54 protein-coding genes, 1 tRNA gene and 1 riboswitch (2 of these 56 running past the window's edge) are annotated in these 55,285 nt (G+C 66.9%); of the genes, 24 read left to right on the plus strand and 31 right to left on the minus strand.

Annotation, left to right across the window (positions count from 1 at the left end; genetic code table 11):
• On the plus strand, positions 1-751 hold the 3' portion of the coding sequence (locus AC3A3Q_RS10635) for an NAD(P)/FAD-dependent oxidoreductase (protein ID WP_487586340.1). The gene continues 464 nt to the left of window position 1, outside the view; 751 of the gene's 1,215 nt are visible here — the last part of the coding sequence; its start codon lies off the left edge, out of view; its stop codon occupies positions 749-751.
• A gap of 414 nt (positions 752-1,165) precedes the next feature.
• Here the strand turns inward: AC3A3Q_RS10635 and btuB are convergent, their stop codons facing one another.
• The 3 genes from btuB to AC3A3Q_RS10650 form a co-directional block, all read right to left on the minus strand.
• Positions 1,166-3,031, minus strand: a complete 1,866-nt coding sequence (btuB, locus tag AC3A3Q_RS10640; protein WP_487586230.1) for a TonB-dependent vitamin B12 receptor — start codon at positions 3,029-3,031, stop codon at positions 1,166-1,168.
• Between the two features lie 162 nt (positions 3,032-3,193).
• Positions 3,194-3,425, minus strand: a riboswitch (cobalamin riboswitch).
• Positions 3,426-3,485: 60 nt separating this feature from the next.
• Entirely contained in the window at positions 3,486-3,875 is a 390-nt protein-coding gene (locus AC3A3Q_RS10645) for a TfoX/Sxy family protein (protein WP_158732299.1), read from the minus strand.
• A complete protein-coding gene (locus AC3A3Q_RS10650) occupies positions 3,872-4,357 on the minus strand; it encodes a GAF domain-containing protein (protein ID WP_200608788.1) in 486 nt (161 codons plus the stop codon). Before AC3A3Q_RS10650 ends, AC3A3Q_RS10645 begins: the two co-directional genes overlap by 4 nt.
• Positions 4,358-4,420: 63 nt before the next feature.
• Between AC3A3Q_RS10650 and bioD the strand changes: the two genes are divergently transcribed.
• The 4 genes from bioD (at position 4,421) to AC3A3Q_RS10670 (ending at position 10,537) form a co-directional block, all read left to right on the plus strand.
• Positions 4,421-5,110, plus strand: a complete 690-nt coding sequence (bioD, locus tag AC3A3Q_RS10655; RefSeq protein ID WP_487586231.1) for a dethiobiotin synthase — start codon at positions 4,421-4,423, stop codon at positions 5,108-5,110.
• Positions 5,111-5,269: 159 nt separating this feature from the next.
• The gene (locus AC3A3Q_RS10660) at positions 5,270-6,463 is read left to right on the plus strand and encodes an efflux RND transporter periplasmic adaptor subunit (protein WP_487586232.1); all 1,194 of its coding nucleotides are present in this window, start codon (positions 5,270-5,272) and stop codon (positions 6,461-6,463) included.
• 9 nt (positions 6,464-6,472) lie between these two features.
• The gene (locus AC3A3Q_RS10665) at positions 6,473-9,646 is read left to right on the plus strand and encodes a multidrug efflux RND transporter permease subunit (RefSeq protein WP_487586233.1); all 3,174 of its coding nucleotides are present in this window, start codon (positions 6,473-6,475) and stop codon (positions 9,644-9,646) included.
• Between the two features lie 294 nt (positions 9,647-9,940).
• Positions 9,941-10,537, plus strand: a complete 597-nt coding sequence (locus AC3A3Q_RS10670; protein ID WP_487586234.1) for a hypothetical protein — start codon at positions 9,941-9,943, stop codon at positions 10,535-10,537.
• A 53-nt stretch (positions 10,538-10,590) separates the two neighbouring features.
• On the opposite strand, the gene AC3A3Q_RS10675 is transcribed toward AC3A3Q_RS10670, so the two are convergent.
• Together AC3A3Q_RS10675 and AC3A3Q_RS10680 are read right to left on the minus strand one after the other, a co-directional pair.
• Positions 10,591-14,385, minus strand: coding sequence for a hypothetical protein (locus tag AC3A3Q_RS10675; protein WP_487586235.1), 3,795 nt, complete (start codon positions 14,383-14,385; stop codon positions 10,591-10,593).
• A gap of 249 nt (positions 14,386-14,634) precedes the next feature.
• Positions 14,635-15,033: a phasin family protein gene (locus AC3A3Q_RS10680; RefSeq protein WP_158732293.1), complete on the minus strand. Its 399-nt coding sequence runs from the start codon at positions 15,031-15,033 to the stop codon at positions 14,635-14,637.
• Between the two features lie 215 nt (positions 15,034-15,248).
• Between AC3A3Q_RS10680 and AC3A3Q_RS10685 the strand changes: the two genes are divergently transcribed.
• Positions 15,249-17,561 carry a patatin-like phospholipase family protein gene (locus tag AC3A3Q_RS10685; protein ID WP_487586236.1) on the plus strand — a complete coding sequence of 771 codons (2,313 nt, stop codon included), beginning with the start codon at positions 15,249-15,251 and terminating at the stop codon, positions 17,559-17,561.
• A gap of 7 nt (positions 17,562-17,568) precedes the next feature.
• Here the strand turns inward: AC3A3Q_RS10685 and queD are convergent, their stop codons facing one another.
• Both queD and AC3A3Q_RS10695 read right to left on the minus strand, forming a co-directional pair.
• Complete coding sequence (gene queD / locus AC3A3Q_RS10690) at positions 17,569-17,925, minus strand: 6-carboxytetrahydropterin synthase QueD (RefSeq protein ID WP_487586237.1); 357 nt, start codon at positions 17,923-17,925, stop codon at positions 17,569-17,571.
• Between the two features lie 10 nt (positions 17,926-17,935).
• Positions 17,936-19,096, minus strand: a complete 1,161-nt coding sequence (locus AC3A3Q_RS10695) for a serine hydrolase domain-containing protein (protein ID WP_487586238.1) — start codon at positions 19,094-19,096, stop codon at positions 17,936-17,938.
• A gap of 205 nt (positions 19,097-19,301) precedes the next feature.
• On the opposite strand from AC3A3Q_RS10695, the gene AC3A3Q_RS10700 reads away from it, so the two are divergent.
• Both AC3A3Q_RS10700 and AC3A3Q_RS10705 read left to right on the plus strand, forming a co-directional pair.
• Positions 19,302-19,652: a BON domain-containing protein gene (locus tag AC3A3Q_RS10700; protein WP_487586239.1), complete on the plus strand. Its 351-nt coding sequence runs from the start codon at positions 19,302-19,304 to the stop codon at positions 19,650-19,652.
• Between the two features lie 76 nt (positions 19,653-19,728).
• Positions 19,729-20,769, plus strand: a complete 1,041-nt coding sequence (locus tag AC3A3Q_RS10705; RefSeq protein WP_487586240.1) for an SDR family oxidoreductase — start codon at positions 19,729-19,731, stop codon at positions 20,767-20,769.
• Between the two features lie 3 nt (positions 20,770-20,772).
• Here the strand turns inward: AC3A3Q_RS10705 and AC3A3Q_RS10710 are convergent, their stop codons facing one another.
• From AC3A3Q_RS10710 to AC3A3Q_RS10750, 9 genes are all read right to left on the minus strand, one after another.
• Positions 20,773-21,570, minus strand: a complete 798-nt coding sequence (locus tag AC3A3Q_RS10710) for an alpha/beta hydrolase family protein (protein ID WP_487586241.1) — start codon at positions 21,568-21,570, stop codon at positions 20,773-20,775.
• Positions 21,554-22,738: a DUF3182 family protein gene (locus AC3A3Q_RS10715; protein WP_487586242.1), complete on the minus strand. Its 1,185-nt coding sequence runs from the start codon at positions 22,736-22,738 to the stop codon at positions 21,554-21,556. Before AC3A3Q_RS10715 ends, AC3A3Q_RS10710 begins: the two co-directional genes overlap by 17 nt.
• A gap of 6 nt (positions 22,739-22,744) precedes the next feature.
• Positions 22,745-23,026, minus strand: a complete 282-nt coding sequence (locus AC3A3Q_RS10720) for a hypothetical protein (protein WP_487586243.1) — start codon at positions 23,024-23,026, stop codon at positions 22,745-22,747.
• Positions 23,027-23,056: 30 nt separating this feature from the next.
• A complete protein-coding gene (locus tag AC3A3Q_RS10725; RefSeq protein ID WP_487586244.1) occupies positions 23,057-24,106 on the minus strand; it encodes a BamA/TamA family outer membrane protein in 1,050 nt (349 codons plus the stop codon).
• A 153-nt stretch (positions 24,107-24,259) separates the two neighbouring features.
• Entirely contained in the window at positions 24,260-25,063 is an 804-nt protein-coding gene (locus tag AC3A3Q_RS10730; RefSeq protein ID WP_487586245.1) for a hypothetical protein, read from the minus strand.
• A gap of 32 nt (positions 25,064-25,095) precedes the next feature.
• Positions 25,096-26,049 (minus strand): SphA family protein, encoded by a 954-nt coding sequence (locus AC3A3Q_RS10735; RefSeq protein ID WP_487586246.1) that lies wholly within the window; start codon positions 26,047-26,049, stop codon positions 25,096-25,098.
• A 50-nt stretch (positions 26,050-26,099) separates the two neighbouring features.
• Positions 26,100-28,688 carry a hypothetical protein gene (locus tag AC3A3Q_RS10740; protein ID WP_487586247.1) on the minus strand — a complete coding sequence of 863 codons (2,589 nt, stop codon included), beginning with the start codon at positions 28,686-28,688 and terminating at the stop codon, positions 26,100-26,102.
• Between the two features lie 78 nt (positions 28,689-28,766).
• A complete protein-coding gene (locus AC3A3Q_RS10745; protein ID WP_487586248.1) occupies positions 28,767-29,288 on the minus strand; it encodes a hypothetical protein in 522 nt (173 codons plus the stop codon).
• On the minus strand, positions 29,285-30,085 hold the full coding sequence (locus tag AC3A3Q_RS10750; RefSeq protein ID WP_487586249.1) for a DUF2092 domain-containing protein: 801 nt from the start codon (positions 30,083-30,085) through the stop codon (positions 29,285-29,287). The genes AC3A3Q_RS10745 and AC3A3Q_RS10750 overlap by 4 nt, the downstream gene beginning before the upstream one ends.
• A gap of 490 nt (positions 30,086-30,575) precedes the next feature.
• Here AC3A3Q_RS10750 and AC3A3Q_RS10755 point away from each other — a divergent pair, with 490 nt between their 5' ends.
• On the plus strand, positions 30,576-31,253 hold the full coding sequence (locus tag AC3A3Q_RS10755) for a YoaK family protein (RefSeq protein ID WP_487586250.1): 678 nt from the start codon (positions 30,576-30,578) through the stop codon (positions 31,251-31,253).
• Between the two features lie 46 nt (positions 31,254-31,299).
• Here the strand turns inward: AC3A3Q_RS10755 and AC3A3Q_RS10760 are convergent.
• Positions 31,300-31,376, minus strand: a tRNA-Met gene (locus tag AC3A3Q_RS10760).
• A gap of 147 nt (positions 31,377-31,523) precedes the next feature.
• Between AC3A3Q_RS10760 and AC3A3Q_RS10765 the strand changes: the two genes are divergently transcribed.
• The 3 genes from AC3A3Q_RS10765 to bfr all read left to right on the plus strand — a co-directional run bounded on the left by AC3A3Q_RS10765 (position 31,524) and on the right by bfr (position 33,031).
• A complete protein-coding gene (locus AC3A3Q_RS10765; protein ID WP_487582437.1) occupies positions 31,524-32,129 on the plus strand; it encodes an RNA pyrophosphohydrolase in 606 nt (201 codons plus the stop codon).
• Positions 32,130-32,223: 94 nt separating this feature from the next.
• A complete protein-coding gene (locus AC3A3Q_RS10770) occupies positions 32,224-32,427 on the plus strand; it encodes a (2Fe-2S)-binding protein (protein WP_487586341.1) in 204 nt (67 codons plus the stop codon).
• 133 nt (positions 32,428-32,560) lie between these two features.
• Positions 32,561-33,031: a bacterioferritin gene (gene bfr / locus AC3A3Q_RS10775; RefSeq protein ID WP_158732279.1), complete on the plus strand. Its 471-nt coding sequence runs from the start codon at positions 32,561-32,563 to the stop codon at positions 33,029-33,031.
• Positions 33,032-33,187: 156 nt separating this feature from the next.
• Here the strand turns inward: bfr and AC3A3Q_RS10780 are convergent, their stop codons facing one another.
• Positions 33,188-33,769: a DUF4126 domain-containing protein gene (locus AC3A3Q_RS10780; protein WP_487586251.1), complete on the minus strand. Its 582-nt coding sequence runs from the start codon at positions 33,767-33,769 to the stop codon at positions 33,188-33,190.
• Positions 33,770-33,846: 77 nt separating this feature from the next.
• On the opposite strand from AC3A3Q_RS10780, the gene AC3A3Q_RS10785 reads away from it, so the two are divergent.
• The 6 genes from AC3A3Q_RS10785 to AC3A3Q_RS10810 all read left to right on the plus strand — a co-directional run bounded on the left by AC3A3Q_RS10785 (position 33,847) and on the right by AC3A3Q_RS10810 (position 38,458).
• Positions 33,847-34,590, plus strand: a complete 744-nt coding sequence (locus tag AC3A3Q_RS10785) for a DUF6776 family protein (protein ID WP_487586252.1) — start codon at positions 33,847-33,849, stop codon at positions 34,588-34,590.
• A 71-nt stretch (positions 34,591-34,661) separates the two neighbouring features.
• A complete protein-coding gene (locus tag AC3A3Q_RS10790) occupies positions 34,662-35,081 on the plus strand; it encodes a bactofilin family protein (RefSeq protein WP_487586253.1) in 420 nt (139 codons plus the stop codon).
• 55 nt (positions 35,082-35,136) lie between these two features.
• Positions 35,137-35,952 carry a DUF6776 family protein gene (locus AC3A3Q_RS10795; protein ID WP_487586254.1) on the plus strand — a complete coding sequence of 272 codons (816 nt, stop codon included), beginning with the start codon at positions 35,137-35,139 and terminating at the stop codon, positions 35,950-35,952.
• Between the two features lie 86 nt (positions 35,953-36,038).
• A complete protein-coding gene (gene erpA, locus AC3A3Q_RS10800; protein ID WP_487586255.1) occupies positions 36,039-36,416 on the plus strand; it encodes an iron-sulfur cluster insertion protein ErpA in 378 nt (125 codons plus the stop codon).
• A gap of 2 nt (positions 36,417-36,418) precedes the next feature.
• Positions 36,419-37,369, plus strand: coding sequence for an NAD(+) diphosphatase (gene nudC / locus AC3A3Q_RS10805; protein ID WP_487586342.1), 951 nt, complete (start codon positions 36,419-36,421; stop codon positions 37,367-37,369).
• A gap of 126 nt (positions 37,370-37,495) precedes the next feature.
• On the plus strand, positions 37,496-38,458 hold the full coding sequence (locus tag AC3A3Q_RS10810) for a hypothetical protein (protein WP_487586256.1): 963 nt from the start codon (positions 37,496-37,498) through the stop codon (positions 38,456-38,458).
• Positions 38,459-38,489: 31 nt separating this feature from the next.
• Here AC3A3Q_RS10810 and AC3A3Q_RS10815 read toward each other — a convergent pair whose 3' ends face one another.
• On the minus strand, positions 38,490-38,828 hold the full coding sequence (locus tag AC3A3Q_RS10815) for a CD225/dispanin family protein (RefSeq protein WP_487586257.1): 339 nt from the start codon (positions 38,826-38,828) through the stop codon (positions 38,490-38,492).
• Positions 38,829-38,915: 87 nt separating this feature from the next.
• A complete protein-coding gene (locus AC3A3Q_RS10820) occupies positions 38,916-40,802 on the minus strand; it encodes an MFS transporter (RefSeq protein ID WP_487586258.1) in 1,887 nt (628 codons plus the stop codon).
• A gap of 181 nt (positions 40,803-40,983) precedes the next feature.
• Between AC3A3Q_RS10820 and AC3A3Q_RS10825 the strand changes: the two genes are divergently transcribed.
• The 4 genes from AC3A3Q_RS10825 (at position 40,984) to AC3A3Q_RS10840 (ending at position 42,790) form a co-directional block, all read left to right on the plus strand.
• The gene (locus tag AC3A3Q_RS10825) at positions 40,984-41,256 is read left to right on the plus strand and encodes a hypothetical protein (protein ID WP_487586259.1); all 273 of its coding nucleotides are present in this window, start codon (positions 40,984-40,986) and stop codon (positions 41,254-41,256) included.
• Between the two features lie 83 nt (positions 41,257-41,339).
• Positions 41,340-41,693 carry a DUF429 domain-containing protein gene (locus tag AC3A3Q_RS10830; RefSeq protein WP_487586260.1) on the plus strand — a complete coding sequence of 118 codons (354 nt, stop codon included), beginning with the start codon at positions 41,340-41,342 and terminating at the stop codon, positions 41,691-41,693.
• Positions 41,694-41,778: 85 nt separating this feature from the next.
• A complete protein-coding gene (locus tag AC3A3Q_RS10835) occupies positions 41,779-42,387 on the plus strand; it encodes a nucleotidyltransferase domain-containing protein (protein ID WP_487586261.1) in 609 nt (202 codons plus the stop codon).
• Entirely contained in the window at positions 42,335-42,790 is a 456-nt protein-coding gene (locus tag AC3A3Q_RS10840; protein WP_487586262.1) for a DNA-binding protein, read from the plus strand. Before AC3A3Q_RS10835 ends, AC3A3Q_RS10840 begins: the two co-directional genes overlap by 53 nt.
• A gap of 18 nt (positions 42,791-42,808) precedes the next feature.
• Here AC3A3Q_RS10840 and purD read toward each other — a convergent pair whose 3' ends face one another.
• From purD to prmA, 6 genes are all read right to left on the minus strand, one after another.
• On the minus strand, positions 42,809-44,125 hold the full coding sequence (gene purD, locus AC3A3Q_RS10845; RefSeq protein ID WP_487586263.1) for a phosphoribosylamine--glycine ligase: 1,317 nt from the start codon (positions 44,123-44,125) through the stop codon (positions 42,809-42,811).
• Between the two features lie 115 nt (positions 44,126-44,240).
• A complete protein-coding gene (locus tag AC3A3Q_RS10850) occupies positions 44,241-44,738 on the minus strand; it encodes a GNAT family N-acetyltransferase (RefSeq protein WP_487586264.1) in 498 nt (165 codons plus the stop codon).
• 141 nt (positions 44,739-44,879) lie between these two features.
• Positions 44,880-46,466 (minus strand): bifunctional phosphoribosylaminoimidazolecarboxamide formyltransferase/IMP cyclohydrolase, encoded by a 1,587-nt coding sequence (gene purH, locus AC3A3Q_RS10855; protein ID WP_487586265.1) that lies wholly within the window; start codon positions 46,464-46,466, stop codon positions 44,880-44,882.
• Positions 46,467-46,564: 98 nt separating this feature from the next.
• Positions 46,565-46,837 carry a DNA-binding transcriptional regulator Fis gene (gene fis, locus AC3A3Q_RS10860; protein ID WP_158732267.1) on the minus strand — a complete coding sequence of 91 codons (273 nt, stop codon included), beginning with the start codon at positions 46,835-46,837 and terminating at the stop codon, positions 46,565-46,567.
• Between the two features lie 136 nt (positions 46,838-46,973).
• A complete protein-coding gene (locus AC3A3Q_RS10865) occupies positions 46,974-47,798 on the minus strand; it encodes a DUF3426 domain-containing protein (RefSeq protein ID WP_487586266.1) in 825 nt (274 codons plus the stop codon).
• Between the two features lie 246 nt (positions 47,799-48,044).
• Positions 48,045-48,965, minus strand: a complete 921-nt coding sequence (prmA, locus tag AC3A3Q_RS10870; RefSeq protein ID WP_487586267.1) for a 50S ribosomal protein L11 methyltransferase — start codon at positions 48,963-48,965, stop codon at positions 48,045-48,047.
• Between the two features lie 276 nt (positions 48,966-49,241).
• Here prmA and AC3A3Q_RS10875 point away from each other — a divergent pair, with 276 nt between their 5' ends.
• Together AC3A3Q_RS10875 and AC3A3Q_RS10880 are read left to right on the plus strand one after the other, a co-directional pair.
• Complete coding sequence (locus AC3A3Q_RS10875; protein ID WP_487586268.1) at positions 49,242-50,159, plus strand: hypothetical protein; 918 nt, start codon at positions 49,242-49,244, stop codon at positions 50,157-50,159.
• Positions 50,156-50,578 (plus strand): hypothetical protein, encoded by a 423-nt coding sequence (locus AC3A3Q_RS10880; protein WP_487586269.1) that lies wholly within the window; start codon positions 50,156-50,158, stop codon positions 50,576-50,578. Before AC3A3Q_RS10875 ends, AC3A3Q_RS10880 begins: the two co-directional genes overlap by 4 nt.
• A gap of 123 nt (positions 50,579-50,701) precedes the next feature.
• Here AC3A3Q_RS10880 and accC read toward each other — a convergent pair whose 3' ends face one another.
• The 5 genes from accC to AC3A3Q_RS10905 all read right to left on the minus strand — a co-directional run.
• Positions 50,702-52,069: an acetyl-CoA carboxylase biotin carboxylase subunit gene (gene accC / locus AC3A3Q_RS10885; RefSeq protein ID WP_386702246.1), complete on the minus strand. Its 1,368-nt coding sequence runs from the start codon at positions 52,067-52,069 to the stop codon at positions 50,702-50,704.
• Between the two features lie 9 nt (positions 52,070-52,078).
• Positions 52,079-52,549 (minus strand): acetyl-CoA carboxylase biotin carboxyl carrier protein, encoded by a 471-nt coding sequence (gene accB / locus AC3A3Q_RS10890; protein ID WP_487586270.1) that lies wholly within the window; start codon positions 52,547-52,549, stop codon positions 52,079-52,081.
• Positions 52,550-52,613: 64 nt separating this feature from the next.
• Complete coding sequence (gene aroQ / locus AC3A3Q_RS10895; RefSeq protein WP_487586271.1) at positions 52,614-53,051, minus strand: type II 3-dehydroquinate dehydratase; 438 nt, start codon at positions 53,049-53,051, stop codon at positions 52,614-52,616.
• Between the two features lie 132 nt (positions 53,052-53,183).
• Positions 53,184-53,786: a TlpA family protein disulfide reductase gene (locus AC3A3Q_RS10900; RefSeq protein ID WP_487586272.1), complete on the minus strand. Its 603-nt coding sequence runs from the start codon at positions 53,784-53,786 to the stop codon at positions 53,184-53,186.
• Positions 53,786-55,285: the 3' portion of a protein-disulfide reductase DsbD gene (locus AC3A3Q_RS10905; RefSeq protein ID WP_487586273.1), read on the minus strand. 909 nt of this gene lie beyond the right edge of the window; the window shows 1,500 of its 2,409 coding nt (coding positions 910-2,409); its start codon lies beyond the right edge, outside the window; it ends in the stop codon at positions 53,786-53,788. Before AC3A3Q_RS10905 ends, AC3A3Q_RS10900 begins: the two co-directional genes overlap by 1 nt.

Below are 55,285 nucleotides of genomic sequence, written 5' to 3' on the forward strand. Positions count from 1 at the left end.
GGAGCCGGAGGAACTGCTGGAGCGCTTCGGGTTCCGCGCGCCGGCGGCGATTGTGAGTACGCCGGCGGCCAGCATCGACCCGTACCGGTTGACTTACCGGCTGTTCCGCGCACTGCAGGGGCAGGGTGCGCAGGTGTTCGACCGCACCTGCGTCGAGCGCATCGAGCCGTCGGCGCGCAAGGTGGATCTGGTCACGGGCGATGGCCTGCGCATCCGCGCCGGGCATGTAGTGGTTGCGGCGGGCTATGCGTCGCAGCAGTGGCTCGACCGGCGCTTCGCCAGCAATCGCAGCAGCTATGCATTCATTTCCGATCCGTTGGACCCTGGGGTCCTGGCATCAATGCGGCGCACGGTGATGTGGGAGACCGCGAGGCCATACCTCTACCTGCGCACCACGCCCGACTGCCGCGTGATCGTCGGCGGCGAGGACGATGCGGTGGACATCCCGGCACGACGCGATGGCCGCGTCGGAAAGAAGTCGCGCAAGCTGATGGAGAAGCTGTCGGGCCTGTTCCCGCAGCTGAAGCCATTGATACCCGCGTTCTCGTGGGCAGGCACCTTCGCCGAGACAAAGGACGGACTGCCGTTCATGGGTGCGAACCGGCAGTGGGGCCCGCGCGTGCTGTTCGCCATGGCCTACGGCGGCAACGGCATCACGTACTCGATGGTTGGGCGCGATCTGATCCGAGCTGCCATCAAGCGGCGGCGGCATCCGCTCGCGGCCTTGTATTCGTTCGATCGGATGCGTTGATCGAGCGTGCATTTCACGGTCTCCGGCGCCCCCTCTCCCCAACTCCTCTCCCACAAGGGGAGAGGGCCTCAACAGCGCGAGTGGGTTTGGAACAACCAATTCCTTTCGCGGGCGTCCGGGACCGAGCTCACCGAGCAGACGTGCGAATGAGCGAGGGCACGGACACCGTCCAGGGCCGTGGCAGGCCGAGTCCGACCCGTGCACCACCTTTACGCGCGCAATGCGCTCTCGCTAACAGTCGAAGTCAACAAAACAACGACAGCTTCCGCAAGGAGGGGGTGGGGTGTATTTCGCGAACAATAAACGGAGCGAAGCGGAGGTTCGCGGAATACACCCCACCTCCTCCACCAGCCAGCCACCCACGCAAGAAAAGGCCCGGCATTGCCGGGCCTTTTCCTGGGTCGAGCCGACGCCTCAGTTCACCGGCGCGTAGCGCAGCGTCAGGAACCACTCACGCCCTGGCTGGTTGTAGAACGCCACCGTCTCGTAATCGCGGTCGAACACGTTCGCCACGCGCGCCTGCAACGTCAGGTCCTGGGTGATGGCGTACTCGGCGCGCAGGTCGAGCGTGCCGTAGCCGCCGAGGCGGCGAGTGTTGGCGACGTCATCGAAGCGCGATCCTTCGCCGACCGCGGTCAGGCCGAAGCGGAACGCACCGAAGGCGCGGTCGACGTCGAGGCGGGCACTGTTCTTCGCACGGCGGGCCAAGTCATTGCCCTCGTAGAAACCGCGGCGGTTCTCGGTGTCGAGGTAGCTGATCGCACCGTTGATGGTCCAGTCGGCGATCGTGGTGTCGGCCGACAGCTCGGCGCCCTGCATGCGCGCCTTCTCGACGTTGTTGGGCAGGTTGATCGCCGCATCGAACGCGATCAGGTCGTCGACGTCGGTGCTGAAGGTGTCGAGGTGGACGTTGAAACCGTCACCCAGGAAGGCCAGGCCCAGCTCCCAGGTCTCGGAGTCTTCCGGGCGCAGGTTCGGGTTGCCGAAGAACGGGAAGTACAGCTCGTTGAAGGTCGGTGCCTTGAATGCGCTGCCGTAGCCGGCGGTGACGCGCCAGTTGTCGGCGAACACCAGGCCCCAGGCGGCACCGCCGGTGGTGTGGCCGCCGAACTGCTCGTTGTCGTCGCGGCGCACGCTGGCTTCGATCGACTGCGCGCCGAACTTGCCTTGGTACTGCACGAACGCGGCCTTGTTGTCGCGCTCGTCCTCGTCGTACGGCGTGGTGCTCTCGACGCTGTCGTTGAGCCAGTCCAGGCCAACGCTGACCAGCTGGCCGGCGGCGATGCCGAAGTCGCCCTGCAGCGTCGCGCTGTCGCGGTTGGTGCTGAAGAAGTCGAGGTAGGTGTCGCCGAGGAAGTTGTCGGACGAGTCGACGTTGCGGCCGGCGGTCAGGTGCACGTCGACGCGGTCGGACGGATGCCAGCGCACTTTGCCGCCGATGACCTGCTGCACGGTTTCGGCACGGTCGGTGAAGTCGCCGTCGAATTCGTTGTCGCCTTCGTTGCGCAGCGCGTGGCCTTCCACGCTCCACTGCTCGGTCAGGTTGATGCCGCCGCGCAGCGACAGCGCATCCTTCTCGTAGCCGTCGCGGTCGGGCTGCGAATCCATGGCGATGAAGCAACCGGCGCCGTCGAAGGTCGCCGGGTCGAAGAAGCCGTTGCAGGCGTTGATGCCGCTGGTGCGGGTGTGCTGGTAGTCGGCACCGAACCAGCCGCGGTCATTGCTGCCGCCGAAACCGACGCCGTAACCGAGGGTGTCGTTGCTGCCGCCGTCGAAGCGCACGCGCGGTGCGAAGGCCTGCTTGTCGCGGCGGGTGAACACCTGGATCACGCCGCCGATGGCGTCGGCGCCGTACAGGCTCGAACGCGGGCCACGGACGATCTCGACGCGGTCGATCATTTCGATCGGCAGGTCCTGGAACGCGGTCAGGCCCGAAGTCGCCGAGCCGACGCGGATGCCGTCGACCAGCACCAGCACGTGGTCGGATTCGGCGCCGCGCAGGAACAGCGTGGTCAGCTTGCCGCTGCCGCCCTGGTTGGACATCGAGATGCCGGCGCGGCCGCGCAGCAGGTCGGGCAGCGAGCGCGCCTGGCTGTGGCGGATCTGTTCGGCGTCGATGACCTCGACCGGTGCCAGCGCGTCGTTGACGCTGATCGCAGTGCGGTTGGCGGTGACGATGACCTGGTCAAGGTTGGTCGGGGCAGTGCCGTCCTGCGCATGGGCGAGCGCGGGTGCGGCCAGCAGGCACGCGACGGCAAGGGACAGATTACGCAATTGCATCGAGGAATCTCCAACGCACGGCTCGGGCCGTGACGGGCAACTGGGACAGTCGCGAAAGGAGAGTGCACGGGGCTGCGGTGTGGGCGCACGGCGCCAACGTCGCCGCCGCGATGCCCTCCGCATCGCAACCAGGGGTGGGCACGGCCGCACAGTCATGTGCAGGCGTGACCCTGCTTCCAGGCCGGTCTCCGGACTCGCGAGTGGAGGGCTGTGCTCTCCGGCGCCGCGCCTTCCCGTGACATGCACAGTGGCGGATGCAGCGCTTGTACTCGCTTACCGTTGCGGGGGCAGTGCCGGAATGATCCCACCCATCTTGAGCGGAGGGACGTCACCGGCTTCCCGTTTCAACCCGCCGGCAGGACGCCGCCGGGTCACCTCGAAGCGGGGCGCAGTCTACGCGATTTTTCCCCGCCTCACCGTCATCCCCGCGAAGGCGGGGATCCAAGGACGTTGCTCAGTCCCGATCCGCCGGCTCATCCAGCAGCGACGGCATCGCCATCGTTTCCTCGGCAACCTGGGTCGTCGTCACCGGGCCTGCCGGCGGGCGGTAGCGCGGCGGCGGCAGCAGGGCGATCGCCGCTTCGGTGGCGGCGATCAGTTCGGCGCGACGCTCGTCGGAGATCTCCTGCCAATGGCAGTCCTGCAGCGCGCCTTCGATGGCGTACAGCAGGTTCAACGTCGGCTTGAAGCCGGCGCGCTTGACGCGCATGAACGCCTCGACGGTCCCGACCGCGGTCAGGTCCTCGCGCGAGCGCAGGCCCACCTGGCGCAGCCAGGCCGCCGACTTGGGACCGATGTTGCGCAGCTTGTCGCCGCCCTTTTCCCCGTTCTTCCCGATACTCATGCCAGCGACTCCACGAAGGCCTGCGCAATCGCCTCCAGGCCGCGCTGGTCGTCGGCGTCGAAGCGGTCGAAGTGCGGGCTGTCCAGATCGAACACGCCGATCAGCTGGCCATCCCCCCCCACAAGTGGCACGACCAGTTCTGAGTTAGACGCAGAATCGCACGCAATGTGGCCAGGGAAGGCGTGGACATCGGCGATCCGCTGGGTCTGGCGGGTGGTCGCGGCGGCCCCGCAGACGCCCTTGTCGAGCGGAATCCGGATGCAGGCCGGCAGTCCCTGGAACGGTCCGACCACCAGTTCGGTGCCGTCGAACAGGTAGAAACCGACCCAGTTCAGGCCGGGCAGGGAGTGGTACACCAGGGCCGAGAGATTGGCGGCGTTGGCCACACGGTCGCGTTCGCCGTGCACCAGCGCCCGCGCCTGCTCGAGCAACTGTGCGTACTGTTCGGGCTTGGGCCCGCTTAGACTTTCGCTGGTGAACATAAATGCCTCTTTCCCGCAGTCTACCAGCGTGCGGCCCCTGAGCTTGCGAGGGACGATCCGGCGATGAACAGGCCCCAGGGCCATGTCGGCTGGTTCGTCACCGGCACCGATACCGGCATCGGTAAATCACTGGCCAGTGCGACCCTGCTGCACGCGCTGCGCGCGCGCGGCCTGCGTGTGGTCGGCATGAAGCCGCTCGCCAGCGGCTGCGAGGTCACCGCAGACGGTCTGCGCAATGAAGATGCACTGTTGCTGCAGGCGGCCAGCGAGCCACGCCCGGCCTATGACGACGTCAATCCCTATGCGCTGCTGCAGCCGCTGGCACCGGAACTTGCCGCGGCCGATGCCGGCGTGACGGTGCAGCTGCAGCCGATCCTGGATGCGCATGCACGCTTGTCGGCGATGGCCGATGCGGTCGTGGTGGAGGGCGTCGGCGGCTGGGCCGCACCGCTGTCGACCGATCTCGACCAGGCCGACCTGGTACGCGCGCTGGATGTGCCGGTGGTGATGGTGGTCGGCCTGCGCCTGGGTTGCATCAACCACGCACGTCTGACCGCGCGCGCGATTGCTGCCGATGGATTGCGCCTGGCTGGCTGGATCGCCAACGACATCGATCCGCACATGGCGCGCGCCGACGACAACTTCACGCTGCTACGCCACCGTTTGCCGATACCTTGCTGGGGACGCCTGCCGTTCCGCGATCGGCCCGATCCCGCCGCACTGGCGCACCTGCTTGCGCCGACCAGCGCTTGAAACGCTCCGCGGGCCTTCTTGTGCCTGATCCGGCGTGATTACCCCGCGTGTGACTTCTGGGGGGTGGGCGGAAAACTCAGAATGCTAGACTGGGCGGTATAGGAATTAAACCAATCTGAGCATCATCGCTCGTACATGACGGAATCGGAGTCCTCCCCCATGGTCAAGAACCCGCGCTCGGTGGCAATGGCCGCCGCGTTGGCCCTCGCACTCACCGCCTGTGGCGGTAAGGATCAGGCACAGGGGGGCGGCATGCCTCCTCCGGAAGTCGGCGTGGTCAAACTGCAACCCGGCAACGTGCCGCTGCAGAAGGACCTCGTCGGCCGTCTGGCCGCATTCCGTAGCGCCGACGTGCGCGCCCGCGTGCCGGGCGTGCTCAAGCAGCGCCTGTACGACGAAGGCACCGACGTGAAGGCGGGCCAGGTGCTGTTCCAGATCGATCCCGACCAGCTGAAGGCGTCGACGGGCCAGTCCCAGGCCGCGCTCGCGGCGGCTGAAGCGACATACGCAAACGCCAAGTCGGCCGCAGACCGCGCCCGTCGCCTGGCACCGCAGAAGTTCGTCTCGCAGTCCGACCTCGACAACGCCCTTGCCGCCGAACGCAGCGCCAGCGCCGCGGTCAAGCAGGCCCAGGCCGCGTTGACCGATGCACGCATCAACCTGGGCTACGCCACCGTGCGCGCGCCGATCAGCGGTCGCGCCGGCAAGCAGCAGGTCACCGAAGGCGCACTGGTCGGCCAGGACACGGCGACGCTGCTGACCACCGTCGACCAGATCGATCCGCTGTACGTGAATTTCTCGGTCAGCGTCACCGAGCTCGAGCAGATCCGTCGCGCCCGCACCGGCGCCGGCACCGGCGAGGGCCAAGTGCAGGTGGTGCTGCCCGACGGCAGCGTCTACCAGCGCACCGGCACCATGGACTTCTCCGGCGACGTGGTCGATCCGGCAACGGGTGCGATCGCGATGCGCGCGCGCATCCCCAACCCGGACAAGAACCTGTTGCCGGGCACCTACGTGACGCTGAAGGCGACGCTCGGCGAGCAGGCCAATGCCTACCTCGTGCCGCAGGTCGGCCTGCTGCGCGATGCCAAGAGCCCGTACGTGCTGGTGGTCGGTGCCGACGGCAAGGTCGCGCGCAAGGACGTCGTCACCGATCGCCTGCAGGGCGACAGCTGGGTCGTGAGCAGCGGCCTGGCCGCCGGCGACCAGGTCATCGTCTCGGGCATCCAGCGTGCAACGCCGGGCCAGCCGGCGAAGGCAGCACCCGTTGCCGCTGCCGGTGAAGGCAAGCCTGCCCAGGACGCCAAGCCTGCCGCCAAGCCTGCCGCCGAGGCGCAGGCAAACAAGGACTGACCCCCCGCCATGTCCAGATTCTTCATCAACCACCCGGTCTTCGCCTGGGTCATCGCGATCCTGATATCGCTGTGCGGCGTGCTGGCGATCTTCAACCTCGGTGTCGAGTCGTACCCGAGCATCGCCCCGCCGCAGGTCACCGTGTCGGCGTCGTACCCGGGCGCGAGCGCCGAGACGGCTGAAGGCGCGGTCACCCAGGTGATCGAGCAGCAGCTCACCGGCATCGACAACCTCGTCTACTTCAACTCCTCGTCGAGTTCGAGCGGCGGTTCCAACATCACCCTGACGTTCGCACCGGGCACCGACCCGGACATCGCCCAGGTGCAGGTGCAGAACAAGGTCGCGCTGGCAACGCCGCGACTGCCGACCGAAGTGACCCAGCAGGGCGTGGTGGTGGCCAAGGCCAACGCCGGCTTCCTGATGGTGGTGGCACTGCGCGCCGACAGCGAACGCTTCGACCGCGACAGCCTCAGCGACATCATCGGTTCGCGCGTGCTCGACCAGATCGCGCGCGTGCCGGGCGTGGGCAGCACCCAGCAGTTCGGCAGCGAATACGCCATGAACATCTGGCTGAACCCGGACAAGCTGCGCGGCTTTGGCCTGTCGGCGACCCAGGTGCTGACCGCGGTGCGTGGCCAGAACGTGCAGTTCGCCGCCGGCAAGATCGGCGCCGATCCGGCACCGGCCGGGCAGGCGTTCACCGCGACGGTGTCGGCCGAGGGCCGCTTCAGCACGCCCGAGCAGTTCGGCAACATCATCCTGCGCACCAACACCGACGGCACCAGCGTGCGCCTGCGTGACGTGGCACGGATTGGCCTGGGGGCGACCTCCTACGGCTTCGACAGCCGCTGGGACGGCCAGCCGGCCGCCGGCTTCGCCATCCAGCTCGCACCCGGCGCCAATGCACTGGGCGTGGCCGAGGCCGTGTACCAGCGCATGGAGGAGCTGCAGAGCACCTTCCCGCCGGGCGTGACCTGGTTCTCGCCGTACGACAGCTCGACCTTCGTCTCGGTCTCGATCAAGGAAGTGATCAAGACCCTGTTCGAAGCGATCGTGCTGGTCTTCCTGGTGATGCTGATCTTCCTGCAGAACCTGCGCGCTACGCTGATCCCGACCCTGGTCATCCCGATCGCATTGCTCGGCACGTTCCTGGGCATGTACTTCATCGGCTTCACCATCAACCAGCTCAGTCTGTTCGGCATGGTGCTGGCGATCGGCATCGTGGTCGACGACGCGATCGTCGTGATCGAGAACGTCGAACGCATCATGACCGAGGAGGGCCTGTCGCCCAAGGCGGCCACGCGCAAGTCGATGAGCCAGATCAGCGGCGCGGTCGTTGCGATCACCGTGGTGCTGGCGGCGGTGTTCATCCCGTCGGCGTTCCAGGGCGGTTCGGCCGGCGAGATCTACAAGCAGTTCGCCATCACCATTGCCATGGCGATGTTCTTCTCGGCGTTCCTCGCGCTGGGCTTCACCCCGGCGCTGTGCGCGACGCTGCTCAAGCCGACCGCCGACCACCACCGCGACAACTTCGTCTTCCGCAACTTCAACAAGTTGTACGACAAGGTCAGCGGCACCTACATCGGCCACATCGGCGGCGCGATCAAGCACACGCCGCGCTGGATGATGGTGTTCGGCCTGCTGGTGGTGCTGTGCGGCTTCCTGTTCACGCGCATGCCGGGCAGCTTCCTGCCCGAGGAAGACCAGGGCTATGCGATCGCCCTGATCGGCCTCCCGCCGGGCGCGTCGATCACGCGCACCAACGCCGTGCTCGACCAGGTCCGCTCGACCATGCAGAAGCAGGAAGGCTTCGACGGCATCTTCCAGGTCTCCGGCTTCAGCTTCGTCGGCCAGGGCGAGAACGTCGGCATCGCCTTCATCCGCCTCAAGCCGTGGGAAGAGCGCAAGGTCACGGCCAGCGAGTTCATCCAGAACGCCAACATGGCGCTGTATGGCATCCGCGACGCGCAGATCTTCGTGATCAACCTGCCCACGGTCAGCGGCCTGGGTCAGTTCGGCGGTTTCGACATGTACCTGCAGGACCGTGGCGGCAAGGGCCGTGACGCGCTTGCAGAGGCGCGCAACACGCTGCTGGGCAAGGCCAACCAGAACCCGGCGCTGACCGCGGTGCGCCCGAACCAGCTTGAGGAGGCGCCGCAGCTCAAGCTCGACGTCGACCGCGTGCAGGCGCAGTCGATGGGCCTGTCGGTGTCGGACATCTACAACTCGATCCAGCTGATGCTGGCGCCGGTGTACGTCAACGACTTCGTCGACTCCGGTCGCGTCAAGCGCGTGACGATGCAGGCCGACGCACCGTACCGCACCGGTCCGGGTTCGCTGGCCAACTTCTACACGCCCAGTCCCGATGGCGATCCCGACGACACCGATCCCAACGGCGCGATGATTCCGTTGTCGAACGTGGTCAAGAGCCACTGGATCACCGCATCGCCGTCGCTGACCCGTTACAACGGTTACTCGGCGGTGGAAATCGTCGGTTCGCAGGCACCGGGCCACAGCTCGGGCGAGGCGATGAACGAGATGCAGAAGATCGTCGAGGAGGATCTGCCGGAAGGCTTCGGCTACGACTGGACGGGCCAGTCGTACCAGGAAATCCTCTCGGGCAACCAGGCGCCGGCGCTGCTGGCGTTGTCGATCCTGGTGGTGTTCCTGTGCCTGGCGGCGTTGTACGAGAGCTGGTCGGTGCCGGTGGCGGTGCTGCTGGTGGTGCCGCTGGGTGCGCTGGGTGCGGTGCTGTTCTCGCTGCTGCGCGGCCTGCCCAACGACATCTACTTCAAGATCGGCCTGATCACGGTGATTGGCCTGGCGGCGAAGAACGCGATCCTGATCGTCGAGTTCGCGATCGAGCAGCGCCAGCACGGCAAGACGCTGCGCGAGGCGACGATCGAGGCGGCGCACCTGCGCTTCCGTCCGATCCTGATGACCTCGTTCGCGTTCATCATGGGCGTGTTCCCGCTGGCCATCTCCAGCGGCGCCGGCGCCAACTCGCGTCATGCGATCGGCACGGGCGTGATCGGCGGCATGATCTTCGCCACCTTCCTGGGCCTGCTGCTGATCCCGGTGTTCTACGTGGCGGTGCGCCGCGTGCTCGGCGACAAGCTCGACGAGAAGCCGGTGCTGGTCCACGACGACGAAGAGGAACCGCTGACGCGCCCGGCGACCTGATCGCCTGAAGCGTTGCGAATGCAAACAGCCCGCCAATCGGCGGGCTGTTTGTTTGTGGGAGCCATCCGTCATCCCGGCGAACGCCGGGATCCAGGCCCGTGACCCATCAGCAATCTCACGTCATCCCGGCGAATGCCGGGATCCATCCAGACCTCGCCGTCAATGGGATTCGTCTCACGCATCAACGCAAGACGAATCCAAGCCATGCATCCCTGCGAGATTGTCCCATGGCGTTCGCCGTGGGCGATCGCGGACGCTACGCGCCGCAAATCCCCCACGCAAGGAACACAACAGATGAGGAAGACCCTGATGGCCATGGCGCTTGTCGTCATCGCCGCTCCGATCGCGGCGCAGGCCAGCGAGGCCAATGGCATCGGCTACAACTACACTCAGCTGGATTACGTCTACGCCGACGGCGACGGTTTCGACATGGACGGCGGCAAGCTCAGCGGGTCGTACGCCCTCACCGACAACTTCTTCATGTTCGGCGAATACGGCGAAGTGAAGGGCGAGCGCACCGCCAACGTCGACGCCAAGGACAGTCACTGGTCGCTCGGCGCCGGCTTCAATGCGTCGATCGGCAGCCGAGCCGACTGGGTGACGAGGGTCGCATACGATCGCCACACCCTGAAGACCTCGATGTCCGGAATGAGCGATCGCGAGCACATGGACGGCGGTTACGTCACCACCGGTGTGATGGGCCGCGTCACCGACAAGCTGACGGCCAATGCCTATCTTGGCTACACGGACTACAACCGCGGCTACGACGGCCATGCCTTCGCGGACTTCGGCGCGGTGTACGCATTCGACAAGACCTGGCGCCTGCATGCCGGCGCGGCGCTGAGCGATGCCACCGAAACCTACTCGCTGGGCGTGCGCGCCAGCTTCTGATCGGGCTCTGCCTGTGGTTCCCGCGAAGGCGGGAACCCAGGAACGTCGGGCTCCTACTTGGCCTTGTACATCTCCGTGATCGTGTAGGGCTTCACGGTCTGCTGGTCCAGGCTCTCCGGCAGCAGCTGCTCGCTGATCATTCCGTCTTTGATCGCCTGGCTGAGCGCGGTCGGGTTCGGGGCCGTCGCGGTGTCGGTATTGATGGCGTCCAGCGAGGCGCAGGTCGGGTCGAACGAGGCCTTCAACCTCGTGATCACTATCGTGGCGTCGGCGTCGGACAGCTTCATCACGTTGACGTAGAAGTGCCTGGCTCCCGCAGCGGTGGTGTCGGCCAGCCAGCCTTGGGTGTTGTTGGGATGCGGCGCCGGTGGCGTGCAGCCGTAGGCCGAGCGCTCGAAGTCGAGCATCGCCTTGAAGTTCTGCGGACGCCCGGACTGCTTGAACTGGGCGACGTGGATCGCTTCGTGGCGCAGCACCGCGACCATCATGGCGCGCGAGAGCAGCTCGGCATCGGCGGTGGTCCTGCCGTTGCTTTCTGCGGTGTTCACCAGCGCGATATAGGCCTCCACATCGACGTAGACGTCGGTGGCGCTGTTGGTCCAGGCCATGAAGCCGATGCCGCTGTACGCCGCACCGTGCTTGTGTTCCCGCATGGGACGCAAGGTGACGCCCTGCAACGACATGCCCGATGCGTTCACGTCGTCCTTGAACACTTTCAGCAGCACCAGGTCCAGGACCTTCGCCGCGACCAGCGGCAAGCCAATCGCGCCCATCGATGCCAGGGCGGTGGTGGATGCGGAGTTGAGCGCCTGCGTCGTTCCCGCCAGCAGGCTCGGCGACACGCCGGTGGCCGCGGTGTCGGCGAATGCCAGCTCGCGCGAAATCGGCGCGACAAAGCCAGAGCCACTGCCGCCGCCGCCGGCTGCCTGGAACTCGCTTTGCTGTTCGGTGACCTTGAAGCCACTGCCGGCTGCGCCGCCTGAAGTACTGCCCGCAGCGCCAGGAACGCCGCGCTGGTCCATGTCGCGGCCGTGGTTGATGCGTGCGCCGTCGGCGGAAACACTCGATCCGGTTCCGCCACCGCCGCCACCACCGCCGCCGCCGCCGCCACCAGGCTTGTTCGCTTGTGCCGTCTTCCACATGTCCGCTGCCGCCTGGCCCATGGCCACGGCCTGGTCGGTGACCGTCTTGAGGTTGGTGCTCGCGATGCGTCCGGCTTCGGTTGCGGCATCGAGCGTGCCCGACGAGGCGGCCTGGGCCAGCGCCTGCGTGCCCGCCAGTCCGCTCATGTCGCGGAACATGCTGCCGTTGGCCAGCGCGGTAATGGCCGCGCTCAGGCCTGCGGGGTCGGGGAGGGAAGTGGGATTGAGGACGTTGAGCACGGGCGCGCCAAGCTGGCCCGGTCGCAGGTCTTCAGTGCTGCCGCGGCTGCCGGTACTGATCGGCGCGATCTCTGTCGGCTGCAGCGGGATTGGCGAATCCTGCCAGTTCCAGAAGCGGGTGATGTCGAGCTTCTCGGCGGAGTTCGATCGACCCAGTACGGCCTCGGCGAACACGCCGCCGGTCGGGATCGGGACCAGGCGGTCGTCGCGCTGCGCCAGCGTCAGCGAGCGTTCGCTCAGCAGCGTGCCCCAGGCGGTGTCGTCGATGCCCGAGGGTTCGTCGTCCTCGACCGGTGCACGCAGCACCAGGTAGTTGCCGGTCATCGCCAATGGTTTTGGCTCGACCTGATCGACCAGCGGCTTGCCCTTCCAGGTAAAACGCGACAACAGCATCACCAGCGTCGCGGTGTCGATGTTCGCCAGCACGGCCTGCGTGTAATAGGAACGGTTGGCCTGCAGGTGCGCCATCAGTTCGTTCTTGCGATTGGCAGGGTCGGCAGCGAGGAAGGCGACCTTCTGCATCGCCGTGCCCGCCGGCAGGTCCAGCGGAACCGGCAACGCCAGCTGCTGGGTGGCGGTGCGGTAATGCAGCGTCATGGTGCCGGAATCGGCGTCGGCGTCGATCTTGCTGACGTGGATCGCGGTGACATTGCGCAGCGGCATGCCGCCGGGAAAGTCGACCTGGAACGTGGTGTTGGGTACGGCGAAAGTGGTGGCGTCGGCGGGCACGCCGGCCTGGTCCAGTCGCACGCGGTCGACGCGGACGCCATCGAAGGAAACCGCCACCAGTTCGACGTCGCCGGCGACAGTGTCGAGCACGGGGCCGGGGCTGGTGATGCGACGTACCGGCAGGGTCAACGACCCGGGCGCGGTCAGCACGCCGCCGCCGGTCGTGGTCGGTGGCGTCGGTGGATTTGGCGCGGGCGCGGGGGGCGTGCTTTCAGTGCCCGCAACCGATCGCGCCATCAGCGTGGTGGCGGTTCCGCCGCCGGCCAGCACGACATCGCTGAAGATCGGCGGCAACTGCACGCGGATGGCCGAGCGGATCTCGACCGCGCCGCGGTCGTCGAGCAGCAGCGAGACCACGCGCTGGTTCAGCGCGGCACCGAGCAACTGCCCGCGGAATCTCGAGACCACGTCGGCGGCGCCGTCGGTGCTGAAGTCCAGCAACTGGAACGGCAGGAACAGCACCCGCTGCACCGAATGCACCTGCACCAGCACGCGGTAGACCTGCACCACCTCGTAGTACTGGATCGTCAGCGCATGCATGTGGTTATAGTTGGCGACCACGCGCGTGCTGACTTCCTCGTGCTCCGATTGCGACACCTCGCGCACCGCCGAGGCGCGGCGGTTGCGCACCGACGTCGAGTGCTGCTCGGTGCGGTCGTTCACGCGCTGCGACATCTCTGCCATCACCGAGCGGTTGCCGATCGACCACGAACTGCTGCTGGCTTCGCTGTTGGTTTCCGAGGACTGCGAGGAGCTGGCGCTGCCACCGCCGAAGCCCAGGGCGCCGGTCACGCCGCTGACGGCGCCGGCGACGCCGCCGCCGATGCTGAAGCCGCCCGACTTGCCCTTGCTGGTCGACTTGGCCCAGCCCGAACTCATCGAGCCGCCGGATTGCATCTCGTTGGCGACCGCATTCTGGACTTCGCTGATCGCGCGCGAATGCTCGCTGGCGCTGTCGAGGGCCTCGGCTTCCTCGATGCTCTCCGAGACGCTGGCGCGCGTGCGCCGCGACCAGTCGATCACCGCGATCCGCGTTGCTTCGCCCGGTGCGAGGGCAAGCGAATGCAGCATGTGGCCCAGGGTGATGCCCTTGGCATACCAGGACTGCGACAGCGTCACCAGCGCGCCCACTGCCGGCTGGCCGAAGCCGGCCGGGTCGTCGACGACCGGTTGCAGCGAGATGGTGCCCGTCAACGGTTCCTGGCCGGAACCGGCGGCCATCCCAAGCATTACCAGCGAGTCGTAGTACACGCGCTCGGTGGGGTATTCGCCCAGGCGCGGACGTAGCGCTTCGGCATGGACATCCTCGCCATCGATGCCGGCGCCGCTGGCCTGGCTCATCAGTGCGTGCGCGACCACGCGCGGCGGCCACAGCGCGAACTCGCGGATGGTCTCGATGCCCAGTGCCTGGGTGATCTGCGCCGCATCCTCATCGGAGATCCCGCGCAATGCCTGCAGCGGGCGCAGTCCTGGATCCCGTGGATCCTCCGGCGCCGGCGGCTCCAGCAGATGCGCATCGGAGGTTCCGGGCTCGGCGGTGGCGTTCGCCATGGCGGTGCTGGCGTTGGCGAACAACCACGACGCGCCCAGGTCGAACAGCGTCTGCACGCCGATGCGCTTGAGCGCGAGCGTCGCGGCGTCGCTGACGCCGAGCAGGGCGGACGTGGGCAACTGCAGGGCTTCGTCGAGCGACAGCCCGTGGAATCCCGCTTTGAGATGATCGGAGACGTCGGACATGGCGCCGCTCCCTGGCTTTCACTGGCAGTGACTGCACCGACCACGCGGGTCGGGCTCCACAAAAAGGCAACGCGGATGCGACGCGCGGTCGGCCAGCCGTTCGTCAGCGCCAAAGAAAAAACCCGACAGCTTTCGCTGCCGGGTTTCAAATCCACCGCCGGGAGGGGTTGGCGGGGAGAGATAAAGGAAATCAGTAACCCTGGAGAGAGGCGGCTGTTTCGCGTATCTGAATACTTGTTCGCTTGATGCTTACTTGGCAGCCTTGTTGGCGGCCTTGATGGTGTTGTCGACGCTCGTCTGCACTTCCTTGGCCGAGGTCTCGAACTGGGCCTTGGCCAGCTCGGTGATCGCGCCGTGGGTCTTGAGCGTGCGGCCGAAAACTTCCTGACCGGTGCTCACGCTGCGCTCGAGGTTCTCGCGAGCCACCTGCACGCCCTTGGGCAGCAGCGACTTGGCGGCTTCGAAGTCACGCACTTCGGCGGCTTCGCCGAGGAAGGCGAACGTGGCGTTGACGCGGTCTTCGATCGCGGCCAGCTGCAGGCCGAAGACGGCCTCGGCATTGGCGAGGGCGAGACGGTTCACCTGCGCGGCGGTCTCCGCGAACTGGCGCGTCGCGGCGGCGAATTGCTCGTTGAACGGCTGGTACATGGTGGACTCCGATAGGTGGTTCGATCTGGGGGCAATCCGGGGGGAGTTCGGATTGTGCGGTGCAGCATAACCCCGTTTGTGTTGCAGTGCAACATGCCCGGAGGGGCAGGTTCAGCGGTGGGTCGGGTCTGGCCGACGGGGCCGGCTGGCACAATGGCGTCACGCGGTCGCCACGTGACTCCGTGTCACGGTCTGAATGCGCCGCAGCAGGGATGATGGCCTTCCAGGATGACCAGAAGATGATGCGAGACCTCGTGCCCGCCACTTTCCGAGCCTGTTCCCGCCTCCTGCGCGCCGCATCGCGGCACGGCCTGGGCCGGCTGGCCGCCCTGGCCGCTCTCTTGGCCCTGCTGCCGGTCGCCTCGGCCGTGGCCCAGGGCGCGGCCCAACCCCCGTGCGTGGGCCTGGTCCTGGGCGGCGGCGGTGCCCGCGGTTCGGCCCACGTCGGCGTCCTGAAGGTGCTCGAGCGCGAACGCATCCCGGTGTGCCGGGTCGCCGGCACCAGCATGGGCTCGATTGTTGGTGGCCTGTACGCCACCGGCTACACACCGGCCGAAATGGAAACGCTGATCGAGACCATCGACTGGGCCGACATGTTCGTCGACGACCCGCCGCGCGCTGGCCAGCCGATGCGGCGCAAGGATGCCGACTTCCGTTACCTGCTCGACCTGGAGATCGGCTACGCCGACGGCCGCGTGGTGCTGCCGGTCGGCATCGTGCAGGGACAGAAGCTGTTGCTGCTTTTGCGCCGGTTGACCTTGTCGACGTGGAACGTGAAGGACTTCGACCAGTTGCCGATCCCATTCCGCGCCGTCGCCGCCGACATCATCACCGGCGACAAGGTCGTATTCGAGGATGGCGACCTCGCACTGGCGATCCGCTCGAGCATGTCGGTGCCCGGCGCATTCGCGCCGGTGCGCATCGACAACCGCCTGCTGGTCGACGGTGGCATGGCCGACAACGTGCCGGTCGACGTCGTGCGCAAGATGGGCGCGCAGCGGCTGATCGTGGTCGACGTTGGCTCGCCGCTGCACACCGAGGCGACACTGACCAACCCGCTGGCGATCATGGACCAGATGATCAGCGCGCTGATGGCCGAGAAGGTGCGAGCGCAACTGGCCACGCTGGGTGACCAGGACGTGCTGATCCGCCCCGAGCTGGGCGACATCACCGCCTCGGAGTTCAATCGCGGCGCCGAAGCGATCGCGATCGGCGAGAAGGCCGCCGAGGCCGCATTGCCGCAGTTGCGCGCGATGGCCGTCGACGAAGCCACCTACGCCTCGTACCGCGAGAGCCAGCGGCAACGCAGCTTCGACCCCGGGCTGGTGCAGTTCCTCGACGTCATCAAGGTCGACTCGCCCTCGGCCAACCGCCAGGTCGAACGCGCCGTGGCCGAGAATCTCGACAAGCCGTTCGATGTCGACGAGATCGAGAAGGACCTGGGCACCGCTTACGGCGATGGCCGCTTCCAGCAGATCGACTACCGGCTGAGCGAACGCAACGGCGAGATGGGGCTGGAGATCATTCCGGTCGACAAACCGTGGCGCGCCTTCGGCAAGCTTGGTTTCCAGCTCGACGACAACTTCAACGGCCGCAACAGCTACATGGTTTCGGCCGAGCTGACGTTCAACAACATCAACAGCCTCGGCGCCGAGTGGCGCAACGTCGGTCGACTGGGCCGCATCACCGGCCTGTTGTCGGAGTTCTACCAACCCTTCGGCGAGACCGGCGCGTTCTACCTGAAACCATCGCTGGAGCTGCGCAACGAATCACTGCCACTGTGGGCGAATGGCAACCAGCTGGCGGAGTTCCGCATCAATCGCCGCGAGGTCGCGCTGGAAGCTGGCTACACCCCGGAGCCGGAATGGCGTGTATCCGCCCAGTTGATGCGCGGCCGTGACCGTGCCGACCTGCTGATCGGCAATCCCAATGATTTCAGCGGCGGCAAGGAGGGTTACGCCGGCGTCGACTACAACGCCACCTGGGACACGCTGGACAACATCAACTTCCCGACCAAGGGCACGCGCGTCAGTGTCGACCTGGAAACCTACTACGACGTGATGGGCGCGGATGTCGAAGGCAACGTCGCCCGCCTCACCGCCGACTGGGCACGCGCGTGGGGCCGCTACCACCTGCTGCTGGGCGCGCGTTTCAGCAGCGCGCTGGAAGACGACAATTTCTTCCAGACCCAGGGCTTCCTCGGCGGGTTCCTCAACCTGTCCGGCTTCGACGAGCGCGCGCTGTTCGGCAACCAGACCGCGCTGGCGCGCGCGGTGCTGTATCGGCGCACCGGCAATACCAGTCGCCTGTTCTCGTTGCCGATGTACGTCGGCGCCAGCCTGGAGACAGGCAACGCATGGTTCAGCAAGGACCTGGTGGATGCCGACGACCTGATCCTCGCCGGCAGCCTCTTCATCGGCTTCAGCACGCCGCTGGGGCCGATGTTCCTGGCCTACGGCGGCAACGACGATGGCGAGAGCTCGTGGTACCTGACCTTCGGCTCGCTGCTGCGTCCGACCGTCAAATAGCGAACGCTCAGCTGCCGCGGTAATGGCAGCCGGAGGTGCAGGTCTCGTGCACCACCACTTCCGACAACAGCGGCAGTGCCGGTTTGAGGTTGTCCCAGATCCACACCGCCAGGCGTTCGCTGGTCGGGTTGTCGAGGCCGTCGATGTCGTTGAGGTAGTGGTGGTCGAGGCGGTCGTACAGCGGCTGGAAGGCGGCCTTGAGGTCGCTGAAGTCCATGACCCAGCCCAGGTGCGCATCGATCTCGCCCTCGACGTGGATCTCGATGCGGAAACTGTGCCCGTGCAGGCGAGCGCACTTGTGCCCCGGGGGGACGTTCGGCAGGCGGTGCGCTGCCTCCAGGGTGAATGCCTTGAAGATCTTCATGCCGCCCAGTTTACTCCGGGCGTGGCGGCGACCCGCATCCGCCCTTGCCACCGGCCCGGGCGGCGGCATTGGCGGCGCCGACGTAGCGGCCGACCAGGGCCTTGAGCTGGTCGAACTCCTCGCGGCGCGTGACCGCGCCGGCGATGGTCCGGCCCGACACCGGCTCGCGAACCACCAGCGTCCCCCAGAAGCCGGAATGGCCGGTCGCGGCGACACCGTCGAACGAATAGGTGAGCAGGCCAAGGCGGTAGGGGCTGTCGGCGGGCAGGCCGACCGGGGACTGCATCAGCGCCAGCGTGGCGCCGTTGCGGAAGATCCGCCCGGCCAGCAACGCGTCGAAGAACGTCGCCATGTCGGCGGGCGTGGCGACGATGCCGCCGCCGCCGTACAGGTCCATCGACGGATCCCAGTCGTAGGTGTCTTCGCCCTCGAAGAACTGGTGCGCGCGCGTGCGGCCGCGTGCCGGTTCGGCGCGTTCCCAGTAGGTATCGGGCAGGCCGCGGCCGCTGAGCGCCAGCTGCGTGCGAACCGCCTTCGGCAGCGGCTGGCCACTGACGCGCTCGATGATCGTGCCGAGCAGGATGTAGCCGGTATCGGAGTACGAATACTTCTCGCCGGGCTTGCCGACCGGCTGCGTCCATTCGACCAGATGCTCGACATCCTCCGACGGGGTCCACTTCGTCGCGGGGTTGGCCTTGACCGTGGCGATGAACTGCGGTGCCTGCGCATGGTCGGCCAAGCCCGAGGTATGGCTCAGCAGCTGGCGCACGGTGATCTCGCCGGGGTTGTAGCCATCGCGCCTGAGCAGATCGATCCATTGCGCAGGCAGGTACTGGTCGATTGTCGATTGCAGGTCGAGCTTGCCGGCTTCGTGCAGCCGCAGCGCAGTGGCGGCGACGTAAGTCTTGGTCACGCTGGCGATGCGGAAACCTTCGTCGCCTTTCAACGGTGTCGCCGAAGGGGTTGCCAACACGCGCGTGTCGCGGGCGCCATCGGGCGCGAGCGTGGACACGACGATCTGTCCTTTCAGGGCACTGGCATCGAGCGGAGGCAGCGCCTGCGCGAGGCATGCGTCGGCCGCGGTTGCGGTCAGTGCGGTGGAGTACAGAAATGCGGCAATGCCAATACGGGTCAACGTCATCGTGGTCGCACTCGCTGGGGTCTGCGCCATCTTGGCGTGCATTGGCGGCGGCCGACCATGGCATTGGTCACGTCGGCAGCGCCGCTGGTGCAACACGGTGTCGCGTACAGGGCTGTACACGTGGACCTCGCATCGATGAACCCCACCCCAGCATCAACGCGCGGTTATCGGCGTCTTCACGCAGCGGTACAGGCGCCGATACGCACACTGGCCGCACATCGAACCGGAGCAATACATGAGCATGAAGACGAAATTTTCCATGATCGCAGGCGCATCGCTACTTGTTGCGCTGGCCATGCCGATGCAGCTGCTTGCCCAGGACAAGGCCCAGTCAATGGAAGCCGAAGAAGCCGATTCTTCGCAGCCTGCCAGCGATACGTGGATCACCACCAAGGTCAAGACCGACCTGATGGCCACGGCCGACGTGCCGGGCACGACGATCGACGTGGAGACCGTCAATGGCACCGTCAAGCTCGCCGGTACCGTCGACAACAAGGCGAGCGCCGACAAGGCCGTCGCCGTCGCCAAGAAGATCAAGGGCGTCAAGAGCGTCGATGCGTCCGCGTTGACGGTCGCCAAGAAGTAACAGGCAACCGCGACGCCGCCCCTCTCCCGCGCTGCGTGGGAGAGGGGTTTTGTTTTTGCTTCATCTGGAGGTGGGCATGGCCGTCAGGGCATCCGCGAAAAAGGCAGTCGCGAAGAAGGCACCAGTGAAGAAGTCGGTCGCGTCGAACACAGCCGCGACCGTCGCCACGCAGCGGAAGATCCAGAAGCAGGTCGATGCGCGCGACAAGGGCAAGCCCAAGGCCAAGGCGCCGGAAGAGAAGAAGCCCGTGCAGGCCGGCGAGCGCACCCAGCCGCAGAATCCGATGCCTGCCCAGCATCTGGTCAAGCCCGGCAACGAACACGAACTCACGCCAAAGCCACGCTACCTGGCGCCCGACTACCGCGGCAGCGGCAAGCTCGACGGCATGGTCGCGCTGGTCACCGGTGGCGATTCCGGCATTGGCCGCGCAGTCGCTGTGCTTTTCGCGCGCGAGGGCGCCGACGTCGCGATCGTCTATCTGAACGAGCACGAAGACGCCGAGGCGACCTGCAAGCAGATCGAAAGGGAGGGCCAGCGTTGTCTGCTGATCCCGGGTGACGTCAAGGATCCCAAGTTCTGCAACGCCGCGGTCGCGGCCGTGGTGCAGGCCTTCGACCGCCTCGACATCCTGGTCAACAATGCTGCCTTCCAGCAGCACAGCGATTCACTGGAGAGCCTGACCAACGAGCACCTGCAGGAAACCCTGCAGACCAACATCGCCGGCTACTTCCACATGGCGCGTGCTGCCGTGCCGCACATCAAGCGCGGTGGCAGCATCATCAACTGCGGTTCGGAGACCGGCATCTTCGGAAGCAAGCACCTGCTCGACTACTCGGCGACCAAGGGTGCGATCCACGCCTTCACCAAGTCGCTGGCGAGCAACCTGCTCGAGCGAGGCATCCGCGTCAATGCGGTGGCGCCGGGCCCGGTGTGGACGCCGCTCAACCCTGCCGATCGCTCCGCCAAGGAAGTCCAGGAGTTCGGCAAGCAAAGCGACATGGGCCGGCCGGCACAGCCGGAGGAAATATCGCCGGCGTTCGTCTTCCTCGCTTCGCCGGTGTGCGCGTCCTATGTCAACGGCGTGATCCTGCCGGTGATGGGCGGACCGCGCGGCTGACGCTCAGCTGCGCGGCGGCTCGACCAACTTGACCCGTTCGCGCATGCGCAGCCCGGCGGCCTCCTCGCGCGCGCCCATGATCATCTCGCTCAACCACTTGATCAGGATCGCGGTGTAAGCCTTCTGGGCAGGCTTCTCGGTGAAGGCATGATCGGCCCCGTCGACCGTACGCCGGGTCAGCGAGTGGGCATGCCGGAAGGCTTCGGCGTAGTTGTCGATCACCGCCTCGGGCACGATCTCGTCGTGTTCGGCGGCGACCAGCAACGCGTGGCCGCGATAGTCGGCGCAGGCGCGCAGGGCACGGTTCTGGTCCCAGCGCAGCGTGCTGCGGCGGTACGCGCGCAGGTCCGTGTCGACGTGCAGGCGCAGCTTCGGCAGGTCCCAGCCTTCGTCCTTGTACAGCGCCGGCGAACGCAGCGTCAGCCAGTGCACCGGGCGCAACGCCGTCAGCAGCGCAGCCAGGTAGCCGCCGTAGCTGATGCCGACCACCGCGATTGCGGTCGGGTCGACATTGGGGCGCCGCACCAGCCAGTCGTAGGCGGCGAGCAGGTCGGCGAGGTTCTGCGGGCGATTGACGTTCTCCCAATGACGCGCGGTGCGCTCGTGCCCGCGCAGGTCGAACGTCAGGCAGACGCAGCCGATGCCGGCCGCCTCGCGCGCGCGCACCAGGTCGTGTTCCTGGCTGCCGCCCCAGCCGTGCACGAACAACACTCCGGGCAGGCGCGCGGCCGGGGACAGGACAGTGCCGCAGATGCGCTCGTCCTCGACGTCAAGCTCGACGGTCTCAAGCCGGATGTCCATGACGCTCACTGTCGCGCACTTCGCCGCCCGAGGGTGCGCATGCCGGCGCATCGTAGGCTTCGACGATGGCGTACTTGGTGATCGATCCGACCACGGGGTCCTCGCCACGGAAGGAAACTTCGGCCCCGACCGGGACGTCCACCAGGTCGTAGACCTCGCAGGAGGACACGCAGATCCGCGCCAGTGCGGGATCCTCGTTGAATGCGCGCAACGCCAGCACCTCGGCCGGCGATGCCCCGCCGAATCGCCACGACTGCTCCAGCACGCCGCAGCGCACTTCGCCGGCGCCGTCCCTGCCGTGGACGATGTCGTAGTTGCGACGCGACGCGTAGAACTGCGGATAGGCACGCCCGACCTCGCGGTCATAGCCAATCGAGGCCGTGACGGCGCGGCGCTCGTCCTCATCGGCGGCGGCACGCAACAGGTCGACGAGGCTCCCGCGCCGGCAACGCAGCGTCGAGCCGCCATAGACCTCGTGCCCGGCGTGGTTGCGCGTGGTCCGTTGCGTGCCGCTGTAGGCCAGGGCAATCGGGCCGACCATCAGCACGCCAACGCTGTAGGTGGTTGCCGTCGCCAGGTTCAGTTCGAGCACCAGGCCGGCTTGGCCGATGGCAGTGGCATCGAGGCTGTCGATTGCCGCGTCGAGCTCCTGCTCCGTAGCGACGACGCGTTGGCCGGAGCCGCCGATGCCGTGGCCGGGCTTGCTGCGGATGGGCATCCCGGCGGCCAGCAGAGTGCGTCCTGCGCGACGGGCATCGTCCAGGTTGAACACGGTCACGCCAGGAAGCACGAACGGCGCCAGTGCATCGCCGAGCGCATGCGACCAGCCTTCGGGGAGATCGCGCGCGCCGTCCGGCGCTGGATGGGTGATCGATTTGGTCGCCACGAACGGGTAGGGCACCACGCCGCCAAACAGATCCTCCGGGCTGCCGATGCCGACGCGTTCGGCCTCGGCAGTCAGCAGCGTGCGATCGGGGACGAAATAGACGGGCCCGTCCTGCTCGCTGCCGGCGACGTACTCGCCGTCGAAGGCACAACCCAGAACCGTCGCCAGTTGCTGCGCGGCCCACTGCCGCGTGGCTTTTTCGTGGATGCCGCGCTTGCGGGTGAGGACCAGGTCCAGCACCCGACCGTTGCTGCGTTGTGCGCGATCGATCGCGCCGGCCATGTCCAATCAATGCCTCGGCTTTGCCGGCACGAACGGCGATACCGGATCGCTGGCGGGAAAGGTTTCATTCAGCGCCTCATCGAGGTTGTCACTCTCGTGGCGCTTGCGTCGCGCCCGCTCGCCAGCGCCCTTGTCGTCCGGGCGGGAGGTGTCGGATTTGCGGGAGCGATGAATGGGCGGATCCTTCCTATCCTGGGGGCCGGACATCGCGTGCTCCGTGGCGAAAAGGGTCTCGTCGGACGATACGGACGCGACGCTAATGCGACGTGAGGACAGCGCTGCTTCCATGTGCGCGCGCGTTGCGATGCAGTGAAGAGATCAGTGCCAGGCGCTGCCGACCTGGATGTAGAACGTTTCGTCCTCCGGGCCCCATGCATAATCGATGCCCGTGTAGAGACCGAGCTGGCGCGCGATCAGGTAGCGCACGCCGGTGCCTTTGGCGACTTCGCTGCGGCCATCACCAAAGCTGTTGTGCCGGCCCCAGGTGCGACCGGCACCGGCGAACGCAATCAGCGCCCAGCGCGGTGTCATGTTCCAGCGCAGCTCGGTCTCCAGCGTCGCCGCTCGTGTGTCCTGGTAGCGGGCCGAGCCGATACCACGCAGGTCGATATAGGGCAGCCGGTAGAACGGGATGTCGCCGTTGGCCCAGCGCACGTCGGCGCGGCCTCCCAGAACGAAGCGATTGCCGCCCGAGTGCGCATGGCCGAAGGGCAGATAGCCAAAGGCATGGCCGCGATAGCTCTGGAAGTCGTTGTCGCTGCCGATCAGATCATCGTAGAAGTTGCCTTCGATCATCCCCAGCCAGCCGCTGTTGGGCGTGAACGTGTTGTCGCGGTTGTCGAACTCCAGCGACAGGCCCAGGCCGGAGCTGCGTTCACTGAGTTCCTTCGGGCTGAACCGCTCGCTGTCGGACTCGACGTCGAATCCGATGTCCAGGTCCATGTAGATCCACGCCAGCCCCAGGAACAGGTCCTGCTTCCCCAGGCGCTTGAACACCTGCTGCAACGACATGATGCCGTCCATGTTGTAACCGATCTGCTGCGGTGGCAGGAACTGCCCGGGCGTGTAGAAGTCCAGGTTGATATCGGTCTTGGCGACGCCGCCGCGGTAACGCCAGCGGTCGTCGTCGAAGTGCACGATGGCACCGGCACCGTAGGCCTGGCTGCCGTTGGACGTGCGCATGGCACCGAAGCCGTAGATGTCGGGCGTAACCATCCTCTTGCGTCCGTCCTCACCGGTGCGCGCGGTTGCGCCTGCTGGCTTGTGGAAGAAGGTCAGGGCGATGCCACCGCCCGTGCCGACGGCGGGGTCGGTGATGATGATCGGCACGGGCAGGAACCCCTTGTGCTCGAGCAGCCAGCGCGACATGTCGAATTTGCCGTCGGCGGGGTCGTGAAGGAGTTCGCGAAATCCCTCCTTCGCCGGTGCCTCTGGCGCCGCCGCGTCAGCGGCAACCGACGGTGGCGACGCCAGGAGCGCCAAAGACAGCGTCAGGACCACCGCTTGTATCCGCATGCGGCGCTACTTCGGAAACGCCAGCGTGATCGAGAACCGCGCCGTCCAACGATTGACGAACTCGGGCCGGTCGACGTTGTAGAAGCCGCCGAGCCCGAAACTGACGGGGATGTGGCCGAAGCGGACGACCTTGGCCACGGTGCCGCCGATCGGAACCGTCCATTCGTTGCCCGACGATCCCTTCCAGTTGTACGAGGTCTCGGAGGTGAACGACACCGACCATCCGTCTTGCAGGTTGCGCGTGAAGAACGGTTGGAGATTGGTGAGGCTGACATCGTCGCGATCGCTGTCGCCGGCGATCGACCAGACATGATTGGCGAGTGCGCCGATCGTCCACTTCCTGTCAGCGGTCTTGTGTATCAGCACGAACGCCGGACCCAGCGACCACTTGCCCGTGCCGAGGCTGTCATCGCTGGCTGTATCGAGCAGTGCCGCCGGCCCGAAGCCCAACTCGGTCGTGCCGGTGGTGTTGGGAATGTAGTAGCCCTGGACGAACAGATCGCCGACACCGCTCTTGTCCTGTGGAAACTCGTTGGACACCAGCGGCAGGATCGGACGCAGCAGGAACTTGCCGTTCTCGCCGATGAACGGGATCACCGGCTGGATCTTGAGGTTCTGGTTGTGACAGCAGTTGCCCGGTCCCGCGTCGCCCATGTAGTTGTACTGGAGCGGCACCGACACCATCGGTGCGCCTGGGTCGTTGAGCTTGCGCGCGATCTCGTCGGCGGACTCGCCGCCGGCGGCCTGCTGGGCGAGTGCGAGTGCAGGTGCGAACAAAGTGAGAGTGATCGTTGCCAGCAGTGGCTTCATCCGGTGTCCCAGGTTGTTTGCGGGAAGTCAGCTCAGAACGTGATGCTGGCCGAAAGCATGAACGGATCGCCCTTGAGGCGGTTCTCGACATCGAACTCCTTCAGCCAGCGCGCCGAGAATTCGACCTGGCCGCCGTCCCACTTCTTCGCGTAGGTGGCGATCGGTCCCAGCGCGAGCGAGTGGCCCTTGAAGCCGTCCAGGCGGTCGGCGATCGCACTGTCGTCGTCTTCGATCTGCTCGATCCAGCCACCGACGCCGCCGATGCCCCAGCCGTTGGTGAAGCGCTTGACCAGCAGTGAGTCGACGCGGAACACCGCGCCGTTCTGGTAATCGGTGGCTTCGTTCTCCGTGTAGATGTCGACCGCGGTCGTGGTGCTCCACTCCAGCGTGCCCTTCTGGAACAGCTGGGTATAACCAACCGTCGGCGAGAAGGTCCAGTTGTTGAGGCTGGGATTGGCCAGGCGCCCGACTTCGTAGTCGCCGGTCGGTGCGTAGATGTACAGCGACAGCGAGACGTGGCGCAGCTGGTCGATGTGGTAGCTGGCGATCACCGGCGCGAAGAACGCATCGAACAGGCCGCTGTCGCTGTCGCCGCGGGTGCCGGTGATCGGGCCCAGGCGCACGTCGGCATCGGCTTCGACATAGACGAAGGGGATCGTCGCCATCGAGGCGAAGTTCCAGCGACCTTCGCCGGTGTCCCAGATGTACAGACCGGTGACGGTGAGCAGGTCGAACGTGCCGGTCAGGCCGAGCGAACTGACACCGCCGATCGGAATCTCGCGCTCGCCGCCGATGTCGCCGGAGTAGTAGGCGTAGCCGATCTGCATGTTCCAGCCCGGCGTGGGCGGAATCAGGCCCGAATACGAGGCCGCTTGCAGGCCGGTGATCGGGCGGCCGACCGCGCCTTCTGTGGCGCGCGCCGGGCTGAGAATGGCAGCGGCGCTGATGGCCGCTGCAAGGATGGATCCACGAATCGTTTTGTTCATTCAGGCCCCCCGGCCGTTGTTGTCAGCGTCGCCGGATTTCCGTCGCTAGATCACCGCCGCCTGAATCCGCCGCCGCCCATGCGACCGCCACCCATGCTGGGACGGAAGCCGCCCACCGGCCGGTTGTAACCACCGGCCGGTCGGTTGTAGCCGCCAGCGGGCCGGTTGTAGCCGCCACCAGAACCCATGTTCGACGGGCGCCCGCCGTAGCTGCCGCCGGTAATGCGCTCGTTGCCGCGGTCGCGCGCCATGCGTTCGCTGTCCAGCTGGCGCGTCTCGCCTCCCGGGTTCCTCGACGAATCCGGACGCGTGACCTGGCTCCAGCCGTTCTCGTCGTGCTTGTAGACGTTGCCGTCCTTGCCGGCGTAGACGTTGTCGTTGACGTTGACCACGCCGCCACGACTGAGCTCGCCGGTGTTGGAGTTGTAGTGGAAACCGCCCGCGCCCTTGGCATCGACGCGATCGCCCTGGCTGTTGAACGCACCGCCACCGGCTGCGCCATTGGGGCCGGCCACGGCGCCACCGGCGCTCTGCGTCACCCGGCCCGTGTTGGTGTTCACCGTGGTGCGACTGCCGCCTGCCGCCGCTTGGCCGGTATACGGATTGACCGCCACGCCGCCGCTACCGGCGACGACGCGACCGGTCTGCGGGTTGTAGCGGATGCCCTGCGCGCCGGCGCGCGTGGTGCCGGTGTAGATGTTGGTGTTGACGCCGGCACGGCCGACGCCGCGACCACCGGTGGCCTCGTTGTAGTAACCACCGCGACCAGCGCGACCGACATTGCCGGTCCACGGATCGGCCCATGCAGCAGCGGTACCGCGGACGGCCGCGTTGCCCCAATGCCCATAGACATTCCACGCGGCCGCGCCACCGCCCCAGTAGCCCCAGCCGTAACCCGGGCCGTACCACGGGCCCCACCAGGGGCTGTAGGGACCGTACCAGCCGCCGTACCAGCCCCAGCCGTAACCGAACGTCCATCCGACCCAGGCGTTCCAGCCGAAGTACACGCCCATGCCGTAGGTCGCCGGGCAGCCGTACCAGTACGCGCCGACCCACGGGTCGCAGGCGTAGCCGGTGCCATACACGACCACGTTGTCGGTCACCACCGTGCCGTAATAGCCCGGTGTGTAACCGACGTACACCTCGTCGTCGCTGCTGCCGTACACGCGCACGTAGGTGACGTAATGCAGCGGCGAGCTGGTCGGGATCGAATAGATCTCCGCCGGCACGCTGGTTGCCACGGTCCACGGACCGGTCGCCGAGCTGGCGTTGAACCAGATGCCCTTGTCGACCGCGTAGAAACTGTTGGCGGCGACCTTGATCACCGGCACGGCGGTGTTGTGCGCGTACTGCAGCGTGGTGCCGCCGATCGAGACGAACTGCGGCGCGCCGTCGTACTGCACGTTGAGCTTGGCCTGGTCGCGCTTGATCGTCGCGTTCTGCGGAATGTCGTTGGCGATCAGCGCTTCGCGCGATTCAGGCGTGTTCGGGATCGACGCCAGCACGCCGCTCTTCGGGCTGTCCGGCGGGATCTTCGCGAACTCGGCCGGCAGGCTCGACGGCGACACATGGCGCCACGGTCCCTTGCTGGTCGCGGCAGTGAACCAGCGGCCCGACACCAGCACGTACCAGGCATTGTCGGCAGCGCTGTCGAGGATCACGTCGGCGCCGGTATTGTCGATGTAGCTCAGCTTCGTGCCCGGGATGGCGAGGAACTGCGGCTCGCCCTGCACGGAGATCAGTTCCGACGGATGCGTGCGTACGTAGATGTCGGGCGCCCTGCCAGAAGCGAAGTCCTGCTTGAGCGCATCGGGCGGATTGTCGAACGTGTCGACGTCCTTGCCGGCCTTCGTCATCGCCTGCGTCAGCGCCGCGTCGACGCTGGCAGCCGCGGTCCACGGGCCGCTCAGCGCGGGTGCCGTCGACCAGTGCCCGGCGACGTTGGTGTAGTACTTGCCGCCTTGCTGCAACAGCAGCGAGCGGGTGTTGATCACCCGTTGCACGCCCGACACGCCGCTGGGCTTGAGCACCGGATTGCCGTCGACGAGCAGCAGCACCGCCGGCGTGGTGCTGAAGATGATGTCGGGCGGGTCGTTCCTGACCGGCAGCGACGCCGGCATCTTGGCGTCGACCTCCGCTATCGCCATTGCCGATTCGAGCATGTCCAGCGACACGGTCAGGGTCGACTTGGTCTTGAGCTGCTGCCGCGCCAGGTTCAGGTACTGGTCCTGCTTGGCGGTCGCCGTCGGGAAGCTCGCCGATGGCAGCTGCAGGTCGGTCAGCACCACCGCACGCGCTTCCTTGTCGATCTCGGTGCGCGCCTGGAACTGCACGACGCCGTAGTCGTACGACGGCTCCGACTTGCCGTCCTTGCCGGTGTGGATGCCCGACTTCACGGCCATCACGAAGCGGCCCTTGAGCTGGTTGCCCTCCCAGCTGTCGTACTGCGGCTGGTGCACGCTGAAGCTGGTGCCCTGCACGGTGAAGTCACGCGGGAACGGACGTGCGTCGATGTTCGCCGCGGCCGCGCCCGTCGACGACGCCCCCTGCGCGACCACCTGCGGTACGCCGAACAACGCCGACCCGGCCAGCATGGCGATGGCCAGGCTCAGGACCGGCACGATGGGATTGATGCGCATGGGTGGCCTCTGTGCAGTGAAACCGTGCGGTTCGTTGCGGGGCGCGCTTCAGCCGCGCCGGATGGATTGCCGCCCGGTTCAGCCGGGCGGATTGACGACGACGTACTGCACCGTGGTGCCTGCGTACTGCGGTTGGTACCAGGTGCTCCCGCATTGCTGGTAGGCAACGCCATTGACCACCGTGGTCACGCAGCTGGGCGGCACCGAGTAGACGATCGAACCGATCGCCGCGGCGGTGAGTGCCACCGCGCCGGTGACGGCCGCGGCGGTGGCGATCGGGTGATCGTCCCAGCCGTGGTTCCAGCCGTTGTCGACATCGATGTCGATGTCGTTGTGGATGTTCACGTCGCGGTTGATGTTGGTATTGCGATTGACGTTGGTGTTGCGGTTGACGTTGGCATTGCCGGAACGGTTCACGTTCGCCGCGCGTGCGCCGCCGCCACCGCCGCCGCGCGGCGCCGAAGCATGGTTGACGCTGGTGCGCGCACCGCCACGGGCGTGCGGGCCGGCGTCGACGTCGAAGCTGACCGACATCAGCGCGGTGGTACCTGCAAACAGCCCCAGGCCGAAACCGAGCAAGGTGAGATTGCGGATGCTCATGGCGACTTCTCCTCTACGGCGACCACGTCCACCGCGACCATCTGGATCCGGTGCGAGTCCTTGGGTGGAGTGAAGGTGAAGGCGCTGTCCTTGAGCCCGGCCGCGGTATTCCAGGTCAACGTGGAGGCGTACTGCGGCTGCGCCGGGTCATCGGTGGTGGTGATGACCAGGCGGCGCGGCAGCGGCTTGGGGCCTGCCTCGATCCAGACCTGCCAGTCGACGCCTTCCTGGCGGAAGGCGTACTGGTCGGTGATCGTGCCGTCGATGCGGGCCGGGCCGACCCGCGTCGCCGACTTCAGTGCCGATGCCGGTGCCTGGTCGGTGCCCCACAGGAACAGGTCGGCCAGGGGCATCTCGATGCCGTATGTCGATTCGACCGTGCCGAGCAGCTCGCGGATCGTCGGCGGCGCATCGACGGTGGCGTAGTACTTCGCCTTCGGACCGTAGACGGTCAGCGACTTGCCGTCGTAGAACATCCGGCGTTCCTTGCGATCGCTGTGCAGGTCGAGCTGCAGCTTGTCGGGTGCGCGCACCTTGTAGTCAAGGGTGCCCGGGAACTGAAGCTTCTGCCCATCCTCCATCACCAGTTCGATGGTGGTGTCGGCATGCACGGTGAAGTCTTTCAATGAGCGCAGGTACTTGCCCATCTTCTCCAGCGCGGCAACGGCCTCGGGCTCCACTGCCGGCGCAGCAGCTGATGCGGCCGCCGGCGCGCTTGCCTTGGGCGGAGCGGCGGCCATGGCCAACGGCGCGGAGAGCGCCAGGCACAGACCTGTGATCAACGCGGGGTGACGCATGTCGTTCTCCTGGAATGGGACGGCCACGGGCCGCCTTCGTGCGTGCCTGCGCAGCGGGGGCGCGCGGGCACCGGTACGGTCACGGGACCTTGGCCACGACGGGCGCCGCGCAAAGCGAAAATGCTGTCGCCACCCCCAGCGCATTGCCTGGAGTCGCCGGGCGGGTGTGGTGTCGTGGGGCCGTCATTCCGTCGTCCTTTGGTGAGTGCGCAGCTGCTGGGTTGCCGCGCCTGCGCACGCCATTGCTGCTCGAGCAGACGGCTCACGTCGGCGGTGAACTTTCCTTGCGCGCCTACTCAGGCGAATGAATCATTGCTGGTACATTTCTGCCCGCGAAGCGTGAAAAGGCCGTGATGGCATGACGCGGCATCGGCTGCGGCGAAACAGCGCCGCGGCAAGTGCGCCGCGGCCATCCATGGTTGCGTCGCAGGCGACCAGGGGACGGGGTCCAGTCGTTGTCTGCAATCAACGAATAGGGGCGAAACCGATCGTGATTACCAGGCTGCCCGGGTGGGTGTGGACAGGTGCGTGGGTGCTGTCGTTCATCGCCGGAATCATCAACGTCGTCGGCCTGCTCGGCTTCGGGCACCAGGCGATCACGCACCTGACGGGCACCACGTCCCTGCTCGGCGCCGCCATTGCCGATGGCGATCCGCGAGGCGCGGTCCATTTCGGCGTCATGATCCTGGCGTTCGTGCTGGGCTGCGCACTGAGCGGGTTCATCGTGCAGGACAGCGCGCTCAAGCTCGGGCGCAGGTATGGCGTCGCGCTGCTGATCGAGTCGTGCCTGCTGTTCGCCGCGGTGCATCTGCTCGGACACCGCAGCGCGCTTGGCATGTATGCCGCGGCAACCGCATGTGGACTGCAGAACGCGCTGGTCAGCACCTACAGCGGCTCGGTCGTGCGCACGACGCATGTCTCGGGCATGTTCACCGACCTGGGCATCTCCCTCGGACATGTCCTGCGCGGGCTGGCCGTCGATGCACGCAGGCTGCGCCTGTGCGTGCTCGTCATCTCCGGGTTCCTCTGCGGAGGCGTCGTCGGCGCGATGGTGTTCCGTGCGATCGGCTACGCCGCGCTGCTGGTTCCGGCGACGCTGACGACCGCGGCGGCGCTGTCGTATGTCGTCTACCGGTCGCGCCACGCCCGAGCACGCAAGGCAGGATAGTGAAAACAAAAAACCCCGCGCGAGGCGGGGTTTCCTGGATACCGAATGGTGGCTATGGGTGGACTCGAACCACCGACCCCAGCATTATGAGTGCTGTGCTCTAACCGGCTGAGCTACATAGCCACGCGGTGAACCGCGAATTATTCATGCCGAGGGGGTCCGCGTCAATCGTCTTTTGACGAGTTTCCCCGAGCCGCCGGCTTTGCAGACCTTGTCGTCACGGCGTACGGCATGGCAGAGTCGGACACAGTGAATTCAGGAGTCCGCATCGTGATCGATCCGGACGGCTACCGACCCAATGTCGGCATTGTACTGATGCACCCCGACGGACGCCTGTTCTGGGCGCGACGAGTGCATCGCGACGGCTGGCAGTTCCCGCAGGGCGGGATGAACAGCGACGAGACGCCGCTGGAGGCCATGTATCGCGAGTTGCGCGAAGAAACCGGCCTGCTCCCCGAGCACGTCGAGGTCCTGGGCGCGACCCCCGGCTGGCTGCGCTACCGGCTGCCGCAGCGGGCGATCCGCCGCCACGACCGCCTGGTCTGCATCGGCCAGAAGCAGGTCTGGTTCCTCCTGCGCCTGACCGGCCAGGAGTCTGACCTTCGCCTGGACCTGACCGACAAGCCCGAATTCGATAATTGGCGCTGGGTCGACTTCTGGTACCCCGTGGCCCATGTGGTGATGTTCAAGCGCGGGGTCTACGCCCGTGCCCTTAACCACCTGGCCCCGGTTGCCCGCCAGGTGGCCGGCCCCCAGGCCGTGCCGGCGCCTGGCCCGGAGTTCCATTGCCACGACCCCCGCAGCCAGCCCCGCAACCGCCAGAGGCCGCGCTGGCGGGGTCCCGGCGGAGCTGAACCGGGGCAGGGCTCGCGTTAATGAAAATCACTGCCCGTATTTATTGACAATCATTCTCATTCGTGGCGGAATGGTTCCCGCAGCCGATCCGGCTGTCAGCCAGTACCAAACCGCCGTGTACGTCTGCATCTGCAATGGGGTTACCGATCACGACATCCGCCAGGCCGCCGACGCGGGCTGCAGCAGCGTGACCGAACTGACCATGCGTACCGGCGCTGGCGCCAACTGCGGCAGTTGCCTGGAAATGGCGAGCTCCATGCTCGAAGCGGCCCGAGCCGTTCGCGAACTGCCCTTCGCAGTGATGCAGCAGGCCGCCTGAAACGGCCCGCGGGCCACGGCCCGTACCTTCAATCGCCACTGATTCCTGCTCGCGGATGCACTCGATTCGCGTTCCGTCACGTTTTTCGTGAACGGGGTAGAGTCCGGCCATTGCACGCACAAGGAGCCGGGCCATGAAGGGCGACGCCAAGGTCATCGAATACCTCAACAAGGCGCTCTACAACGAGCTGACCGCGATCAACCAGTACTTCCTGCACGCCAAGATGCTGAAGAACTGGGGCCTGAAGGAACTCGCCGACCACGAGTACCACGAGTCAATCGACGAGATGAAGCACGCGGACAAGTTGTCCGAGCGCATCCTCTTCCTCGACGGCCTGCCGAACTTCCAGGCACTGGGCAAGCTGCGCATCGGGGAGAACCCGCGCGAAGTACTTGCCTGCGACCTCGCGCTCGAGCTCGAGGCCCTGCCGATGCTGCGCGAGGCGATCAAGTATTGCGAGACGGTGGGCGACTACGTCAGCCGCAAGCTCTTCGCCGACATCCTCGATTCGGAAGAAGAACACGTTGACTGGATCGAAACCCAGCTGTCGCTGATCGAGCGCCTGGGCGAGCAGAACTACCTGCTGACCAAGATCGAGGAGTGAGTCGGGCGGCACGCGCCGCATCCCTCCCAGACAGTCGAACGCCGCCGGAATTCCGGCGGCGTTTTTCGTTGTGCAGCCCCTTCAAGAAGCGTCTGCTTTGAGAACAGTCCTATGTAGAGCGGCGGCGATGTCCGGTAGCTTTGCCGGATGCAACCTTCACACTGGACCGGGCCGTGGCGCACGGCGGAACAGCGTCCGCCACACCCACCACAGCAGCAGTGCCAGCACCACGCTGACCAGGACGACCAGCGACAGGGCAATCCAGGGATGGGCGAATACCAGGGCCAGTCCTCCGACGGTGGCAACGTCCTCGGTGATCGACGCGGTCCAGTTGCTGACCGGTTCGGGCGAGGTATTGAGCAGGGCGCGCGAACCGCCCTTGAGCACGTGGCTTGTCAGTGCCACTCCCGCGCCCGCAGCCAGTGCGCCAGCCCCGAGCTGGCCGTCGGGGGAGAGCGTCGCTGCCGCCAGGAACGCGCCGGCGGGGACGCGCAGCAGGGTATGCAGCAGGTCCCACCCCGAATCGACGCCGGGGATCTTGTCGGCGAAGAACTCCGCTGCCGCCAATACGCCCGACACCCCCAGCACCCAGGGCGAGGCAGTGACTTCGAGGGCCTGTGGCAGGTCGAGCCAGCCGAAAAAGCCGGCCAGACCGACACCGAACACGGTCAGGTAGACCCGGATGCCGGCGAGCCAGGCCAGGACTACACCAATTGCGAACAGGTGCGCATCCGTCACGGCTTTTACCTCGCTAGACTGTGGTCCGAGTATAGGGGCAGGGGATCCGGTGGCGCAGGCCATCGGCACGCATGCTGATGAACAAGCCGCCGCGCAAGGCGCCACCGCCGCGCTTCACCATCGTCCAGCAGCGCCCTGACCGGCGCGGGCTGATCGTCAGCGTGCTGGTCGTGGCGTGGCTGGCCTCGTTGACCGTTGCCTGGCTGGGCGCCGAACGCCGTGCCGCGCCGCGCCTGCCGGAGTTGTCGGCCCAGCTCGACGCCGCCCGCGTGCAGCTCGACCACTGGCGCGACAAGGCCGAGACGCTGGAGCAGCGCGAAGCGACTCTGGCGCGTTCGGACCAGATCAGCCGCGTTGCCAACAAGCAGGTGCAAAGCGAGCTGGCCGAGCGCGAGGAAGAGATTTCCGACCTGCGCTCCAACATCGCCTTCTACGAACGCCTGGTCGGTGCCACGGGGCAGGCCAAGGGGCTGAGCGTGCATTCGGCGCAGTTCACGCCGGAGACCGGCGGCACCTGGCGCTACCAGATCGTGCTGACGCAGAACCTCAACAAGGGCGCGATCAGCCGCGGCCAACTGCGCTTCAACGTCGAAGGCGTCCGCGACGGCAAGCTGACCTCGATTGGCTGGAACGAACTGCACCAGCGCAACGACTGGCCGGCGCAGGACTACTCGTTCCGCTACTTCCAGCAGCTCGGCGGCAGCGTCATGTTGCCGGCCGGCTTCACCCCGCAGCGGGTGCGGGTATCGCTGCACAACGGCGACGTCGCCATCGAACAGAGCCTGGGCTGGAGCCATGGCGGCACCATTGCCAGCCTCTGAATCCCGGTCCAGCAAATCCACATAGCAGCAACGGTCCGCAGGCGCGGGCCAACAACCGGAAGCACTGACTGATGTTCAAGAACAAGACGGCCGCGCAAGTTGGCCAGGTCGACACCCTGATCGGGCCGCAGGTGGTGATCCGCGGTGACCTGCATTTCAGCGGCGGTCTGTATGTCGAAGGCCGCATCATCGGCACGGTGATCGCCCAGGAAGGGCAGAAGGCAACGCTGACGCTGGCCGAGCAGGGCAGTATCGAAGGCGAAGTGCGCGCGCCGGTGGTAGTGATCAACGGGCAGCTCAGCGGCGATGTGTATGCCAGCGAGCGCGTCGAGCTGGCGGCCAAGGCCCGCGTCCAGGGCAACGTCCATTACCAGGTCGTCGAGATGCTGGCCGGATCGGTCCTGACCGGTCGACTGATCCATGCCGAGGCCCACGCCGAGGCCCGTGCCATGGCTGAAGGCCATCTGGACGCCCACGCCGCTTTGGGCTGACCGTCACAGTCAGGCGCGGTAGGCTGGTCGCCGGAACATTTCCGTGGCGACCGGCATGACCCAACCCGTTCCCGAGGCTCCACAAGATCCCCAGGCTCCCCAGGCCACCGAGCCCGGTGAACCCGCCGAGGCTGCCGCAGCCGGGGCGGCGCCGGCGTGGCCGGTCATGCAGGTGCAGACGCGCTGGGTGACCATTGCTGGCCTCGCCCTGATCCTGGCACTCGTATTCGGCGGCTGGGGCCTGTGGCGGGTGCTTTCGCCCGACCCGGGAGATCCGCGCGTGCTGCTGGAAACCAGCCAGCGGGCCGCGCGCGGCCAGCAGGCGCAGATCGACCAGTTGCAGCAGCGCGTCTCGACCCTGACCCGTTCCGACCAGATCAGCCGCGAGGCCAATCGCGACCTGCAGAGCACGCTGGCCGAGCGCGATGAAGAGGTCGCCGCATTGCGGGCCGACGTCGCCTTCTACGAACGCCTTGTCGGCAGCACCGCGCAGCGTCGGGGCCTGGCGGTGCATGCCCTGCGCCTGCAACCGCAGAACGACACCGCCTGGCATTTCACCACCACCCTGACCCAGAACCTCAATCGCGGCGCGGTCAGCACCGGCGAGCTGAGCCTCACCATCGAGGGCACGCGCGCCGGCAAGCTGCAGAAGCTGGCCTGGGGCGAGCTGCGCCAGCAGCCGGGCGCGACCGGCGTGCCGTACTCGTTCAAGTACTTCCAGCAGGTCGAAGGCGATGTGTTCCTGCCCGCGGACTTCACCCCGGTGCGGGTGAGCGTGCGCCTGGCGCCGAAGTCCGGCGCCGCGATCGAGCAGTCGTTCACCTGGGCAGAAGCCATCCGCGACATCGCCCCGGCGACCGCGGCGGAGTAACGGCCAGGCCCTCCGATACGCGTGCGGAACGCATCCAACCGCCCGCAAGGCTTGAACGCGACCGCCGCGCCCCCCATCCTGATCGCATGGAAACGTTCATCCCCATGCTCGCGACGCCGGATTACCAGTCGCTCGATCGCCCGCTGCAGTTCACTTCCGCGGCCGCCAGCAAGGTCCGCGAACTGATCGCCGAAGAAGGCAACGCGGCCCTCAAGCTGCGCGTCTACATCCAGGGCGGCGGTTGTTCGGGGTTCCAGTACGGCTTCGAATTCGACGAGCAGCAGGGCGAGGATGACCTGGCCGTGCAGACCGACGGCGTCACCCTGCTGGTCGACCCGCTGAGCCTGCAGTACCTGATGGGCGCGCAGGTCGACTACACCGAAAGCCTGCATGGCGCGCAGTTCGTGATCCGCAATCCGAACGCCAAGACCACCTGCGGCTGCGGCTCGTCGTTCGCGGTGTGAGTATCGAACCGGCACCTTTCGCCTTCGTCGAGGCGGGCGTCGATGCCGCCTGCCGCGCCGCCCTCGACCGCGCCGACCGCCTGCGCGACGACCCCGCTGCGTTGAAGGCGTCGTGGCCGCGCGCGCGCGTGGTGGTGCTCGACGAACGTGGCGATGCCTATGCCGACGACGACGGCCACTTGCTCGCGCCCTACGGCGAACAGATCAGCGAAGGCCCCGGTGGCATCGGTGCAGCCGTATTCCTTGGCCTGGATGCGCAAGGCGGTGCCTGGTTCGCACTGGAAGGCGCATTGACGTCGTTCGTGGCGCCGCGCCGGGTCGACCTTCGCAGCGCCGCCGGGCTGTGGCCCGGTTTCGAAGCCAGCGTTTTCGCCCAGGCGCGCGCGCTGCAGCATTGGCGCAGCCGCCATCGTCATTGCGGCGTATGCGGTGGCGTGGTCGCGCTGTCACGCGCAGGCTGGCAAGGCCGCTGCGAGCAGTGCGGTGCCGAACATTACCCGCGTACCGATCCGGCCGTGATCGTAGCGGTCAGTGACGGCGAGCGATTGTTGCTCGGCCGGCAGAAGTCCTGGCCGGCACGGCGCTACTCGGTGCTCGCCGGATTCGTCGAACCGGGTGAATCGCTCGAGCAGACCGTGGCGCGCGAAGTGCTCGAGGAAACCGGCGTGCGCGTGCGCACGTGCCGCTATCTGGCGTCGCAGCCATGGCCCTTCCCGGGCGCGTTGATGCTCGGCTTCAGTGCGCAGGCCGAAAGCGACGAGCCGCAGGTCGGCGACGAGCTCGAGGAAGCGCGCTGGTTCACGCGCGAGGAAGTGCTCGCGGCGCGTGCCCGCGGCGAGTGGGGCAGTGACCGCGACGATGGCCAGGGTGCGGTGCTGTCGCCCGGCATCTCGATCTCGCGATGGTTGATCGAGCAGTGGTTGCAGGCCGGCCAGACCACTCCGGCACGTTGACTCCACTGTGTTGCTAGCGTCACGAAGCCCGAAAAGGTGACCGCTGCCTCGACCATGACAGCCATTGGCGGATGATCCTAGAATCGACCGGTTAGCCGCTGTCGCGATGCCTGGAGAGCCCGATCAATGTCCGCAACCCTGATCGCCGTAGTCGTAGCGCTCGTGCTCGGCCATCTGGCGCAGTCGCTGGCGGCCTCGGTGCGCGACTACAGCTGGTATCGCAACTGGCTGCGCTGGCTCGATGCGCGCCTGTCGACCAACGAATTCTGGCGCGGGCGCTGGGGCCTGGTGATCGCGCTGGTGCCGCCGCTGCTCGCGGTCGGCCTGTTCCAGCTGGCCCTGCACGAACCGCTTTGGGGCCTGGCCGGCCTGGCGTTCGCCATTGCCGTGCTGTTCTACGCATGGGGGCCGCGCGACCTCGACCTGGACGTGGAAGCGATTGCCGGCGCAGGCGATCCGGTTTCGCGCCGCGCCGCCGCCGCGCGACTGTGGCCGGAAGGCGAAATGCCGACCACGCTGGACGGTGCATCGCTGATCGAAGCGGTATTCCGCAACGCCCAGCAGCGCTGGTTCGGCGTGTTGTTCTGGTTCCTCCTGCTCGGGCCGGTTGGCGCGCTGCTGTACCGCTTCACGGTACTGGCGGCGCAAGGCGAAGCATCGGCCGAGCTGCCTGTCGAGACGCGCCTGGGTGCGCGCAAGCTGCTGGCCCTGCTCGACTGGCCGGTGGCGCAGCTGATGACGCTGTCGCTGGCGCTGGTCGGCAATTTCGACACCGTGCTCGGCGCATGGCGCGAGGCGGGCGGTGCATCGTTCGATCTCGACCGGCCGTTCCTCGGCGCGGTGGCGCGCGCCAGCGTGAAGTGCGAGCTTGCCGACGAGGCCGAGGACTACAACGGCCATGACGGCAGGAGCGACAACGGCGGCAGCGTCGAAGTGGGCGAGGGCGGCGTGCCGGCATTGCCGGCACTACCGCCGGCGTGGTCGGCCGAACTGCCGGAACTGCGCGACGCGATGAGCCTGGTCTGGCGCAGCCTGCTGGTCTGGCTGGCGGTGCTGGCGCTGTTCGTGATCGCGGGCTGGGTCAGCTGAGCCTGCTGCAGTCCGCCGCTGGCGTGCGCCGTCATCCGTGCAACTGGATGCGCTCGAGCTCTTCCATGATCTGCTGGTACTTCGCCCAGCCGCCGCTGTAGAAGAACAGCGCGACCACGCACAAACCCAGGATGATCAGGGCCGTGGTGATCCAGCACCACACCTTCGCGCTGCTTGAGGCTTCGCTGGCACCGGCGTCGTCGCCTGCATTGAGCCTGCGATTGACCTGCGCGCCATAAACGATCGCGACGATGCCCGAGATCGTGCCGAGGATGCAGAAGACCAGCATCGAGGCGATCGTGATTCCGATCGCCCACGGAAGGTGACTGGGAAGCGCGGGCGGCGCCTGGGGCGGTGGCAGCGTGCTCATTCACAGCCCTGCGAGCGTGGTCAGGGCCGATGCTAGGCAGTCACCTGTCGTTGTGGCGTGGTGACACGGCCCTGCGGGCTGAATGGCTCAGGCCGCGTCGCCGCGCAGCTCGCGCACCCGCGCCTCCAGCATGGGCGCATCGGCCACGGCACCGTCGATGGGAGCCTCGGCGATCACCTCCACCGGCGCGCGGAACCGGCGCGGTACCCGCATGCGGCCCAGGCGTCCATCGCGGCGACTCCACATGCTCGTCCACATGTTGCGCAGGGCCATCGGCACCACCGGCACCGGGCGTCGCTCGAGGATGCGCTCGACGCCGGACTTGAACGGCGCGATCGCGCCATCGCGGGTCAGCCCGCCTTCCGGGAAGATGCCGACGATCTCGCCCTCTGCCAGCGCCGCATCGATCTCGTCGAACGCGCGCTGCATCAGTTCCGGATCCTCCTTGGCGCCGGCGATCGGAATGGCCTTGGCGGTGCGGAAGATCCAGCTCATCACCGGGATGTTGAAGATCTTGTAGTACATGACGAAGCGCACCGGCCGCGGGATGCTCGCGGCCAGGATCAGCGCGTCCATGTAGCTGACGTGGTTGCACACGATCAGCGCCGCGCCTTCGTCGGGCACGTGCTTCTCCACGCCGTGCACGCGCAGCCGGTAGAGGCCGCGCACGAGCACCCAGCTGAGGAAACGCATCAGGAACTCGGGCACGATCGTGAAGATGTAGACCGCGACCACGACATTGGCGATTGCCAGTGCCAGGAACACCTGCGGGATCGACCAGCCCAACAGGCGCTGCACCGCGATGCCGAGCCCGGCGGCCAAGACGATGAAGACCGCGTTCTGGATGTTCATGCCGGCTATGACGCGCGAGACTTCGTCGCGCGGCGTGCGGCTCTGGATCAGTGCGAACAAGGGGACGACGAAGAAGCCGGCGAACAGTCCGATGCCGACCAGGTCGATGACGATTCGCCAGCTGCCAGGCTGCGCTATGAAGGCGCCCACGGTGGACACTTGCGCCGGCGCGATGCCGCTGCGGGCGAAATACAGGTCGATCATGAAGGCGCTGATGCCGAACGCGCCCATCGGCACCAGGCCAATCTCGACCGTGCGTGCCGACAGCTTCTCGCACAGGATCGAGCCGACGCCGGTGCCGATCGAGAACAGCGCCAGGGCGAAGATGTACAGCGTGCCGCTGCCGCCAAGGTTGACCTCGGCGTAGGTCGGCAGCTGCGAGGTCAGCACGGTGCCGACGAACCAGAACCAGGACACGCCGAGGATCGCGTTGCGCACCGCCGGCTGCTTGCGGGCCATGCGCAGGATCGCGACCGACTCGGGGATCGGATTCCAGTTGATCTTCAGGTCCGGCGCACCGGCTTCGGCGCGTGGGATCGCCCGACTGACCAGGTTGCCGGCCACCGCCAGCAGGATGATGGAAGTGGCCGCCACGATCGGCCCGTGTGCACCGGCCACGGCGAAGATCAGGCCGCCGAAGATCATGCCGGCGAGGATCGAGATCGACGTGCCCATCTCGACCAGGCCGTTGCCGCCGGTGAGTTCCTCGGGCTTGAGCACCGACGGCAGGATCGAATACTTCACCGGCCCGAACAGTGTCGACTGCAGGCCAGTGCAGAACAGCGCGACCAGCAGCACGACCATGTTCTGGGTGAGGAAGCCGACCGCGGCCAGCGACATGATCACGATTTCCATCGAGGTCGTGATGCGGATCAGCCGCGACTTCTCCAGCTTCTCGGCGATCTGCCCGGCGGTGGCCGAGAACAGGAAGTACGGCAGGATGAACAACGCCGGCGCGAGGTTGGTGTAGAGCGTGCGCTGCTCCGGGCTGATGCCCAGGAAGAACAACAGGCCGATGATGGCCTGGCGGTAGACGTTGTCGTTGAAGGCACCAAACGCCTGCGTCGCGAAGAAGGGCAGGAAGCGGCGCTGCCGCAGCAGCTCGAACTGGTTGTGCGCCATGCGCTGGGGAGGCCCGATTGCGATTTGCGCGAGACTAGCAAAAGGCGGCTGCGTTCGTCCTGAGCGTGGCTGCGCAGCCGCGAAGTCGAAGGATGTGAAGGTCACGCAAAGGCGCCCGTTCCGCTCCCAGCCAGCTTCCCCCGCCTACCCTGCGGCGGACACCCTTGCAGAAGGAGGCGTCATGACCGCGGACACCAAGACCCCGCTCGAGCACGTGAACGACACCGTGCTGCAGCTCAAGGAGATGCGCCATTACTCCAAGAACAACGTCGAACTGCTGACGACACAGTGGCTGCTGTTCGATGGCGAGCTGTCCAAGCTCAAGAAGGCGCAGGCCATCGAGGACCTGATGTCGCGCCAGGCCGAGTTCCACGATGCGCTGGAAGCGGCGATCTCCGACCTGGAAGAAGTCGCGGCGAGCCTGCAGCCGCCTCCGGAAGAGGCGGCGGGTTGAGTTCACCCTCGGATCCGCCAACGGGTCTAAGCTCGCTACGCGCCAGCTTGTGACAATGTCCTGGAAGCGGAGGCATCCAATGGATGCGAAACAAAGATGCCCTGCTGACGGCCGACGCTGAACTCCAGGCGCGTGTGTACGAGATCCATCCCGAGGTGTCATTCGCTGCGCTCAACGGTGGCATCGGACTGGCCGAGCGCAAGAAGTCCGCGGGCGGCGCGGCGACAAGAATGGCGCTGCTTGGCAGAGATTTCGGTTCCGAGCGGGTGCAGGCGCTGGTCGCTGGCTGCCCTCGTCGCCTGGCAGCCACAGACGATGTCCTGGATGCACTGGTGGCACTGTGGACGGCTCAACGGATCGCGGCGGGCACTGCGGTGAGCTTGCCATCGCCTCCGCAGATGGACTCTGCCGGGTTACGCACTGCGATCCACTATTAGGCTCATCCAGCGGGCTGTCTTCGCTGACTTGTGCATATGTTGCTCATTAGGCTACATTCGTCGCCTAATGAGCAACAAGTCATCCATGGATCTGCTGTTTGGTGCCGCCCGGCAACGGGTACTGGCTCAGCTGTTGCTGCAGCCGGAGCACAGTTTCCATCTGCGCGAACTGGCGCGCCTGACTGGCAGTCATGCCGGCACCTTGGCCAGGGAGATGGACAAACTGACTGGCGCCGGGTTGATCCTGCGCACCGAACAGGGCAACCAGGTGCGCTATCAGGCCGACCGCGGCGACCCACTGTTCGAAGATCTGGCAGCGATGTTCCGCAAGACACACGGCGTGGTGCCGGTGTTGCGGGAGGCGCTCGTACAGTTGGCGCCAAAGATTCGTGTCGCGCTGATCTTTGGCTCCATGGCGCGCGGCACGCAGTCCCCAGGCAGCGATATCGACCTGCTGGTCGTGGGCGAAGCGGCTTTCGCCGATCTTGTGCAGGCACTGCATCCAGCGCAGCAATCCCTGCTGCGTGAGATCAACCCGGTCCTTTACGCAGCAGGCGAATTCCGGGCACGCGTGCAAAGTGGCGATGCATTCGTTCGTGAACTAATGGACAAGCCCAAACTGTTTCTGACAGGAGACAAGGATGACCTTGCAGAACTTGCTGACGATCAAGCGCCTTCAGGCGCACACGACTGACGCCGCCGCCATCCGCAGATTGCTGGATGCGGCGCAGCGCAACCTGGCCGACTCGCGCGTCACCGTGATTGGCGAAGACAACCGGTTCGACGCTGCTTACAAGTGCGTGATGCAGTGCGCGATGCTGGGCTTGTGGGCAAATGGTTATCGCACCGCCACCAGCCAGCCGGGACACCATCAGACCGCAATCCAGTCACTGGGTCTGACGATGGGCGTGGCAACGGCAACGATCATCGTGCTGGATGGGCTCCGCAAAGTGCGCAATCTCAGTGATTACGTAGGCGACCCGGTCACGGAAGCGGCGTTGGCCTCGTGCTTGGAAGAGGCGGATAAGTTATTGGCGCATACGCGGCTGTGGTTGGTCACTCAACATCCACAACTGTTGAGTGACACCTGTCCTTAACCGCGTCCGCGCCGAGGCTCACGCCGGCTCGCAATCGGCCGTCTCGCGCTCGATCGCGCGCCAGCCGATGTCGTGGCGATGGAACTCGCCGTGCCAGGAGATGCCGGCGATCTCGGCGTAGGCGCGACGCTGCGCGTCGAGCACGGTGTCGCCGAGTGCGCATACGCACAGCACGCGGCCGCCGGAGGTGACGACGTGCTCGCCTTCGATCTTCGTGCCGGCGTGGAAGACCTTGGTGTCGTCCAGGTCGGGCGTGTCCCATGCACCGATCACGTCGCCGACGCGCGGCGTGCCGGGATAGCCTTCGGCCGCCATCACCACGCCCAGCGACGGGCGTGGATCCCACTTCGCCGAGACTTCGTGCAGGCGTTCGTCGATCGCGGCCTCGACCAGGTCGAGCAGGTCCGACTCCAGGCGCAGCATGATCGCCTGCGTTTCCGGATCGCCGAAGCGCACGTTGAACTCGATCACCTTCGGTGCGCCGGACTTGTCGATCATCAGGCCGGCATACAGGAAGCCGGTGAACGGCACGCCGTCGCTGGCCATGCCGCGAACGGTCGGCTCGACCACCTCGCGCATGATGCGTGCGTGCACTTCGGGGGTGACCACCGGTGCCGGCGAGTACGCACCCATGCCGCCGGTGTTGGGGCCGGTGTCGCGGTCGCCGACGCGCTTGTGGTCCTGGCTGGTCGCCATGGGCAGGGCCGTGGTGCCATCGACCATCGAAATGAAGCTGGCTTCCTCGCCGTCGAGGAACTCCTCGATCACCACGCGTGCACCGGCGGCGCCGAAGGCGTAGTCCGACAGCATGTCGGTGATGGCGGCTTCGGCCTCGGCCAGGGTCATCGCCACGATCACGCCCTTGCCGGCGGCCAGGCCGTCGGCCTTGATGACGATCGGTGCGCCCCCGTTCTTCTGAGCATGGTCTTGAATGTAGTCGAGCGCGGCGTCGGCTTCGGTGAACACCGCGTAGTGCGCGGTCGGGATGCCGTGGCGGGCGAGGAAGTGCTTGGCATACGCCTTGCTGCCTTCCAGCTGCGCAGCCTGCGCGCTCGGTCCGAAGATGCGCTTGCCGGCGGCGCGGAAGCGGTCGACCACGCCGGCCACCAGCGGGCCTTCCGGGCCGACCACGGTCACCGCCACGCCTTCGCTGTCGACCAGGGCAAGCAGGCCGTCGATGTCGGTTGTGGCGACATCGACGTTGCGGCATTTCAGCTCGGCCGCCGTGCCGGCGTTGCCCGGCGCGACCAGTACTTCATCGATGCGCGGCGACTGCGCCAGTTTCCATGCCAGCGCGTGCTCGCGACCACCAGAACCGATTACGAGGACTTTCATGCGTGCTCCTGGTGTGCCGCGGCGCGGGACTGCGGATTTTACGGGACGGATGGGGTCCTGTAATGGATCAGAACGTTGTAGTCGTCCGCAATCGGCCTGATCGGCCCGGGACCCTTTATGACGCGGTGAAGCTGGCGTGGTACGTGACTTCACCTTCGGCGACGCCATCACCGAACGCCAGTGCCTGGAAGTACTCCGCCGGCACATCGCCAAAGCGCAGGCCCGGCACGTTGCGGAATCCGAAGCGCTGGTAATACTCCGGCTCTCCCAGCACGACGCAGCCCCGCGCCCCGCGCTCCGCCAGTTCGCTCAGGCCGGCACGGATGAGCGCGCCGCCGACACCGTGGTGCTGGTCCGCCGGCGTCACCGACACCGGGCCCAGGCCGTACCAGCGCTCGCTGCCGTTACCGATACGCACTGGCGAGAACGCCACATGGCCGGCGATGCGACCGTCGATGTCGGCCACCAGCGACAGGCTCAGGGCATCGTCCGCGCGCAGGGCTTCGACGATGCGCTGTTCAGTCCGGCCCGAGCCCTCCTGGTCGGCGAAGGCCGCGGCGATGACCTGGTTGATGGCCGTGTGGTCGGCCTGCGTTTCGGTTCTTATCCACATGGCACTTTGCGCCTGGTTGTTTCGGCGGAGTGTGCCGCAGCGGCGGTTACGACGCGGTCAGGACGCCGCAACGCATGATCCCGGCTTGCGCCGGGATCATGGAGTACCGCTTCCGCCGCGGGCGCCGTCCGTAGTCAGCGATCAGTGGCGGAAATGGCGCACGCCGGTAAAGACCATGGCGATGCCGTGCTCATCGGCGGCGGCGATGACTTCACCGTCGCGCATCGAGCCACCTGGCTGGATCACGGCCTTGATGCCGGCCGCGGCTGCGGCATCGATGCCGTCGCGGAACGGGAAGAACGCATCCGACGCCATCACCGAGCCGGGCACGACCAGCCCGGCTTCCTCGGCCTTGAGCGCGGCGATCTTCGCGCTGACCACGCGGCTCATCTGGCCGGCGCCGATGCCGATGCTGCGATGGTCCTTCGCGTAGACAATCGCGTTGGACTTGACGAACTTGGCGATGCGCCAGGCGAACAGCAGGTCGTCGAACTGCGCCGCGGTCGGCACCAGCTTGCTGACGACCTTGAGTTCGTCGCGGCCGACCTCGCGGATGTCGCTGGTCTGCATCAGCAGGCCCGAGCCGACGCGCTTGATGTCGAAATTGTTGCGGCCCTCGCCGTGCGGAATGCGCAGGACGCGCACGTTGGCCTTCTTGCGGGCGTAGTCGAGCGCGCCGTCCTCGTAGTCCGGGGCGATCAGCACCTCGACGAACTGGCGATCGAGGATGGCCTTGGCGGTGGCTGCGTCGAGCGTGCGATTGAAGGCGATGATGCCGCCGAAGGCGGACGTCGGATCGGTCGCGTAAGCCAGCTCATAGGCATCGCCGCAGGCGACGCCCTGGGCCACGCCGCAGGGATTGGCGTGCTTGACGATCACGCAGGCCGGGTGCTCGAACTGGCGCACGCATTCCCACGCGGCGTCGGCATCGGCGAGGTTGTTGAAGCTCAGTTCCTTGCCCTGCAGCTGGGTGAACGTCGCCAGCGTGCCCGGCACCGGATACAGGTCGCGGTAGAACGCGCCGTGCTGGTGCGGGTTCTCGCCGTAGCGCAGGTCCATGACCTTGACGAAGTTGCTGTTCTGCTGCGCCGGGAACAGCGCGCGGCTGCCATCGGCCTGCAATGCCGAAAGGTAGTCGCTGATGCAGGCGTCGTACTGGGCGACGCGGTTGAACGCGGCCACCGACAGGGAGAAGCGCGTGGCCGCGGCGAGTGCGCCGTCGTTGCCCTGCAGTTCGCTGATGATTCCGGCGTATTGCGCCGGATCGGTGGCAATGGCGACGCGGGCGAAATTCTTTGCCGCCGAACGCAGCATCGCCGGGCCGCCGATGTCGATGTTCTCGACGATGTCTTCCATGGTGCTGGCCGGGTCCGCCGAGACTTTCTCGAACGGATACAGGTTCAGCACCAGCAGGTCGATCGCGCCGATGCCGTGCTCGGCCATCACCGCGTCATCCGTGCCGGCGCGACCGAGCAGACCGCCATGCACCAGCGGGTGCAGGGTCTTGACCCGGCCGTCCATCATTTCCGGGAAGCCGGTGACGTCCGAAACGTCCTTGACTGCCAGTCCGGCCTCGCGGATGGCCTTGGCGGTGCCGCCGGTGGACAGCAGCTCCACGCCGTGGGCGGCCAGCGCCTGGGCAAGTTCGATCAGGCCGGTCTTGTCGGACACGGACAGCAGCGCGCGGCGGATCTTCACCGGCGAGGCGGGCAAACGCTCGGAAGTCATGTGGGGAGGGGGACGGCGACGGGAGCCGGGAATTATACCGGGACCGGGTCGGTCACCGCCGCAGCGGCCGGTGTAGCGGCCGCAGCGGCCTGCGCAGGTCAGTCGAGGCCGTACTCGCGCAGCTTCTTGCGTAGCGTGGCGCGGTGGATGCCGAGCATCGACGCGGCGCGGCTCTGGTTGCCGTCGCAGTGCTGCAGCACTTCGATGAAAAGCGGGATCTCGAGCTCGCGCAATGCGATCTCGTAGAGGTTCTCGGTCTCGCTGCCGTCAAGGTCGCCGAGGAAGCGGCGGATCGACGTCGCGACATGATCGCGCAACGGTACGCGCGGTGCGCTACGTGCGGAGTCGGTTCGGTCGGCGGCTGCGTTCAACATGATCCCCAGGGTGTACGCGTTGCTTCGGTGTTTTGCAGGTGCTGTGGCGGTGCCATCGGTCCGGGCAGGGGATCCGACGGGAAGCGGAGTCTAGCGCGGGCCCGTCGCAGGCGACAATGTGATGGCTCGCCCTTCATCGGAAGTCGAAGGTAAACGCGACAATTCGCGGCGCCGGTTCGATCACCTCCAGCGTCACGGTCGCGCTCTGTCCGGGCAGCAACACGTCGGTGGCCTTTTGGTCGGGACGGTACTCGCCAGGGGTGAACGCGCGCTGTCCGGCCAACCGGCCGTCGACATCGGACAGGCCGAGCAGCAGCGTCGGCCACGGCTGCGGCCAGTGCGCGTCGTTGCGGAAACTCGCTTCCACGGCGAGCACGCCAGTACTGCCGGGTTTGGCCCGCACGTTGCGCTGGATCATCGTGAACGCCGCAGGTTCATGCCAGGGCGGCAAGTCGCAGCCGGCGACGGTGCACAGCGCTGAAACATAGGGGCGCCAGCGTGCATCGGCGGCCAGCTCGCGGCGCTGCGCGAGCATCAGTTGCAAGCCCAGCAGCAGCACCAGCCCGGCCAGCCCCGCGTACCAGCGCCAGTGCAGGCGTGCGTTATCGGTAGCGCGATCGCGACTGGCGAAACTGGGTTCACCCTTGCGACGCGGACGCGCACCACGGCGTTGCCGCCGGGGCGCGGCCGGACGGATCGCGGCGGCCTCGATGGCCTGTTCAAACGTCGGCGTCGCGTCGCCTTCGTTAGCGTGTGCGCCTTCGGTCGTGTCGGCTGCAGGCGCGTCGGCTGCCGCTTGCTCGACGACTGCGTCGGCTTGCAGCGGTTCGGTAGATGCCGGTGGCGTTGCTTCCGTTACCGCAGTAACGGCGCTTGCGTCATCGGCACGTTGTTCGACGGCGGGTGCATCTTCTGCCGCGATCTCTTCGTCGCCGATCACGTCGGCAGACTCGACCATGCCCTCACAACGCGGGCACCGCTGCGATGCGCGATCGCGTGTGGCGATCAGCGCAACCAGGAATCCGCAATGAGGGCACGGGACGAACATGGTGTGAGTCGGGTTGAAGCCGCGTGAGTCGGGTTGGAGCGGGGTGGCAGTGAGGCGAGGGCAACGGACCGGCAGGCATCGCCCGGCCGTTGGCCATGCTCGTGCCCGTAGTTCGATTCGGTGAATCCCCGGTCGTATTCAAGCACGTCGACGCGGTCAGCGGCGACGTACGCCTGTGACGCGGATCCAGTCTTCGAGTCGATCGGCCTGCAGCGAGTCGAAATCGGCTGAGTAGCGCGCGATCACCTCGTCCTCCTGGCCAGCAAGGATCCCCGACATGGCGATGCGGCCACCGGGCGCGACCCGCGCCGCCAGGGTGTCGGCCAGCGCCACCAGGGCCGAGGCGAGGATGTTGGCGACCACGACCGGATAGGTCGCGGCGGGCTCCTGGTCGGGCATCCAGGCCTGCAGTCGCTCACCCACCCCGTTGCGCTCGGCGTTGTCGGCAGTGGCAATCAGGGCCTGGGGGTCGTTGTCGACGCCGATGGCCTGCGCGGCGCCAAGCTTGAGCGCGGCCAGGGCCAGGATGCCCGACCCGCAGCCGAAGTCGAGGACACGGGCGCCGGCAAGGGTGCCTTCGCTGGCGAGCTGGTCCAGCCACTGCAGGCACAGCGCGGTGGTCGGGTGCGTGCCCGAGCCGAAGGCCAGGCCCGGGTCGAGGCGGACGACCGCCGCATCGGCGGCGTCGGCGCCTGCGGGCAGGTCATGGTTCCACGGCACGATCCAGGTGCGCGTGCCGAACTGCAGCGGTTCGTACTGGTCCATCCAGGCCCGTTCCCAATCCTGGTCGGCGACGTCGCGGAAACTGGCGCGGGACCAGTCCAGGTCTTCGTCGGCGGCGCTCAGGGCGTACAGCAGCAGTTCCTGCGGCGTGCCGCCTTCGAACAGGGCCGTCAGCGTCAACTCGTGCCACAGCGGGGTCTGGCCGACACCCGGCTCGAAGATCGCCTGCTCGTCCGGGGCGTCGGCGTGGGCGTCGGCGAGGGTGACCGCGAGGGCGCCGACGTTCTCCAGCGCGCGCTCGTAGCGCGGCTGCTGGACTTCGGTACAGGGCACGGTGAGTTCGAGGTAAGGCATGGCGGCGGGCGCGACGGACCGCGCAGGGACAAGGGGGCGGCCATGTTGCGGGGTGGGGCGGTCGGCGTAAAGCGAGCGGGTCGTGCCTTGCGGCGGCGGCACGCCCCGTCCGGGCCGGCCCGTTCAGTCAGACCGCACGCTGTGGCGGCGGCCTCATGCCCTAGAATGGCCGCCTTATTCGCCGAAACCGGCTGTATGCGGATGTCCGACACGCTGGAAACAGGATTCAGAGCGCGACCCCATGCGGGATCGAGCACGCGTGCGCGCGTCTCGGTCGTGCTGGTTGCGCTTTCGATCCTGTTCGTGGCGGGTGCGGCATGGGTTCGCAACAACCGTTCCGATGCAGGCGCAAGCGGCATCCTGCAACTGGGCGCGGTGGATGCGGCGATCGCGGAACAGTCCATTGGCGGCGACATGCCACCTTCGCAGGCGATCTCGGTGGCGCCCGTTGCCAGGCACGTGCCGCAGATCCGCGTCGAGTTTGAACGCAGCGACGACCTCTTTGCGTACATGCAATCCCTCGAGCCGGCAGTGCGCCAGGGCGACGCCGACGCGAAGTGGATGGTCAGTCGCGTCTACGACTACTGCTCCGGGTATGCCATGGCGCCGGCCGCGTATGCGCGCGACACCCAGGTCATCCGCGAGATGGCGATGCGCGGATCACCGGCAATGGCCGCGGCGCGCGAACGTGTCAGTCACCGTTGCTCGCGGTTCGTGCCGCAGGACGACCTTTCGCCGCGCATGATCGTGGTCAAGCGCACCGAAGCGGCCGAAGCGGGCAGCCTGGCCGCCGAGGCTTCGCTGCTTGCCACCGGCAAACCGGTCAAGCAAGGCGAGGACTACGCACGCGACCTGGTCGAGCGCGTACAGGAATCAAAGGATCCCGATGCCTATTCGGCGCTGTCGCCGGGCATGGGAATTGCCTCCAGCGGTCGTGTGTCGATGACCGACCAGGTCGCCGGAACCCAGTTCTCCGAACTGGCCTGGCAGCTGGCGGCATGCAGGCTCGGCCTCGACTGCGGGCCGCAGAGCTCGTTGATGACGTCTTACTGCGCCAACGGCGGGATCTGTTCGACAGACCCGTCCCAGGATTTCACCAGTTTCGTATACGACGCCGCGATTCCGCGCCAAGGCGTCGATGTGGTCAATGCAATGGTCGACTCGCTAATGCGCGAGAAGAGGAAAGGACAATGATGAAGCTTGGATTCGGCGACAAGGCGCGCCGGTACTTCTGGGTGCTGCTGTTCGCCACCTATTCGGTGTCGGCGGCTGGCGTGGTGATTGACGTGCTTGGCGACGAGTACCGGCACCTGTCCCAGGTGGCGGTGACCACGGTCGACGCCGATGAGGACGTGCGCATGTCCGGCGCAGCCCAGGTGGCGGCGGTCTATCGCGCCAGCAGCGGCGCACCGTTCTCGACCCTGCCGCCGGGCAGCACGTTCAAGATGGTCTGGCCCGATGGTTCCAGCGAGTACGTGATGATCGTCAGTCCGTCCTCGAACGTGGGCGTCGAGTCGATTCCGGGCAGTGCGCAGAAGGCGCCGGCATCGGGCAAGGACGCCGTGGACAACGATGCCTCGGCCGATGCGTCCTCCATCGTGGGCGCGCGCTGAACTGACCATCGCCCCCGGCGAACGCCGGGACCCAGGCTGGCCTCCTCTCCGGCCTGGCAAGCATCCGCGAATGAAAAACGGCGCCCAGGGGCGCCGTTTTTCTTTGCCGCGCCGCAGCGCCGATCAAACGATCGACAGCGCCTTTTCCTTCTGTTCCTTCAAGCGCTTTTCCAGGTAGTGGATGTTCATCCCACCTTGCTGGAAACCGGCGTCCGACATGATCCGCTGCTGCAGCGGCACGTTGGTCTTGATGCCGTCGACGACCATCTCGCTCAGCGCCACGCGCATGCGCGCGATCGCGGTCTCGCGATCCGGGCCGTGCACGATCAGCTTGCCAATCATGGAGTCGTAGTTCGGCGGCACGCGATAGCCTTCGTAGATGTGGCTGTCGACGCGCACGCCCGGGCCGCCGGGGGCATGGAAGTGCTGGATCAGGCCCGGGAACGGCATGAACGTCTCCGGATCCTCGGCGTTGATGCGGCACTCGATCGCGTGGCCTTCCAGCACCACGTCGCTCTGCTTGATGGCGAGCTTGTGGCCGGCGGCGATGTTGAGCTGCTCGCGCACCAGGTCGATGCCGGTGACCATTTCAGTGACCGGATGCTCCACCTGGATGCGGGTGTTCATCTCGATGAAGTAGAAGCGGCCGTTCTCGTAAAGGAACTCGAACGTGCCGGCGCCGCGATAACCGATGCGCAGGCAGGCCTCGACGCAGACCTTGCCGATCTCGGCGCGCTGCTCGGGCGTGATGCCCGGAGCCGGCGCTTCTTCGACCACCTTCTGGTGGCGGCGCTGCATCGAGCAGTCGCGCTCGCCCAGGTGGATGGCGTTGCCCTGGCCGTCGGCGAGCACCTGGATCTCCACGTGGCGCGGGTTCTCCAGGAACTTCTCCATGTAGACCATGTCGTTGCCGAACGCGGCCTTGGCTTCGGACTTGGTGGTCTGGATGGCCACGGTCAGGTGCGCTTCGGTGTGGACCACGCGCATGCCGCGACCGCCACCGCCACCGGCGGCCTTGACGATGACCGGGTAGCCGATCTCGCGCGCGATCTTGACGTTGGTCGCCGGGTCGTCGCCGAGCGGACCACCGCTGCCGGGCACACAAGGCACGCCGGCGGCCTTCATCGCACGGATGGCTTCGACCTTGTCGCCCATCAGGCGGATCGTGTCGGCCTTCGGCCCGATGAAGATGAAGCCCGACTGCTCCACGCGCTCGGCGAAGTCGGCGTTCTCCGACAGGAAGCCGTAACCCGGGTGGATGGCCTGGGCGTCGGTGACCTCGGCGGCAGCAATAATTTGCGCCATGTTGAGGTAGCTGTCCGTCGACGGCGCCGGGCCGATGCAGACCGACTCGTCGGCCATTGCGACGTGCTTGAGGTTGCGGTCGACGGTGGAATGCACCGCGACCGTACGGATGCCCAGCGCGTGGCACGCGCGCAGGATGCGCAGCGCGATCTCACCGCGGTTGGCAATTACGACTTTATCGAGCATGGGCTGATCTCAACCGATGACGAACAGCGGCTGGTCGAACTCGATCGGCTGGCCGTTCTCGACCATCACCTTCAGCACGGTGCCGGCGACGTCGGCCTCGATCGGGTTGAACATCTTCATCGCTTCGATGATGCCCAGGGTATCGCCGGCCTTGACCGCCTGGCCGATGGTGACGAACGCCGGCTTGTCCGGCGAGGGCGAACCGTAGAACGTGCCGACCATCGGCGCGCGCACGACATGGCCCTCGGGCAGGTCGGCCTGCGGCTTGGCGTGGCCGCCGGTGGCGGCTTCGGTCGGGCCATGCATCGGCATCACCGGCGCATGGGCGACCGGGGCGGCGTGCATGACCGGCGCGGCCACGGCGACGCCGCGCGGCGTGCGGGCGAGGCGGACGGACTCTTCGCCTTCCTTGATCTCGATCTCGGCGAGGTTGGACTCCTCGAGCAGGTCGATGAGTTTCTTGATTTTGCGCAGGTCCATGGTGGGCCTCAGGGTCGTTGATGGTGGTCGTCCCGAAAAACGGGGCGACGGTCTTGAAGGGAAATCAGGCCAGACGCTTGAGCGCGGCGTCGAGGGCGTAGCGGTAGCTGTCGGCGCCGAAGCCGCAGACCACGCCGACGGCGAGGTCGCTGAAGTAGCTGGTGTGGCGGAATGGTTCGCGCCGGTGCGGGTTGGACAGGTGCACTTCGTAGAAGGGAATGGCGACTGCCGCCAGGGCGTCGCGGATGGCCACGCTGGTGTGGGTGAACGCTGCCGGGTTGATCAGGACAAGCGCCGTGCCGTCCTCGCGGGCGGCCTGGATGCGGTCCACCAGGGCATGCTCGGCGTTGGCTTGCAGGCTGTCGTAGGCGTGGCCGGCCGCTTCGGTGCGCTGGCGCAGGTCGGCGTCGATGTCTGCCAGGGTGGCGTGGCCATACACCTCCGGCTCGCGGCTGCCGAGCAGGTTGAGGTTGGGGCCGTGCAGAACCAACAACTTCGCCATGGCGGACCCGCGATGCTCCTTACGAACTGCCTCAAAGGCGGGCAGTGTGCGCGATGCCGGACGGGGTGTCCAGACGTTCGCTACCGTATCGAAGAAGTTGCCGGGATTTAAGCAGTTGTTTGAGTGGTCGCTCTAATTTGCGACCCAGTCATCGATTTCGCCGTGCGCGAACGGGCCGATCTTCTGCTTCAGCAGGCGCCCGTCGGCGGAAACCAGCACGGTATAGGGCAAAACGCCCTTGGCATTGCCCAGTTGCACGCCGGCGTCGCGCGGGCCGGCCTGGTCGAGCAGGATCGGGTAGCGGACCGGAATGCGCTGCAGGAACGCCCGCACGGAGGTGGCGTCATCCAGCGCGATGCCGACCACTTGCGTGCCGTTGGGGCCCTGGCTGGCCGCAAAGCGGTCGAGCTCGGGCATTTCCTCGATGCACGGGCCGCACCAGCTCGCCCACAGGTTGATCAAGAGGGGGCGGCCGGAATAATCGGCCGGAATCCGCACCGGCGCGCTGTCGAGCCCCGGCAGTTGCAGGGCCGGGATCGTTTCGCCGCGACGGGCAACCGCCAGGCCGGCCGGCGGGGCCGGCGCGCTGGCGTCCATCACGGTCTGCAGGGCGCGCTGGCCGACCTCGCTGCGCAACAGCGGCCCGGGACCGTTCGACCAGAGCCCGGCGAGGACGCCGAGCGTGCCGGCGGCCACGGCGACCAGCAGGATCTTGCCGGTGGCGCCCAGTGCCATCAGCGGCTGGCCTTGCCGATGCGCTCGACGAAGGGGCCGGCCGCTTCGAAGCCGAACAGGCGCAGGTTGCGGCGCTCGTTGCCATCGACGTAATACAAGGTCGCTGGCGGCCCGATGATGCCCAACTGCTTCATCAGGGCCTGGTCGACATCGTCATTGGCGGTGACGTCGGCCTTGAGCAGGACGAAGCCGGACAGTGCCGCATGCACGGACGCCTCGGGGAAGGTGTACTTCTCCATCTCCTTGCAGGCCACGCACCAGTCGGCATAGAAGTCGAGCATGACCGGCTTGCCGGCAGCCTTGGCCGCGCCGACCTCGCGCTGGAGATCGGCCAATGACTTGATCTTGCGGAACGGAAGTTCAGCCGCGTGCGCAGTGTTGCCACCGCGCAGGCCGGCCAGCGGTCGCAGTGGATCGATGCCGCCGGCCATCGCGCCGACCAGTTGCGTCGCGCCGACCACGCCCAGCAGCAGCGCCGTCGTCCAGCCGAGCACGCGCACGCCGTAGCGCTGCGCCGCCTTGATTGCCACCGCGATCGTGGCCGCCGCTGCCAGCAACAGCACGCCCCACAGCGCCAGCGTCGCCGCACCGGGTACGACGCGCGACAGCATCCATACCGCCAGGCCGAGGAAGATGAAGCCGAACGCGCGCTGCACCGCCACCATCCACGGGCCGCTGGTCGGCAGCCCCTTGCCGGCGGCGACGCCGAAGGCGAGCAGCGGCACGCCCATGCCCATCGCCAGCAGGAACAGTGCGGCACCGCCGAACACCGGATCCTGCGTCTGGCCGATGTAGAGCACGCCCGCCGCCAGGGGCGGTGCCACGCACGGGCCGACGATCAGCGCCGACAGCGCACCCATCACGGCCACGCCGGCCCACGAACCACCGCGCTGGTGGTCGCTCATCGAGCCGAGCTTGTTGCGCAGGCCGGCCGGCAGCTGCAGTTCGTACAGTCCGAAACTCGACAGCGCCAGCGCAACGAACAGAAGTGCAAACGCACCGATCACCCACGGATTCTGGAAGGCGATCTGCAGGTTGGCGCCGACCAGGCCGGCAATCACGCCGGCGACGGTGAACACCAGTGCGCTCGCCAGCACGTAGACGAAGGACAGCGCGAATGCGCGACGCGCGCCCAGGCCCGGGCCGTGTCCGGCGATCAGCCCGGACAGGATCGGGATCATCGGCAGCACGCACGGCGTGAACGAAAGCAGCAGGCCGAAGCCGAAGAAGCTCGCCAGCGCCCACCAGCGGTTGGGACCGGCCAGCGATGCGGCCAGGCGGCTGTCTTCGGCGAGGTCGGCGGACTTCACGTCAGTGGTCGACCCATCCCCACCCAACCCTCCCCTTGAAGGGGAGGGCTCAACGGCAGGAGCGTCGGCGCTTTGCTCCCTCCCCTTCAAGGGGAGGGCCGGGGAGGGGATGGGTTGCGCATCAGCGGCAGCCGTCCCCACCACACCAGCAGGAAGCGCAACCTCCACCGTCCGCGTCATCGGCGGATA

Source organism: Lysobacter sp. Soil_C_59 (assembly GCF_057656415.1).

What these genes read in the sequence shown, in the direction of transcription:
- btuB (WP_487586230.1), bottom strand. Translation starts at nt 3,031, where the DNA reads ATGCAATTGCGTAATCTGTCCCTTGCCGTCGCGTGCCTGCTGGCCGCA.
- AC3A3Q_RS10645 (WP_158732299.1), bottom strand. Translation starts at nt 3,875, where the DNA reads ATGAGTATCGGGAAGAACGGGGAAAAGGGCGGCGACAAGCTGCGCAAC.
- AC3A3Q_RS10650 (WP_200608788.1), bottom strand. Translation starts at nt 4,357, where the DNA reads ATGTTCACCAGCGAAAGTCTAAGCGGGCCCAAGCCCGAACAGTACGCA.
- bioD (WP_487586231.1), top strand. Translation starts at nt 4,421, where the DNA reads ATGAACAGGCCCCAGGGCCATGTCGGCTGGTTCGTCACCGGCACCGAT.
- AC3A3Q_RS10660 (WP_487586232.1), top strand. Translation starts at nt 5,270, where the DNA reads ATGGTCAAGAACCCGCGCTCGGTGGCAATGGCCGCCGCGTTGGCCCTC.
- AC3A3Q_RS10665 (WP_487586233.1), top strand. Translation starts at nt 6,473, where the DNA reads ATGTCCAGATTCTTCATCAACCACCCGGTCTTCGCCTGGGTCATCGCG.
- AC3A3Q_RS10670 (WP_487586234.1), top strand. Translation starts at nt 9,941, where the DNA reads ATGAGGAAGACCCTGATGGCCATGGCGCTTGTCGTCATCGCCGCTCCG.
- AC3A3Q_RS10675 (WP_487586235.1), bottom strand. Translation starts at nt 14,385, where the DNA reads ATGTCCGACGTCTCCGATCATCTCAAAGCGGGATTCCACGGGCTGTCG.
- AC3A3Q_RS10680 (WP_158732293.1), bottom strand. Translation starts at nt 15,033, where the DNA reads ATGTACCAGCCGTTCAACGAGCAATTCGCCGCCGCGACGCGCCAGTTC.
- AC3A3Q_RS10685 (WP_487586236.1), top strand. Translation starts at nt 15,249, where the DNA reads ATGGCCTTCCAGGATGACCAGAAGATGATGCGAGACCTCGTGCCCGCC.
- queD (WP_487586237.1), bottom strand. Translation starts at nt 17,925, where the DNA reads ATGAAGATCTTCAAGGCATTCACCCTGGAGGCAGCGCACCGCCTGCCG.
- AC3A3Q_RS10695 (WP_487586238.1), bottom strand. Translation starts at nt 19,096, where the DNA reads ATGGCGCAGACCCCAGCGAGTGCGACCACGATGACGTTGACCCGTATT.
- AC3A3Q_RS10700 (WP_487586239.1), top strand. Translation starts at nt 19,302, where the DNA reads ATGAGCATGAAGACGAAATTTTCCATGATCGCAGGCGCATCGCTACTT.
- AC3A3Q_RS10705 (WP_487586240.1), top strand. Translation starts at nt 19,729, where the DNA reads ATGGCCGTCAGGGCATCCGCGAAAAAGGCAGTCGCGAAGAAGGCACCA.
- AC3A3Q_RS10710 (WP_487586241.1), bottom strand. Translation starts at nt 21,570, where the DNA reads ATGGACATCCGGCTTGAGACCGTCGAGCTTGACGTCGAGGACGAGCGC.
- AC3A3Q_RS10715 (WP_487586242.1), bottom strand. Translation starts at nt 22,738, where the DNA reads ATGGCCGGCGCGATCGATCGCGCACAACGCAGCAACGGTCGGGTGCTG.
- AC3A3Q_RS10720 (WP_487586243.1), bottom strand. Translation starts at nt 23,026, where the DNA reads ATGGAAGCAGCGCTGTCCTCACGTCGCATTAGCGTCGCGTCCGTATCG.
- AC3A3Q_RS10725 (WP_487586244.1), bottom strand. Translation starts at nt 24,106, where the DNA reads ATGTCGCGCTGGCTGCTCGAGCACAAGGGGTTCCTGCCCGTGCCGATC.
- AC3A3Q_RS10730 (WP_487586245.1), bottom strand. Translation starts at nt 25,063, where the DNA reads ATGAAGCCACTGCTGGCAACGATCACTCTCACTTTGTTCGCACCTGCA.
- AC3A3Q_RS10735 (WP_487586246.1), bottom strand. Translation starts at nt 26,049, where the DNA reads ATGAACAAAACGATTCGTGGATCCATCCTTGCAGCGGCCATCAGCGCC.
- AC3A3Q_RS10740 (WP_487586247.1), bottom strand. Translation starts at nt 28,688, where the DNA reads ATGCGCATCAATCCCATCGTGCCGGTCCTGAGCCTGGCCATCGCCATG.
- AC3A3Q_RS10745 (WP_487586248.1), bottom strand. Translation starts at nt 29,288, where the DNA reads ATGAGCATCCGCAATCTCACCTTGCTCGGTTTCGGCCTGGGGCTGTTT.
- AC3A3Q_RS10750 (WP_487586249.1), bottom strand. Translation starts at nt 30,085, where the DNA reads ATGCGTCACCCCGCGTTGATCACAGGTCTGTGCCTGGCGCTCTCCGCG.
- bfr (WP_158732279.1), top strand. Translation starts at nt 32,561, where the DNA reads ATGAAGGGCGACGCCAAGGTCATCGAATACCTCAACAAGGCGCTCTAC.
- AC3A3Q_RS10785 (WP_487586252.1), top strand. Translation starts at nt 33,847, where the DNA reads ATGAACAAGCCGCCGCGCAAGGCGCCACCGCCGCGCTTCACCATCGTC.
- AC3A3Q_RS10790 (WP_487586253.1), top strand. Translation starts at nt 34,662, where the DNA reads ATGTTCAAGAACAAGACGGCCGCGCAAGTTGGCCAGGTCGACACCCTG.
- AC3A3Q_RS10795 (WP_487586254.1), top strand. Translation starts at nt 35,137, where the DNA reads ATGACCCAACCCGTTCCCGAGGCTCCACAAGATCCCCAGGCTCCCCAG.
- erpA (WP_487586255.1), top strand. Translation starts at nt 36,039, where the DNA reads ATGGAAACGTTCATCCCCATGCTCGCGACGCCGGATTACCAGTCGCTC.
- AC3A3Q_RS10810 (WP_487586256.1), top strand. Translation starts at nt 37,496, where the DNA reads ATGTCCGCAACCCTGATCGCCGTAGTCGTAGCGCTCGTGCTCGGCCAT.
- AC3A3Q_RS10815 (WP_487586257.1), bottom strand. Translation starts at nt 38,828, where the DNA reads ATGAGCACGCTGCCACCGCCCCAGGCGCCGCCCGCGCTTCCCAGTCAC.
- AC3A3Q_RS10820 (WP_487586258.1), bottom strand. Translation starts at nt 40,802, where the DNA reads ATGGCGCACAACCAGTTCGAGCTGCTGCGGCAGCGCCGCTTCCTGCCC.
- AC3A3Q_RS10825 (WP_487586259.1), top strand. Translation starts at nt 40,984, where the DNA reads ATGACCGCGGACACCAAGACCCCGCTCGAGCACGTGAACGACACCGTG.
- AC3A3Q_RS10830 (WP_487586260.1), top strand. Translation starts at nt 41,340, where the DNA reads ATGCGAAACAAAGATGCCCTGCTGACGGCCGACGCTGAACTCCAGGCG.
- AC3A3Q_RS10835 (WP_487586261.1), top strand. Translation starts at nt 41,779, where the DNA reads ATGGATCTGCTGTTTGGTGCCGCCCGGCAACGGGTACTGGCTCAGCTG.
- AC3A3Q_RS10840 (WP_487586262.1), top strand. Translation starts at nt 42,335, where the DNA reads ATGACCTTGCAGAACTTGCTGACGATCAAGCGCCTTCAGGCGCACACG.
- purD (WP_487586263.1), bottom strand. Translation starts at nt 44,125, where the DNA reads ATGAAAGTCCTCGTAATCGGTTCTGGTGGTCGCGAGCACGCGCTGGCA.
- AC3A3Q_RS10850 (WP_487586264.1), bottom strand. Translation starts at nt 44,738, where the DNA reads ATGTGGATAAGAACCGAAACGCAGGCCGACCACACGGCCATCAACCAG.
- purH (WP_487586265.1), bottom strand. Translation starts at nt 46,466, where the DNA reads ATGACTTCCGAGCGTTTGCCCGCCTCGCCGGTGAAGATCCGCCGCGCG.
- AC3A3Q_RS10865 (WP_487586266.1), bottom strand. Translation starts at nt 47,798, where the DNA reads ATGGTCGAGTCTGCCGACGTGATCGGCGACGAAGAGATCGCGGCAGAA.
- prmA (WP_487586267.1), bottom strand. Translation starts at nt 48,965, where the DNA reads ATGCCTTACCTCGAACTCACCGTGCCCTGTACCGAAGTCCAGCAGCCG.
- AC3A3Q_RS10880 (WP_487586269.1), top strand. Translation starts at nt 50,156, where the DNA reads ATGATGAAGCTTGGATTCGGCGACAAGGCGCGCCGGTACTTCTGGGTG.
- accC (WP_386702246.1), bottom strand. Translation starts at nt 52,069, where the DNA reads ATGCTCGATAAAGTCGTAATTGCCAACCGCGGTGAGATCGCGCTGCGC.
- accB (WP_487586270.1), bottom strand. Translation starts at nt 52,549, where the DNA reads ATGGACCTGCGCAAAATCAAGAAACTCATCGACCTGCTCGAGGAGTCC.
- aroQ (WP_487586271.1), bottom strand. Translation starts at nt 53,051, where the DNA reads ATGGCGAAGTTGTTGGTTCTGCACGGCCCCAACCTCAACCTGCTCGGC.
- AC3A3Q_RS10900 (WP_487586272.1), bottom strand. Translation starts at nt 53,786, where the DNA reads ATGGCACTGGGCGCCACCGGCAAGATCCTGCTGGTCGCCGTGGCCGCC.